Annotated in this window: 50 protein-coding genes (1 of these 50 cut by a window edge); 24 read left to right on the top strand and 26 right to left on the bottom strand. The window is 74.2% G+C overall.

What is annotated here, in order from left to right:
* Positions 1-49: 49 nt before the first annotated feature.
* From AB0G32_RS08945 to AB0G32_RS08915, 7 genes are all read left to right on the top strand, one after another.
* Entirely contained in the window at positions 50-535 is a 486-nt protein-coding gene (locus tag AB0G32_RS08945) for a MarR family transcriptional regulator (RefSeq protein WP_361160281.1), read from the top strand.
* 73 nt (positions 536-608) lie between these two features.
* Positions 609-1,538, top strand: a complete 930-nt coding sequence (locus AB0G32_RS08940; protein WP_361160278.1) for a hydroxymethylglutaryl-CoA lyase — start codon at positions 609-611, stop codon at positions 1,536-1,538.
* A gap of 54 nt (positions 1,539-1,592) precedes the next feature.
* Positions 1,593-2,363: an enoyl-CoA hydratase/isomerase family protein gene (locus AB0G32_RS08935; RefSeq protein ID WP_361160276.1), complete on the top strand. Its 771-nt coding sequence runs from the start codon at positions 1,593-1,595 to the stop codon at positions 2,361-2,363.
* Positions 2,360-3,565 (top strand): CaiB/BaiF CoA-transferase family protein, encoded by a 1,206-nt coding sequence (locus tag AB0G32_RS08930; RefSeq protein ID WP_361160273.1) that lies wholly within the window; start codon positions 2,360-2,362, stop codon positions 3,563-3,565. Before AB0G32_RS08935 ends, AB0G32_RS08930 begins: the two co-directional genes overlap by 4 nt.
* A gap of 1 nt (position 3,566) precedes the next feature.
* Positions 3,567-4,373, top strand: a complete 807-nt coding sequence (locus AB0G32_RS08925) for an enoyl-CoA hydratase/isomerase family protein (RefSeq protein ID WP_361160270.1) — start codon at positions 3,567-3,569, stop codon at positions 4,371-4,373.
* A complete protein-coding gene (locus AB0G32_RS08920) occupies positions 4,373-5,989 on the top strand; it encodes an AMP-binding protein (protein ID WP_361160268.1) in 1,617 nt (538 codons plus the stop codon). Before AB0G32_RS08925 ends, AB0G32_RS08920 begins: the two co-directional genes overlap by 1 nt.
* Positions 5,986-6,996, top strand: coding sequence for a nitronate monooxygenase (locus AB0G32_RS08915; protein WP_361160265.1), 1,011 nt, complete (start codon positions 5,986-5,988; stop codon positions 6,994-6,996). The genes AB0G32_RS08920 and AB0G32_RS08915 overlap by 4 nt, the downstream gene beginning before the upstream one ends.
* Here the strand turns inward: AB0G32_RS08915 and AB0G32_RS08910 are convergent.
* From AB0G32_RS08910 to AB0G32_RS08900, 3 genes are read right to left on the bottom strand one after another with little or no spacing between them, the layout of a single operon-like run.
* Positions 6,981-7,751, bottom strand: a complete 771-nt coding sequence (locus tag AB0G32_RS08910) for an SDR family NAD(P)-dependent oxidoreductase (protein WP_361160262.1) — start codon at positions 7,749-7,751, stop codon at positions 6,981-6,983. The genes AB0G32_RS08915 and AB0G32_RS08910 overlap by 16 nt on opposite strands.
* Positions 7,748-8,473, bottom strand: coding sequence for a TetR family transcriptional regulator (locus tag AB0G32_RS08905; protein ID WP_361160259.1), 726 nt, complete (start codon positions 8,471-8,473; stop codon positions 7,748-7,750). The genes AB0G32_RS08910 and AB0G32_RS08905 overlap by 4 nt, the downstream gene beginning before the upstream one ends.
* Positions 8,463-8,681 carry a hypothetical protein gene (locus AB0G32_RS08900; protein WP_361160256.1) on the bottom strand — a complete coding sequence of 73 codons (219 nt, stop codon included), beginning with the start codon at positions 8,679-8,681 and terminating at the stop codon, positions 8,463-8,465. The genes AB0G32_RS08905 and AB0G32_RS08900 overlap by 11 nt, the downstream gene beginning before the upstream one ends.
* 480 nt (positions 8,682-9,161) lie before the next feature.
* On the opposite strand from AB0G32_RS08900, the gene AB0G32_RS08895 reads away from it, so the two are divergent.
* The gene (locus AB0G32_RS08895) at positions 9,162-10,349 is read left to right on the top strand and encodes a PP2C family protein-serine/threonine phosphatase (protein ID WP_361160253.1); all 1,188 of its coding nucleotides are present in this window, start codon (positions 9,162-9,164) and stop codon (positions 10,347-10,349) included.
* Here the strand turns inward: AB0G32_RS08895 and AB0G32_RS08890 are convergent.
* The gene (locus AB0G32_RS08890; RefSeq protein ID WP_361160250.1) at positions 10,346-10,645 is read right to left on the bottom strand and encodes an STAS domain-containing protein; all 300 of its coding nucleotides are present in this window, start codon (positions 10,643-10,645) and stop codon (positions 10,346-10,348) included. The genes AB0G32_RS08895 and AB0G32_RS08890 overlap by 4 nt on opposite strands.
* Complete coding sequence (locus tag AB0G32_RS08885; protein ID WP_361160542.1) at positions 10,645-14,604, bottom strand: SpoIIE family protein phosphatase; 3,960 nt, start codon at positions 14,602-14,604, stop codon at positions 10,645-10,647. Before AB0G32_RS08885 ends, AB0G32_RS08890 begins: the two co-directional genes overlap by 1 nt.
* 375 nt (positions 14,605-14,979) lie before the next feature.
* On the opposite strand from AB0G32_RS08885, the gene AB0G32_RS08880 reads away from it, so the two are divergent.
* Complete coding sequence (locus tag AB0G32_RS08880; protein ID WP_361160247.1) at positions 14,980-15,339, top strand: STAS domain-containing protein; 360 nt, start codon at positions 14,980-14,982, stop codon at positions 15,337-15,339.
* A 6-nt stretch (positions 15,340-15,345) separates the two neighbouring features.
* On the opposite strand, the gene AB0G32_RS08875 is transcribed toward AB0G32_RS08880, so the two are convergent.
* On the bottom strand, positions 15,346-15,786 hold the full coding sequence (locus AB0G32_RS08875) for an ATP-binding protein (RefSeq protein WP_361160244.1): 441 nt from the start codon (positions 15,784-15,786) through the stop codon (positions 15,346-15,348).
* Between the two features lie 214 nt (positions 15,787-16,000).
* Here AB0G32_RS08875 and AB0G32_RS08870 point away from each other — a divergent pair, with 214 nt between their 5' ends.
* Genes AB0G32_RS08870 through AB0G32_RS08860 form a run of 3 tightly spaced genes read left to right on the top strand, consistent with a single transcriptional unit; the run spans position 16,001 to position 19,802 of the window.
* On the top strand, positions 16,001-16,882 hold the full coding sequence (locus AB0G32_RS08870) for a xanthine dehydrogenase family protein subunit M (RefSeq protein ID WP_361160241.1): 882 nt from the start codon (positions 16,001-16,003) through the stop codon (positions 16,880-16,882).
* Between the two features lie 2 nt (positions 16,883-16,884).
* A complete protein-coding gene (locus AB0G32_RS08865; RefSeq protein WP_361160238.1) occupies positions 16,885-17,394 on the top strand; it encodes a (2Fe-2S)-binding protein in 510 nt (169 codons plus the stop codon).
* Complete coding sequence (locus tag AB0G32_RS08860) at positions 17,391-19,802, top strand: aerobic carbon-monoxide dehydrogenase large subunit (protein WP_361160235.1); 2,412 nt, start codon at positions 17,391-17,393, stop codon at positions 19,800-19,802. The genes AB0G32_RS08865 and AB0G32_RS08860 overlap by 4 nt, the downstream gene beginning before the upstream one ends.
* Positions 19,803-19,953: 151 nt before the next feature.
* Here the strand turns inward: AB0G32_RS08860 and helR are convergent, their stop codons facing one another.
* On the bottom strand, positions 19,954-22,122 hold the full coding sequence (helR, locus tag AB0G32_RS08855) for an RNA polymerase recycling motor ATPase HelR (RefSeq protein ID WP_361160232.1): 2,169 nt from the start codon (positions 22,120-22,122) through the stop codon (positions 19,954-19,956).
* Positions 22,123-22,664: 542 nt separating this feature from the next.
* A complete protein-coding gene (locus tag AB0G32_RS08850) occupies positions 22,665-23,900 on the bottom strand; it encodes a glycosyltransferase (RefSeq protein WP_361160229.1) in 1,236 nt (411 codons plus the stop codon).
* Between the two features lie 355 nt (positions 23,901-24,255).
* Between AB0G32_RS08850 and AB0G32_RS08845 the strand changes: the two genes are divergently transcribed.
* Complete coding sequence (locus AB0G32_RS08845; RefSeq protein WP_361160226.1) at positions 24,256-26,775, top strand: trehalase family glycosidase; 2,520 nt, start codon at positions 24,256-24,258, stop codon at positions 26,773-26,775.
* A gap of 33 nt (positions 26,776-26,808) precedes the next feature.
* On the top strand, positions 26,809-28,857 hold the full coding sequence (locus AB0G32_RS08840; RefSeq protein WP_361160223.1) for a galactosylceramidase: 2,049 nt from the start codon (positions 26,809-26,811) through the stop codon (positions 28,855-28,857).
* A 31-nt stretch (positions 28,858-28,888) separates the two neighbouring features.
* On the opposite strand, the gene AB0G32_RS08835 is transcribed toward AB0G32_RS08840, so the two are convergent.
* The 7 genes from AB0G32_RS08835 to AB0G32_RS08805 all read right to left on the bottom strand — a co-directional run bounded on the left by AB0G32_RS08835 (position 28,889) and on the right by AB0G32_RS08805 (position 36,911).
* On the bottom strand, positions 28,889-29,650 hold the full coding sequence (locus AB0G32_RS08835) for a hypothetical protein (RefSeq protein ID WP_361160220.1): 762 nt from the start codon (positions 29,648-29,650) through the stop codon (positions 28,889-28,891).
* Between the two features lie 13 nt (positions 29,651-29,663).
* Entirely contained in the window at positions 29,664-30,077 is a 414-nt protein-coding gene (locus AB0G32_RS08830) for a hypothetical protein (RefSeq protein ID WP_361160217.1), read from the bottom strand.
* Positions 30,074-31,888, bottom strand: a complete 1,815-nt coding sequence (locus AB0G32_RS08825; RefSeq protein WP_361160214.1) for a hypothetical protein — start codon at positions 31,886-31,888, stop codon at positions 30,074-30,076. The genes AB0G32_RS08830 and AB0G32_RS08825 overlap by 4 nt, the downstream gene beginning before the upstream one ends.
* A gap of 177 nt (positions 31,889-32,065) precedes the next feature.
* Entirely contained in the window at positions 32,066-33,529 is a 1,464-nt protein-coding gene (locus AB0G32_RS08820) for a 4-hydroxyphenylacetate 3-hydroxylase family protein (protein ID WP_361160211.1), read from the bottom strand.
* A 119-nt stretch (positions 33,530-33,648) separates the two neighbouring features.
* Positions 33,649-34,884, bottom strand: coding sequence for a cytochrome P450 (locus AB0G32_RS08815; protein ID WP_361160208.1), 1,236 nt, complete (start codon positions 34,882-34,884; stop codon positions 33,649-33,651).
* 232 nt (positions 34,885-35,116) lie between these two features.
* A complete protein-coding gene (locus tag AB0G32_RS08810) occupies positions 35,117-35,317 on the bottom strand; it encodes a ferredoxin (protein WP_361160205.1) in 201 nt (66 codons plus the stop codon).
* Between the two features lie 139 nt (positions 35,318-35,456).
* Positions 35,457-36,911: an MFS transporter gene (locus AB0G32_RS08805; RefSeq protein WP_361160202.1), complete on the bottom strand. Its 1,455-nt coding sequence runs from the start codon at positions 36,909-36,911 to the stop codon at positions 35,457-35,459.
* A 209-nt stretch (positions 36,912-37,120) separates the two neighbouring features.
* Between AB0G32_RS08805 and AB0G32_RS08800 the strand changes: the two genes are divergently transcribed.
* The gene (locus AB0G32_RS08800; RefSeq protein WP_361160539.1) at positions 37,121-37,561 is read left to right on the top strand and encodes a MarR family winged helix-turn-helix transcriptional regulator; all 441 of its coding nucleotides are present in this window, start codon (positions 37,121-37,123) and stop codon (positions 37,559-37,561) included.
* A 27-nt stretch (positions 37,562-37,588) separates the two neighbouring features.
* Here the strand turns inward: AB0G32_RS08800 and AB0G32_RS08795 are convergent, their stop codons facing one another.
* Complete coding sequence (locus AB0G32_RS08795; RefSeq protein WP_361160199.1) at positions 37,589-38,533, bottom strand: aldo/keto reductase; 945 nt, start codon at positions 38,531-38,533, stop codon at positions 37,589-37,591.
* Positions 38,534-38,571: 38 nt separating this feature from the next.
* A complete protein-coding gene (locus tag AB0G32_RS08790) occupies positions 38,572-38,703 on the bottom strand; it encodes a hypothetical protein (protein ID WP_361160197.1) in 132 nt (43 codons plus the stop codon).
* Positions 38,704-39,042: 339 nt separating this feature from the next.
* Here AB0G32_RS08790 and AB0G32_RS08785 point away from each other — a divergent pair, with 339 nt between their 5' ends.
* From AB0G32_RS08785 to AB0G32_RS08760, 6 genes are all read left to right on the top strand, one after another.
* Entirely contained in the window at positions 39,043-39,168 is a 126-nt protein-coding gene (locus AB0G32_RS08785) for a lasso RiPP family leader peptide-containing protein (RefSeq protein ID WP_361160194.1), read from the top strand.
* Positions 39,169-39,247: 79 nt separating this feature from the next.
* On the top strand, positions 39,248-41,077 hold the full coding sequence (locus tag AB0G32_RS08780; RefSeq protein ID WP_361160191.1) for an asparagine synthase-related protein: 1,830 nt from the start codon (positions 39,248-39,250) through the stop codon (positions 41,075-41,077).
* Positions 41,074-41,334 (top strand): lasso peptide biosynthesis PqqD family chaperone, encoded by a 261-nt coding sequence (locus AB0G32_RS08775; RefSeq protein WP_361160188.1) that lies wholly within the window; start codon positions 41,074-41,076, stop codon positions 41,332-41,334. The genes AB0G32_RS08780 and AB0G32_RS08775 overlap by 4 nt, the downstream gene beginning before the upstream one ends.
* On the top strand, positions 41,331-41,765 hold the full coding sequence (locus tag AB0G32_RS08770) for a lasso peptide biosynthesis B2 protein (protein ID WP_361160185.1): 435 nt from the start codon (positions 41,331-41,333) through the stop codon (positions 41,763-41,765). Before AB0G32_RS08775 ends, AB0G32_RS08770 begins: the two co-directional genes overlap by 4 nt.
* A complete protein-coding gene (locus AB0G32_RS08765; protein WP_361160182.1) occupies positions 41,762-42,817 on the top strand; it encodes an LLM class flavin-dependent oxidoreductase in 1,056 nt (351 codons plus the stop codon). The genes AB0G32_RS08770 and AB0G32_RS08765 overlap by 4 nt, the downstream gene beginning before the upstream one ends.
* A 9-nt stretch (positions 42,818-42,826) precedes the next feature.
* Entirely contained in the window at positions 42,827-44,605 is a 1,779-nt protein-coding gene (locus AB0G32_RS08760; protein ID WP_361160180.1) for an ABC transporter ATP-binding protein, read from the top strand.
* Between the two features lie 8 nt (positions 44,606-44,613).
* Here the strand turns inward: AB0G32_RS08760 and AB0G32_RS08755 are convergent, their stop codons facing one another.
* Complete coding sequence (locus tag AB0G32_RS08755) at positions 44,614-45,000, bottom strand: VOC family protein (RefSeq protein ID WP_361160177.1); 387 nt, start codon at positions 44,998-45,000, stop codon at positions 44,614-44,616.
* A gap of 56 nt (positions 45,001-45,056) precedes the next feature.
* The gene (locus AB0G32_RS08750; protein WP_361160174.1) at positions 45,057-46,859 is read right to left on the bottom strand and encodes an NAD(P)/FAD-dependent oxidoreductase; all 1,803 of its coding nucleotides are present in this window, start codon (positions 46,857-46,859) and stop codon (positions 45,057-45,059) included.
* Positions 46,860-47,016: 157 nt separating this feature from the next.
* On the opposite strand from AB0G32_RS08750, the gene AB0G32_RS08745 reads away from it, so the two are divergent.
* The gene (locus AB0G32_RS08745) at positions 47,017-48,033 is read left to right on the top strand and encodes an SMP-30/gluconolactonase/LRE family protein (protein ID WP_361160172.1); all 1,017 of its coding nucleotides are present in this window, start codon (positions 47,017-47,019) and stop codon (positions 48,031-48,033) included.
* A gap of 18 nt (positions 48,034-48,051) precedes the next feature.
* Here AB0G32_RS08745 and AB0G32_RS08740 read toward each other — a convergent pair whose 3' ends face one another.
* Positions 48,052-48,651 (bottom strand): helix-turn-helix domain-containing protein, encoded by a 600-nt coding sequence (locus AB0G32_RS08740; RefSeq protein ID WP_361160169.1) that lies wholly within the window; start codon positions 48,649-48,651, stop codon positions 48,052-48,054.
* A gap of 254 nt (positions 48,652-48,905) precedes the next feature.
* Between AB0G32_RS08740 and AB0G32_RS08735 the strand changes: the two genes are divergently transcribed.
* Complete coding sequence (locus AB0G32_RS08735) at positions 48,906-50,156, top strand: hypothetical protein (protein ID WP_361160167.1); 1,251 nt, start codon at positions 48,906-48,908, stop codon at positions 50,154-50,156.
* Between the two features lies 1 nt (position 50,157).
* Here AB0G32_RS08735 and AB0G32_RS08730 read toward each other — a convergent pair whose 3' ends face one another.
* On the bottom strand, positions 50,158-50,901 hold the full coding sequence (locus tag AB0G32_RS08730; RefSeq protein ID WP_361160164.1) for an SDR family oxidoreductase: 744 nt from the start codon (positions 50,899-50,901) through the stop codon (positions 50,158-50,160).
* A gap of 154 nt (positions 50,902-51,055) precedes the next feature.
* On the opposite strand from AB0G32_RS08730, the gene AB0G32_RS08725 reads away from it, so the two are divergent.
* Complete coding sequence (locus AB0G32_RS08725; protein WP_361160161.1) at positions 51,056-51,952, top strand: LysR family transcriptional regulator; 897 nt, start codon at positions 51,056-51,058, stop codon at positions 51,950-51,952.
* Positions 51,953-52,030: 78 nt separating this feature from the next.
* On the opposite strand, the gene AB0G32_RS08720 is transcribed toward AB0G32_RS08725, so the two are convergent.
* The 5 genes from AB0G32_RS08720 to AB0G32_RS08700 all read right to left on the bottom strand — a co-directional run.
* Positions 52,031-52,513, bottom strand: a complete 483-nt coding sequence (locus AB0G32_RS08720; RefSeq protein ID WP_361160159.1) for a DUF4396 domain-containing protein — start codon at positions 52,511-52,513, stop codon at positions 52,031-52,033.
* A 122-nt stretch (positions 52,514-52,635) separates the two neighbouring features.
* Complete coding sequence (locus AB0G32_RS08715) at positions 52,636-53,553, bottom strand: LysR family transcriptional regulator (protein WP_361160156.1); 918 nt, start codon at positions 53,551-53,553, stop codon at positions 52,636-52,638.
* Between the two features lie 43 nt (positions 53,554-53,596).
* Positions 53,597-54,970, bottom strand: a complete 1,374-nt coding sequence (locus tag AB0G32_RS08710) for an MFS transporter (protein WP_361160153.1) — start codon at positions 54,968-54,970, stop codon at positions 53,597-53,599.
* 119 nt (positions 54,971-55,089) lie between these two features.
* Complete coding sequence (locus tag AB0G32_RS08705; protein WP_361160150.1) at positions 55,090-56,238, bottom strand: amidohydrolase; 1,149 nt, start codon at positions 56,236-56,238, stop codon at positions 55,090-55,092.
* On the bottom strand, positions 56,238-56,448 hold the 3' portion of the coding sequence (locus tag AB0G32_RS08700) for a DUF1028 domain-containing protein (protein ID WP_361160147.1). The gene runs 464 nt beyond the window's last position; only the last 211 of its 675 coding nucleotides appear in the window; its start codon lies off the right edge, out of view; it ends in the stop codon at positions 56,238-56,240. Before AB0G32_RS08700 ends, AB0G32_RS08705 begins: the two co-directional genes overlap by 1 nt.

The following is a 56,448-nucleotide window of genomic DNA, read 5'->3' as shown; positions in this document are numbered from 1 at the left end:
TCGCGCGAGTTGATAAAGTCAACACCTTGAACGGGATACCATGCGGGCCATGGTGAAACGTACGGACGGCCGAGACCTGGTACCGATCTCCGAGCTGCTGTCCTACCGGCTCTCGCGTACGTCGTCGGCCCTGTCGCGCAGCGCGGCCCTGCGGTACCGCCGGGAGTTCGACGTGAGTCTCGGCGAGTGGCGCACGATCGCGCTGATAGCGGCCGACCCGACGCTGACCCTGAACCGGTTGGCGCGCCGGGCCGGTCTGGACAAGGCGCAGATGAGCCGGGTCGTGCGCGGCCTGGTGGAACGCGGCCTGGTGAACCGCACGGAGGGCACCGGCCGCAGCCGTCAACTGGCGCTCACCGAGGCCGGGGTGGAGGTGTACCGCGGCCTGATCGGCGCCGCCAACGAGCGGGACGCCGCCTTCGCCGCGGCCCTCACCGACGAGGAGGCGCGCGCCCTGGGCCGCGCGCTGGACAAGCTGGCCGACCTCGCCCTGTCCCTGGAGCGGCAGGAGCGGGAGCGCCTGGACGGCGCCTAGATCAGCATCGGGTGTTGACATTATCAACAGCGGGGGGATAGTTCTGGTCGGGTCGTTCCAAGGAGGTGGCTCGATGACCGACCCGGTCACCATCTGTGAGTGCTTCGCCCGCGACGGGCTTCAGCACGAACCCGCGTTCGTACCGACCGAGACCAAGATCTCCCTGCTGGAGGCGTTCGCCGCCGCGGGGTTCCGCCGCATCGAGGCGACCGGCTACAGCCATCCGCGGTGGGTCCCCGCCTTCGCGGACGCCAGTGAGGTGCTGGCGGGTGTCACCCACCGCCCCGGGGTGGCGTTCAAGGCGACGTGCCCCAACCCGCGGGCCGTCGAACGGGCCCTGGCCGACCTGGAGCGCGGCGCGGGCGCCGAGGAGCTGAGTCTGCTGGTCTCGGCCAGCGAGAGTCACACCGAGCGGAATCTGCGCACCACACGTGCCGGGCAGTGGCAGCGGGTGGAGGAGATGGCCCGGCTGGCCCGGGGACGGTTCCGGCTGGTCGGAGTGGTCTCGGTGGCCTTCGGCTGTCCCTTCGAGGGAGCGGTCGACCCGGGCCGGGTCGCCGAGGACGTGGCCCGCTTCGTCGGCCTCGGCGCGGACGCCGTCACCCTGGGCGACACCACGGGCGTCGCCACCCCGGCGACCGTCACCGCGCTCTTCCGGCGGCTGGCGCGGGCCCATCCGGGGCTGCCGGTCGTGGCCCACTTCCACAACACCCGGGGCAGTGCCGTCGCCAACGCGGTCGCCGCGCTGGAGGCCGGCTGCCGGCACTTCGACAGCGCGCTGGGCGGGGTGGGCGGCCATCCGTCGAAGATCGGCTACGGCGCCGGACTGACCGGCAATGTGTGCACCGAGGACCTGGTGAGCCTGCTCGACGCGATGGGCGTCGACACCGGCCTGGACCTCGACGCGCTCGCCGCCGCGTCCCGGGCCTGCGAACAGGCGCTGGGCCGCCCCCTGCACAGCATGGTGGCCCGCGCCGGTTTCCGGCGTTCGGCCGCCGCCTGAACCGGCGCTCCCTGCCGCCTGAACCGACTCCCCCCCTGACCGAGGAGAACCTCCGTGACCGTCACGACCAGCGGGCAGCCGGCCGAGGCGGGCGCCGCGGGTACCGACGTACTGCTCGTCGAGGACCGCGGCCCCGTCCGGGTGCTGACCCTGAACCGTCCCGCCAAGCTCAACGCCCTCGACACCGCGCTGACCCGGGCGCTGAGCACCGCGCTCACCGCGGCGGAGGCCGCGGACCGGATCCGGGCCGTCGTCCTCACCGGCGCGGGCCGCGCCTTCTGCGCGGGCGCCGACCTGTCGGAGTTCTCGTCACTCACCCCCGACGAGCCGGACGCCGTCCTGGAGCGGGCGGCGCTGACCGCGCGGCTCCAGACCCAGATGCAGCGGATGGGGACGCCGGTCGTCTCCGCCGTGCGCGGGGCCGCCGTGGGAGGCGGTGCCGGGCTCGCCATCGGCACCGACATGACGGTCGTCGGGACGGACCTGAAGTTCGGCTACCCCGAGCTGCGGCACTCGATCGTCCCGGCCCTGGTCATGACCGGGCTCCAGCGCCATCTGGGCCGCAAGCTCGCCTTCGAACTGGTCAGCACGGGACGGCTGCTGAGTGCCGACGAGGCCGCGGCGCACGGCCTGGCCAACCGGGTGGTGGCACCGCCGGAGGTGGTGGACACCGCCCTCGGCATCGCCGAGCGGTGGGCGGCCGTCGAGCCGCGCGCGATCCGCGCCGCGAAGGACCTCTTCTACCGGGTCGCGGACCTGCCCACCGAGGCCGCGATGCGGGCCGGCCAGGACGTGAACGCCCTGATGCGGGGGTTCGGCAAGTGACGTCACCCACCGCGCCGGGCCCGCTGGCCGGCATCACCGTCCTGGACTTCTCCCGGGTGCTGGCCGCCCCGCTGGCCACCCAGATCCTGGCCGAGCTGGGCGCCGCCGTCATCAAGGTCGAGCGGCCGGGCGGCGGCGACGAGACCCGCGGCTTCGAACCCCGGCTGCCGCACGGCGAGAGCGCCTACTTCTTCGCGTTCAACCGCGGCAAGCGCTCGGTCACTCTGGACCTCAAGGACCCCCGCGGCCGGGACGCCGCCCGGCGCCTCGCCGCCCGCGCCGACGTGGTCGTCGAGAACTTCCTGCCGGGCGCCATGGACCGGCTGGGCCTCGGCTACCCGGACCTCTCCGCGGACCACCCGGGTCTGGTGTACGTCTCGGCCACCGGCTTCGGGCAGAGCGGCCCCGACCGGATGCGCAAGGGCTACGACACCGTCTTCCAGGCCCTGTCCGGGGTCATGGCGATGACCGGCGAGCCCGACGGCCCGCCCAGCAAGGCCGGGGTCCCGGTGGCGGACCTGACCTCCGGGCTGTGGGTCGCCATCGCCGCGCTGACCGGGCTGGCCGGACGGGCCGGCACCGGCCGCGGCCGGCACTTCGACGTCTCCATGATGGATGTCCAGCTCAGCCTCCAGGCGCTCAACGCGGCCCGGCTGTTCGCGCTGGACGAGGACCCGGTGCGCACCGGCACCGAGCACCCCGGCCGGGTGCCGTCCGCCGCGTTCCGGACCGCCGACGGCGGCTGGCTGCACATCAGCGGCGGCGACCAGCACTGGTCCGCCCTGTGCTCCGTCCTCGGCCTCGAAGCGCTCGGCGCCGATGCCGGACTGCGGCGCAACGCCGGACGCGTCGCCCGGCGCGACGAGGTGATGGGCGCCCTGCGCGCCGCGATCGCCGGGCGGGAGCGCGAGCCGCTGCTCAAGGAGCTGCGCGCCGCCGACGTGCCGGCCGGTGAGGTGCGCGGGGTGCGCGAGGCGCTGGCCGACCCGCACGTACGGGCCCGGGGTGTGGTGACCGGCTTCGAGCACCCCACCGAGGGCGCCTTCCAGGCGCTGCGGACACCGCTCAGAGAGACCGGCGGCGCGCCGGCCCCGGCCGGTACCCCGCCGCTGCTGGGCGCCGACACCGAGGCGGTGCTCGCCGAGGTCGCCGGGTTCGACGACGACGAGATAGCCGGCCTGCGGGCCGCGGGGGTGATCTGAGATGACCGGGACCGATCCGGCGCCGGCACCGCGCGTGCGCTGCTCCGTCGCCGACGGCGTGGCCCGCGTCGAGCTGGCCCGGCCGGCGGCCCGCAACGCCGTCGACCTGCCGATGTGCCGGGAGTTGCGGTCCGTGTTCGAGGAACTCGACGCCGACGACGGGGTACGCGTGGTGCTGCTGTCCGCGCGGGGTCCGGCCTTCTGCGCCGGGGCCGACCTCAAGGAGCGGGCCGGCCGGGACGCCGCCTGGGTCCGGAGCCGCCGGCTCGCCTCGTTCGCCGCCTACGCGGCCGTCGAGCAGTGCCGGCACCCGGTCGTCGCGCTGGTGCACGGCGCGGTGGTCGGTTCCGGCGGTGAGATCGCGCTGGCCGCGGACTTCGCCGTGGCCGCGGAGAGCGCCGTGTTCCGCTTCCCCGAGCCGCACTGGGGCACGGTCGGCGCCACCCAGCGCCTGCAACGGGCCGTCGGCAAACGCCGTGCGAAGGAACTGCTGTTCACCAACCGGCCGCTGGACGCCGCCGAAGCGCTCGGCCTGGGCCTGGTCGCCCGGGTGGTCCCCGACGACGCGCTGGCCGGCACCGGGCGGGAGATCGCCGCCACCGTCGCGCAGGCGCCGCCGCTCGCCATGGCGCTGACCAAGCGGGCGGTCGACCTGGGCGCCGAGACCGACCTGGACCGCGGCATCCGGATCGAGCTGGCCGCGATCGAACAGTGCCTGGCCGACGGCGGCTGGCGCGACGGCGTCGAACGGTTCGCCCGTCGCACCACCGGCGCCGCGCACCCCACGGACGACGACGAGGAGAAGTGATGGACCTCAGGACAGCCTGCCCCCTCACCCCGCACCAGGCGCTGGAGCGGGCCGCGCTCCTCGCCCCCGACGTCGAGGCCGTGGTCACCGCCGAGGAGCGGATCACCTACGGCGAACTGGCCGCCGAGGTCACCCGGATACGGTCCGCGCTGACCGCCGCCGGCATCGGCCGCGGCGACCGGGTCGGCCTCTGCCTCGGCAACGGGCCCCGCTGGGTGGCCCTGTTCGTCGCCCTGGGGTCGGTCGGCGCGGTGACCGTCCCGGTCAACACCCGTTGCACCGCGGACGAGGTCGCACACACCCTGGCGCACGCGCGGGTGACCACCCTGTTTGTCGCCGACCGGGTGCTGCGGGTCGACTTCCGCGCCATGCTGCGCGACCTCGGCTTCGGCGCGGACGGCACACCGGGCAGCCCCCGGCTGCCGCGGGTGCGGCGGGTCGTGATGTGCGGCGCGCGGGTGCCCGGCTGGGCGACGGACTGGGCCCGGTTCCTCGACGGGGCCGGCGAGCAGGTACCGGCCACCGGCACAGCGGACGACGTCCTGCTGGTCCAGTACACCTCCGGCACCACCTCCCGGCCCAAGGGGGTCCTGCTCACCCAGCGCGGTATGTGCGCCGACGCGTTCTTCTCCGGGGCCCGGCTCGGCCTGCGGGCCGGGGACCGCTTCCACAGCGCCCGGCCCTTCTTCCACGTGGCCGGCAGCACCCTGTCGGTGCTGGCCTCGATCCAGCACGCCACCACACTGGTCACCATGGCGCGGTTCGAGGCGGCCGAGGCGCTGCGGCTGCTGGAGAGCGAGCGCTGCACGCACTTCTCCGGCAACGACACCATCGCCCTGATGCTCCTCAACCACCCGGACCGCGCCCACCGCACCCTGTGGCTGCGCGGTGCGTGGGTCGCCGCCTCCCCCACCGTCGTCCGCCGGGTGATCGACGAACTGGGCGCCACCGAGTGCGTGGCCGGGTACGGGCTGTCCGAGGCGTCCCCCAATGTCGCCCAGTCCTGCTGGTGGGAGGCGGACGCCGTCCGGGCGTCCGGTGCGATGCGGGTGCAGCCGGGGGTCGAGGTGCGGATCCGGGCCGTGGACGGCGCCCGGGACTGCGCCCCCGGCGAACCGGGGTCGATCCTGGTACGCGGCTGGAACGTCATGCGGGGCTACCTGGACGCCCCCGAGGCGACCGCGGCGGCCGTCGACGCCGACGGCTGGCTGGCCACCGGTGACGTCGGCACCCTCGACACCGACGGACGCCTGTACTTCGTCGGACGGACCAAGGACATCATCCGGGTCGGCGGGGAGAACGTGGCGCCGGCCGACGTGGAGGACACCCTGCACCGCCATCCACGCATCCGGCAGGCCGTGGTCGTCGGTGTCCCCGACGAGCGGCTGGTGGAGGTGCCGTTCGCGTTCGTCGTCCTGACCGGGGCCGGATCCGGTGTCACCGAGGACGAGCTGCTGTCCTGGGCCCGCACCCGCATGGCGGGCTTCAAGGTGCCCCGCCATCTGCGGATCGTCGACGGGTTCGAGGGCATCGGCATGACGGCGAGTTCGAAGGTGCAGAAGAACCGGCTCGCCGCCCACGCCCGGGCCCTGCTCGGCATGGAGGTGCCGGCGTGATCGGTATCGACACGCCGGTCACCCGGCTGCTCGGGGTCCGGCTTCCGGTGATCCAGGCGGGCATGTCCTGGGCGTCGTCGAACTCGGCGCTCCCGCTCGCGGTCAGCCGGGCCGGCGGTCTGGGGGTGGTCGCGGCCGGGCCCATGCGGCTGGGCGACCTGGCCCGGGTGCTCGACGAGACGGCGGCCGGCACGGACCTTCCCTGGGCGGTCAACCTGCCGCTGTACCGGCCGGGCGCGGACGACGTCATCGAACTGCTCCTGTCCCGCCGGCCGCCGGTGCTGATCGCCTCGCAGGGCGGGCCGCGCCGCTACCTGGACCGCTTCCGGGCGGCCGGCACCGTCTGTCTGCACGTGGTGGCCGGGGTGGAGCACGCCCGCAAGGCGGCCGCCGCGGGCGTCGACGGACTCGTGGTGGTCGGCGCGGAGGCGGGCGGGCATCCGCCGCCCGCGATGGTCACCACGCAGGTCCTGGTGCGGGCCGTGGTGTCGGCCGTCCCGGAGGTTCCGGTGATCGCCTCCGGCGGGGTCGCGGACGGCGCGGGGCTGGCCGCGATGCTGGCGCTGGGCGCGGGCGCCGCCCAGTTCGGCACCCGGTTCCTCGCCACCGAGGAGGCCGGCGTGCACGCCGCCTACAAGGCCGCGGTGGTCGCCGCGGGCGTCGAGGACACCCGTACCGTCGGCCACGGCCTCGGTCTCGTCCGGGCCCTGGAGAACGACTTCACCGCCCGGATGCGGCGCCTGGAGGAGTCCGCCGCCGAACCGGAGGTGCGGCGCAAGGAGTTCCAGGGCGCCAGCCTCAAGGACGCCGCCCTGCACGGCCGGGTGCGGGAGGGGAAGGTGGAGGCGGGCCAGTCCGCGGGGCTGGTCGACGCGGTGCTGCCGGCCGCCGAGGTGGTCGGGCGGATCGTCGCCGAGTACCGCCGCGCCCTCGGCCGGCTGCCCCTTCCGGCGCCGGTCGGACCCGGGCCGGAAGAGGGCGCGGGACCCGGTCAGCGGCTGGTGTAGCCGGCGTCCACGTGGATGACGGAACCCGTCACGTACGACGACTGGTCGGAGGCGAGCCACAGGCTGGCCTGGGCCACCTCGCGGGGCTGTCCGAACCGGCCGAGGAGGCTGAGCTGCGGGGCGTACTCGGCCTCGGTGTGGCCGAACTGCTCCAGCGCGCCGCGCAGCATCGGGGTGTCGATCGCGCCGGGGGCGACGGCGTTGACCCGGATGTTGTGGACGCCGTTCTCGACGGCGGCGGTCTTGGTGAGGCCGTTGACGCCGTGCTTGGCGGCGACGTAGGCGGGGTTGTCCGGCTGCGGGCGGAAGCCGCTGACCGAGGAGATGTTGACGATGGAACCACCGCCGCCCTGCGCGATGAGCTGCTGGAGCTCCCACTTCAGGCACAGCGCGGTGCCCTTGAGGTCGACCGAGATCAGCCGGTCCCAGTAGTCCTCGTCGAACTCGGCGGTGGGCTTGTCGTCCGGGGTGAGGGCGGCGTTGTTCACCGCGACGTCGAGCCGGCCCCAGGTGTCGACGGCGGCCGCCACCATCGCCTTGACCTGCACGCTGTCCGCCACGTCGACCTGGTGGAAGCTCGCGGTGCCGCCGTCCGCGCCGATGGCCTCGGCGACGGCCCGGCCGCGTTCCTCGTTCATGTCCGCGACCAGCACCTTCGCGCCCGCCTCGGCGAAGAGCCGGGCGGTGGCCTCGCCCATGCCCATGGCCGCGCCGGTGACGACGGCGACCTTGCCGTCCAGTACCGGGAATGTCATGTCCTGCGCCTTTCCTCGTTCGCGCTCCCCCTCGCGGGGAGCGTCGCGGCCGAGAGCGCCGAGGTCGGCCGGCGTGCGCGGAAGGACTCCTCCAGCAGCACGTCGAAGGCCCGGTCCACTCTCTCGGCCAAGTTCTCCGGCCCGGCCGCGGTGGCGCGGGCCCACTGGTGCAGCACGGTGCCGAGCACCCCCGCGCCCGCCTCGACGACGATGCCGGGCCGGGGATCGGTGCCGGGGTCGACGCCGAGCCGTGCCGCCAGGATGCGTACCGACGCGGCCTGCTCGGCGGCGCGGATGCGGGCGTAGGCGGCGAACAGGTCCGGTTCCCCGGGAACCAGCGCGAGCAGGGCCCGTGGTCCGGGGCGGCTGTGCTCGGCGGGGTGCTCGGGGTCGGTGAGCCAGGTGCGTACCGCGGCGCGGTAGCCGGCCAGCGGGGGTTCGCCGGGCGGGCGGCGGCGCAGCGCCGCGTTGATGCGCTCGCCGTCGGCGCGGGCGAAGTCCAGGGCGGCGTCCTCCTTGCCGGTGAAGTACCGGCTGAAGGTGCGGCGGTTGACGCCGGCGCGTTCGGCGACGGCCTCGACACCGGTCTCGGCCAGGCCGCGTTCCAGGATGAGGTCGACGGCGGCCGACGCCAGCGCCCGCCGGGTCCGCAGCGCCCTCAGCCGCCTGCGGTCCGGTGCCGGGTCCCGCGGGTCGGCGGGGGCGGCGGTGTCATGGCTCATACGTGCAGCGTACACCTGTAATGTCCCGCCGGGACATTTGTCGCGCGACGGCTCGCCACACGGCGGTGACGGGCCGGTGACCGGCACCGCGGGCGGGGCCGGTGTCGGCGGCCGGCTGGGTGTCCAGCAGGCGGACGCAGTCCGGGCAGGGGGCGAGGCCGTCGTCCAGCCAGTAGGCGCCGTTCAGTGCCGCGTAGGGGATTTCCATGCCTGGAGAACGCGCGGCACCGGGGCGGGCAACCCGCCGCCGCCCGCTCGCAACCGGACCGCAACCTCGGATATCCACGGGGCACGTGCGGCTGACGCGTACGGGGCGGGGCGGGGAGCCGGCCGGGTCCTGGCCGGCCACCGCGCCGGGGTCAACGGACGGGCGGACCGTCACGTTTGTGGCGCGGCACATGCCGTTCGGTGTCGTGGTGGACCAGAAGAAGGGCGAGCAGCAGCGGCCCCGCGGTGCACAGCGTGAAGAGCATGAGTCACCTCTCGCTCGGCTGACCTGCCTCACGTGTACCCGCGTTCCCCTTGCGCCAATGGTGTGAATCGGACCGTCACCCGCACGCGTCACCGGCTTCGTACACGCGCACGACCGTGTTCGAGGTGCGGAGCCCGCCGGGCATGTGCGGGCCGGGAGAGGGCAGATGAACCATCCGCAACGGCAGGACGCCCATGACCGCGGAGGGAGAAGGCCGTGGACGGCAACACCTTGGAGCTGGGAGACCTGCTCGCCGACGCCGAGGAAGCCTCACCGGTGGAATCGGTCGACGTCGTGGCGCGCAATCTCCAGAAGCGGTTCGCGGCGGGCAGCGTCTCGTTCCTCTTCGTGGACCTGATCGAGGAAGAACTGGTGCGGCTCACCACCGCCGACGGCGTGCGCGACGAGCACCGGTCAGCACCCATCGCGCTGCGCGACAGCGTCTACGAGAAGGTGCTGCGCTCGCAGCGCCGGCATGTCGAACCGGACGGCGACGGCGGCCACCGGGTGATCTCACCGGTGACCAACCGCGGCGACTGCGTGGGTGTCCTGGAGGTGACCCTGCCGCACGACGACCCGTCGGTGCTGCGCAAGGTCGACCAGGCCGCGCACGCGCTGGCGTACATCATCGTCACCGACCGGCGCTTCACCGACCTGTACCACTGGGGCCGGCGCACCACACCGACCAGTCTGGCCGCCGAGATCCAGCACCAGTTGCTGCCGTCCGCGTCGGCCTGCGAGGCCGCGCAGTTCGCCATCGCCGGCGGCCTGGTGCCGGCCGACGACATCGGCGGCGACACCTACGACTTCGCCCTGGACCGGGACGTGCTGCACCTGTCCATCACCGACGCGATGGGGCACGACACCGATTCGGCGCTGCTGGCCACCCTGCTGCTGGGCGCGCTGCGCGGAGCCCGCCGCACCAGATGCAACGTCGGGGAGCAGGCGAGACGGGCGCACGACGCCCTGCTCCAGCACAACCGCGGGCTGGCCACCGGCCAGTTGCTGTGCGTCCAGCTCAGCACCGGCGCCGTCGAACTGGTCAACGCCGGCCATCCGCGCCCCCTGCTGCTGCGCGACGGCACCGTGCGGGAACTGAAGCTCACCGCGAACCTGCCCTTCGGGGTCACCTCCCCCGTGCCGCACCAGGTACAGGAGCTGCGACTGCGGCCCGGTGACCGGCTGGTCCTGCTCACCGACGGCATGCAGGAGCGCGGCGCGGCCGGGGTGGACCTGCCCGGCCTGGTCCGCGAGTCCCGGGACCTGCACCCGCGGGAGGCGGTCCGCGTCCTGGTCGGCGCCGTCCAGGACGCCTGCGCGGGCCGGCTGCGGGACGACGCGACCGTGCTGTGCCTGGACTGGTACGGCGACCGCAGCCCGCGCGGGCGGCTCGGGCCCGCCTAACCGGCCGGACCGGCCTGGTGGACGGTGGTCAGTTCGGCCAGGCCGGAGACGCCGAGGACCGGTGCGAGGAGAGCGGTGGCGACGACCTCGATGCGTTCGCTGTGCCGGAAGAGCACGCTCAGCCCGGCGCTGTCGAGGTACTCGACGCCGGTGAGGTCCACGACCACCGGGCCGTCGGCGGCCTCGATGGCCGTGCCGAGGGCGTCGTGGTTGCTCAGGTCGATCTCGCCGACCACGGTGACGACCGTGGCGCCGTCGGGGCGCCGGCCGGAGGCGATGGTGAGCGGGGTGGTCATCAGGCGATCCTCGTTCGCATGTCCACGGTGGTGCCGGTGGCACCGGAGGTGATGGTGACGTGCTGCATCAGCGCGCGCATCAGGGTGACACCGCGCCCCCGGTAGGGATGGAGTTCGGGTCTGGGGGTGCGCCACCGGCCGGTGTCGGTGACGGTCACCCGCAGCGCGTCGCTCCGGGCCTCCGCCCGCAGCCGGACGGTGTCCTGCGGAGTGTCCCGGTGGCCGTGCTCCACGGCGTTGGCACACGCCTCGCCGGCGGCGACCAGGACGTCCTGGACGGTGTGCGGCGGCAGTTCGCAGCGGGCCAGCCAGCCGCGCAGCGCCCCCCGGACCCGCGCGAGCTGGGCGGACTCGCCGGGGAAGGCCAGGTCGAGCGGGGCGGGGTGCCGGTAGAGCAGGAGCGCGACGTCGTCGTCGTAGCCGTCGGCCGGTGCCAGCCGGGTCATGACGGCGGTGGCGAGGTCGTCCACGGCCGTGTCCCACCCGTCCTGGACGGCCCGGCCGGCCCGGTCGATGCCGTCGGTGAGGGAACACCGGCGGCGTTCCACCAGACCGTCGGTGTACAGCAGCAGGGTGGCGCGGGCGGGCATGGTGCGGCTGCTCTCGGGGCGGGCTCTGCCGGGGCGCACGGCCAGCGGCAGGGAGCGCCCGTCGTCGAGGAGGTGGGTGGTGCCGTCGGGGCAGCTGAGGATGCCCGGCGGGTGGCCGGCGCTGGAGTAGGTGAGCCGGCCGGTCTCCGGGTCCAGGACGCCGCAGAAGACCGTGGTGCACATCGCGCCGGTGACCCCGGCCGCGAAGTGGTCCAGGGCCGTCAGGGTGCGGGCCGGGCCGGTGTCCTGGAGCAGCAGCGCCCGGCAGGCACTGCGCAACTGCCCCATGACGGTCGCGGCCTGGAGTCCGCGTCCCACGCAGTCGCCGACGACGATGCCGATGCGTCCGTTCGGCAGCCGGACGATGTCGTACCAGTCGCCGCCGACCTCCAGCGGACGGGTGGCGGGTTCGTAGCGGACGGCGAAGCCGCTGGGCAGGTCGGCGGGGCCGAGGATGGCGCGTTGCAGTGCGAGGGCCGTCTCGCGCTGCTGGTCGATGTCGTGGGCGCGGACCAGTCCCTGGGCGAGCTGTCCGGCCAGCAGGGACAGCAGCAGCTGGTCCTCGCCGGTGAACGGCCGCCGGTCGCCGAGTTCGATCCACAGCGCCATCGGTCCCTCGGGGTGGCCGAGCGCGATCCCGGCGCCGGTGTCGTCCTCGACGGGGGTGAGCGGGGGCAGGCCGAGCCAGCCGGTCAGGGTCCGTCGTCGCGCGTCCGGCAGCTCCGTCCAGCGCGGCCCGTCGTCGGTGGTGGTCAGGGCCGGTGCCGCGCCGGGACGGGCGACGACGGCCGTGACGTGCCGGGCGTTCCAGAGCCGCCGCAGTTCGGTGAGGGTGCCGGTGAGGGCCTCGGACAGGCTGGTGGCCCGGCCCAGCCGCAGGCCAAGCGCGGCCTGGGCGCTCTCGCGCCGGACGGCGTGGTGCTCGGCGGTGACGTCCCGGAAGGTGCCGACGGTGACCTGGCGCCCGGTGTCGGGGTCGCGGGCCCGGTTGAAGGTGGCGGTCACCCAGATCCGGCGGCCGTCGCGGCGCACGACGGGGACGGTGCAGGAACCCCTGGGCTCGTCGAGCAGCCGGGTGCAGGCCGCTTCCAGCCGGCGGCGGGTCTCCGGGTCGGCGTCGGCCGGCGGCCACCAGGGGTGCGCGGGGCGGTACGGCAGCCCCTCGGGTCCGTAGCCGAGGGTGTCGGTGAACGCCGCGTTGATCTCGACGACGGCGCCGTCCTCGTCGCAGACGAAGAACGCCTCCTGGAGGGAGTCGACCAGTGCGGCGCGCCAGCGGGCCTGGTGGCCGCGCAGCCGGGCCAGCTCGACGCCGGTCCGGACCCGGGCCAGCAGTTCGGCCGCGGCGAACGGCTTGACCAGGTAGTCGTCGGCGCCCGCCCGCAGTCCCTCGATGGACGCCTCCTGGCCGGCCCGGGCGGACAGCAGCAGGACGGGTACGGCGGCGGTCCGCGGGTCGGTGCGCAGCGCCGCGACCAGTCGCAGGCCGTCCAGGCCGGGCATCATGACGTCGCTGATCACCAGGTCGGGGGTGGCGGCGCGGGCCGCGCGCAGCGCCGAGCGGCCGTCGCCGGCGGTGTCGACGGCGTAGCCGGAGCCGCGCAGGATGCGGGTGAGGTAGGCGCGCATGTCGGCGTTGTCGTCGGCGACCAGCACCCGGGCGGGGGCGGCGGGGCCCTGGAGGTGACCGGTGCGGTGCTCCGTACCGGCGGTGTCCGGTGCTTCGGCCGGGAAGGCGGCGGGGGCCTCCTGGAGGTACGGCTCGGCCGGTACCGGGGCGGTGCGGCGGCCGGCCGGCCCCAGCGCCTCGGGCGGCAGGTGGCCGGTGCCGAAGGGCAGCCGGACGGTGAAGGCGGTGCCCTCCCCCTCGGTGCTGTCGGCGGTGATCGTGCCGCCGTGCAGGCCGACCAGTTCCCGGACCAGGGCCAGGCCGATGCCACTGCCCTCGTGGGAGCGGGCGCGGGCGTTCTCGATCCGGTGAAATCGTTCGAACAGCCGGGGCAGTTCGGCGGCCGGTACGCCGATGCCGGTGTCGGCGACCACGACCACCGCGTGGGTGTCCTCGGCCCGTACGGTGACCCGGACCGTGCCCTCGAAGGTGAACTTCAGGGCGTTGCCGAGGAGGTTGAAGACCACCTTCTCCCACATGCCGCGGTCGAGGTGCACCGGCCGGGCGAGCGGCGGGCACTCGACGGCGAGGCGCAGGCCGGCCCGGTCCACGGCGGAGCGGAACACGCCGGCCAGTTCGGCGGTGACCGCGGCCAGGTCGACCGGTTCGTAGTGGGCGCCCATCCGGCCGGCCTCGATGCGGGAGAAGTCCAGCAGCGAGTTGACCAGTTTGCCCAGCCGCAGTCCGTTGCGGTGGACGACCTCCAGTTCCTCGCGGAGCGCGGGGTCGGCGTCGGCGAGGTGGGTCCGCAGTTCCGCCACCGGTCCCATGATCAGGGTGAGGGGGGTGCGGAACTCGTGGCTGATGTTGGAGAAGAAGGCGGTCTTCGCCCGGTCCAGCTCGGCGAGTTCCTCGGCGCGGCGCTGCTGGGTCTGGTAGCCGCGGGCACCGGCGAGGCCCGAGGCGAGGTGGCCGGCGACCAGTTCGACGAAGCCGCGGTAGCCCTCGTCGAGGGCGCGGTACCGGTTCAGGCCGGCCACCAGGAAGCCGTAGGGCGCCTGGCCCTGCCGGCGCAGCGGCACCGCCAGCGCCTGCCGGGGCGGCCGCGGCCGGTCGCCGGCGGGCAGGCCGGCGAACGGGGCGCCGTCGAGCGGGACCAGGACGCTCTCGCCGCGCGCCAGTGGCCGCACCGGCCACGGCGGGCCGGTGGCGTCGGCCGGCAGTACGGCGGGGGCGGCGGGGTGTCCGGCGGGGATCCGGGTGGCGCCCGCGAGCCGGGCGGAGCCGTCCGGCTCGAAGAGGTAGGTCAGTGTGAAGGCCAGGTCGTGCGGGTTGCGGCTCAGCTGCCGGTCGGCGAAGGCCCGCACCTCCTGTTCGGTGCGCACCACGCTGGGGTCGGAGCCGAGGTCGCGCAGGGTGGCCAGCCGGCGTTCGCCGATGACCTGCCCGGTGTCCTCGCTGACCACGCAGAGCATGCCGACCACCGCGCCGTGGTCGTCGCGCAGCGGGCTGTAGGAGAAGGTGTGGTAGCTCTCCTCCGTGTAACCGGACCGCTCCAGGAACAGCAGCAGTGCCTCGTCCCAGGTGGCCCGGCCGGTGGTGATGACGGTGTCGATGCGCGGGCCGATGTCGTCCCAGATCTCCGCCCACACCTCGCGGGCGGGGCGGCCCAGCGCCCAGGGGTACTTGCGGCCCAGGGTGTCGCGGCGGTAGGCGGAGTTGCAGAAGAACGTGAGGTCCGGGCCCCACGCCAGCCACATCGAGAACCGGGAGGACAGCAGGATGCTGACCGCCGTCCGCAGGCTCTGCGGCCACCGGCCGGGCGGGCCCAGCCCGGTCGCCGTCCAGTCCACCCGGGCCAGGTCCGGGCCGACCTCCTGGTCGGCGGCGAACACGTCGGCCCCGGCCGCCTCGTACTCCTCGTCCGACGACCCCGCCACCGCAACCCCCTCGCTCGCCCGGCGCGCCCGCGTCGCACCGCCCGTACCGTCCCACCGGCCGTCCCGCGTGCCCCAGGGGTCGAACAGCCGGACACCCTCGTCCCGCGACCGGCGCCGCGCGGACCGGCACCGCCCGCGCGGACCGATGGCTTCGTAGGATAAGCCCGGTCAGCCCCGCCTCATCCAGGAGAACCGGTGACCGAACCCGAACAGCTCTTGACCGTCACCCAGCGCCGCACTCCCGAGGGACCCTTCGTCCTGGAGGTGAAGGGGGAGCTGGACCACCACAGCGCCCCGCTGCTGACCGAGGCCGTCGCGGCGGCCCCCTTCGACGAACAGGGGGTGGTGGTCGACCTGGCCGGTCTCACCTACTGCGACTCCACCGGCATCACCGTGCTGGTCACCGCCTATCAGCGGTCCCTGGCGACCGGCTCGCCGCTCGGTCTGGCCGCGGTCGGCCCGGAGCACATGCGGGTCTTCGGCATCATCGGGCTGGACCAGATCTTCACCTTCCATCCCAGCACCGAGGCGGCGGTCTCCGCCCTGCGGCGGTGAAACCGTTCAGCGCAGGGCGATGCGGGCGGTGACCCGTTTGCCGGTGGGCTCGCGCCGGACGTCGAGGTCCTGGCTGAGCGCCGCGACGATCTCCAGACCGTGCTGTCCCACCCGGCCGGGGTCGGCCGGCCGCAGGGTCGGCAGGGCCGTCTCGCCGTCCCGCACGGTCACCGACATCACGCCGTCGGCGACGGCCAGCGACAGCCGCACCGGCCCCGAGCCGTACTTGACCGCGTTGGTGACCAGTTCGCTGACCACCAGCTGGGTGGCCTGCACGACGCGGTCCGGCCACGGCTCCTCCCGCGACTCGGCCAGGTACCGCACCGCCAGGCGCCGCGCGTCCGCGACCCGGAACGTGCCGGGGTCGAAAGTCACCGACAGTCTTCGCGCGCCGTCCTCGTACGCCGTTCCGCCGCCGGCCGCCCCGTCCGGTCCGACCTCGCCCATTCCGCCACCGCCGTCCGACTCCCCCGTGGAGCGCGGGACACCACCGCTTCCCGCGCGACCAGAACATTTGTCGCCCCCACGATAGTTCCCGCCGTGGCCGGATTAAGCGGACGGGCGACCAACCGTTGACACCGCGCGCCGCGCAGCCGCCCAATGGTGCCCACACGACGCCCCGACGCCGGGTGGGAAACCGGGCGAGGGAGGGGGACGCGGCATGCAGGTTCCGGCTCCGTTCGAGTACGCGAGGGTGGGCAGCGTCGAGGAGGCGATCACGCTTCTCGACCGGTTCGGCGACACGGCCCGGCTGGTGGCGGGCGGCCACAGTCTGCTGCCGATGATGAAGCTGCGGCTGGCGAGCTTCGACCACCTGATCGACATCAACGATCTGCACGGCGAGCTGGGGTACGTCCGGGTGCGGCCCGGCGAGGTCCGGATCGGCGCGCTGACCCGGCACCGGGAGCTGCTGGAGTCGGACGAACTGGCCGCCGTGCTCCCGGTGTTCCGGGACGCCGAGCGGGTGATCGCCGATCCGGTGGTGCGCAACCGGGGCACGCTCGGCGGTTCGCTGTGCCAGGCCGACCCGGCCGAGGACCTGTCCGCCGTGTGCGCCGCGCTGGACGCCACCTGCGTGATCCGGGGCCGGGGCGGGCAGCGGCTGGTGCCGATGGCGGACTTCCACCGGGGCCCGTACGAGACCGCCGTGGGCGACGCGGAACTGCTGACCGAGGTCCGGCTCCCGGTGCGCGCGGGTTCCTCCAGCGCCTACGAGAAGGTCGAACGGCGGGCGGGCGACTGGGCGGTGGTGGCGGCCGGGGCCGCGGTCCGGCTGGCCGACGACGGCCGGATCGCCGACGCCCGGGTGGCGCTCGCCGCGGTCGGCCCGCACGCCGGGGCGGTCCCCGGGGTCGCCGAGGCGCTGCGCCACCGGCTGCCCGACGAGGCGGCGTACGCGCGCGCCGGGGAGCTCGCCGCCCAGAACTGTTCGCCGACGGGCGACCACCGGGGCAGCGCGGCGTACAAACGGCATCTGGCCGGCGAGCTGACCCGCCGCACCCTGCGCGCGGCTGTGACCCGTATCACCGGAGCGGAGGTGTGATCATGCAGGTCACCATGACCGTCAACGGCACGGAGGTCACCCGGGAGATCGAGGGGCGGCTGCTGCTCGTGCACTTCCTGCGCGACGATCTCGGGCTGACCGGCACCCACTGGGGGTGCGACACCAGCAACTGCGGCACCTGTGTGGTGTGGCTGGACGATGAGCCGGTCAAGTCCTGCACGGTGCTCGCGGCGATGGCCGGCGGGCACCGGGTGCGGACCGTGGAGGGGCTGGCGAAGGACGGCGAACTCGACGCCGTGCAGCGCGGGTTCATCCACTGCCACGGCCTGCAGTGCGGCTTCTGCACGCCCGGCATGCTGATGACCGCCCGGGCCCTGCTCGACCGCAGTCCCGACCCCGGCGAGCGGGAGATCCGGGAGGCGCTCTCGGGCCAGCTGTGCCGCTGCACGGGGTACGCCACCATCGTCCGCTCGGTGCGCTGGGCGGCGGCCGAGGAGGCCGGCACCCGCACCACGCTCGCCGCGGACCCGGCCCGCGGGGGTGCCTCATGACCGCCACCGACGACCCCGCCACCGGCACGGACGGCCGGCGCACCGCGTTCGTCGACAACGACCACCGGCCCTGCGGCCACGGCCGGATGCTGCGCAAGGAGGACGCCCGGTTCGTCCGCGGCCGGGGCCGCTACGTCGACGACCTCCGGTTGCCCGGCATGCTGCACCTGGCGATCCTGCGCTCACCGCTCGCCCACGCCCGGATCGTGTCCGTCGACACCTCACTGGCCGAGGCCCACCCCAGGGTCCGCCTGGTGGTCACCGGCGCCATGCTGGCCGAACAGGGCCTGGCCTGGATGCCCACCCTGTCCGGCGACGTGCAGGCCGTGCTCGCCACCGACAAGGTCCGCTTCCAGGGCCAGGAGGTCGCCTTCGTCGTCGCCGAGGACCGCTACGCGGCCCGGGACGCGCTGGAGCTGATCGACGTCGAGTACGAGCAGCTCGACCCGGTCGTCGACGTACGGACCGCGCTCGCCCCCGACGCCCCGGTCGTCCGGGACGATCTGGCGGACAAGCACGACAACCACTGCTTCGACTGGGAGACCGGGGACGCGGCCGCGACGGACGCCGCGTTCGCCCGCGCCGACGTCGTGGTGAGCCAGGACATGGTGTACCCGCGGGTGCATCCGGCGCCCATGGAGACCTGCGGCGCGGTCGCCGACTTCGACTCCGTCGACGGCCGGCTCACCCTGTGGTCCACCACCCAGGCCCCGCACGCCCACCGCACCCTCTACGCGATCGTCGCCGGGCTGCCCGAGCACAAGATCCGGGTGGTCTCCCCGGACATCGGTGGCGGCTTCGGCAACAAGGTGCCGATCTACCCGGGCTACGTGTGCGCGATCGTCGCCGCCCTGCACACCGGGAAACCGGTGAAGTGGATGGAGGACCGGTCGGAGAACCTGACCAGCACCGGATTCGCCCGCGACTACGTGATGCGCGGCGAGATCGCGGCGACCCGGGAGGGACGGATCCTCGCGGTCCGCACCCAGGTGCTCGCCGACCACGGCGCGTTCAACGGCACGGCGGCCCCGGTGAAGTACCCGGCCGGCTTCTTCGGCGTGTTCACCGGCAGTTACGACATCGAGGCCGCCCACTGCGAGATGACGGCCGTCTACACCAACAAGGCGCCGGGCGGCGTCGCGTACGCCTGCTCCTTCCGCATCACCGAGGCGGTCTACCTGATCGAGCGGATGGTGGACTGCCTGGCCCGCGAACTGGGCGCCGACCCGGTCGAGTTGCGCACCCGCAACTTCATCCGGCCCGAGCAGTTCCCGTACCGCTCGAAGACGGGCTGGGTGTACGACTCCGGTGACTACGCCCCGACCATGGAGCTCGCCACCCGGCTCGCCGGGTACAAGGCGCTGCGGGCCGAGCAGGCGGAGCGGCGGGAGCGCGGCGAGATCATGGGGATCGGGGTGGCGTTCTTCACCGAGGCGGTCGGCGCGGGGCCGCGCAAGGACATGGACATCCTGGGCCTGGGCATGGCGGACGGCTGCGAGCTGCGGGTGCATCCCACCGGCAAGGCGGTCGTGCGGCTGTCGGTGCAGTCCCAGGGGCAGGGCCACGAGACGACGTTCGCGCAGCTCGTCGCGGAGGAACTGGGCATCCCGCCGCAGGACATCGACGTGGTGCACGGCGACACCGACCGCACCCCGTTCGGGCTCGGCACCTACGGCAGCCGCTCCACACCCGTCTCGGGCGCCGCCGCGGTACTGGTGGCCCGCCGGGTCCGCGACAAGGCCCGGCTGATCGCCGCCGGCATGCTGGCGGTGCCGGTCACCGACGTGGAGTGGGCCAAGGGCGGCTTCCGGGTCGCCGGTGACCCGACGGCCTCGGTGACCATCCAGGAGGTCGCGATGCGCGCGCACGGCGCCGGCGATCTGCCCGCGGGCGTGGAGGGCGGGCTGGACGCGCAGATCTGCTACAACCCGGAGAACCTCACCTACCCGCACGGCGCCTACATCTGTGTCGTGGACATCGACCCGGGCACGGCGAAGGTGACGGTGCGCCGGTTCGTCGCGGTCGACGACTGCGGTACCCGGATCAACCCGATGATCATCGAGGGGCAGGTGCACGGCGGGCTCACCGACGGCGTCGGTATGGCGCTGATGGAGATGATCTCCTTCGACGAGGACGGCAACTGCCTGAGCGGCTCGCTGATGGACTACCTCGTGCCGACCGCGCTCGAGGTCCCCGACTGGGAGACGGGGTTCACGGTCACCCCGTCCCCGCACCACCCCATCGGCGCGAAGGGGGTCGGCGAGTCGGCGACCGTCGGTTCGCCGCCCGCCATCGTCAACGCGGTGGTGGACGCCCTGGAGCCGTTCGGCGTCCGGCACGCCGACATGCCGCTGACGCCCTCGCGGGTGTGGGAGGCGATGCGGGGCGGTGCGACGCCTCCGGTCTGAGCCACGGGAGGCATGGGAGGAACGGGAGGCACCCGGGCCGGGCCCCGGTCGGGAACCGGGCCGGGAACGCGCCGCGCGGCGCCTCCCGTACGTCCGCGCGCGCGTGCTGCGGGCCCCGGCCGCCCGCCTCGGCCCCGCGCGCCCGCGGTTGTCAGGAGCCGGTGAGGACGACGAGCTGCCGGGTCGCGCGGGTCATCGCCACATAGCGGTCGACGGCGCCTGCGACGCCCTCGCCGAACCGGTCCGGGTCGACGAGGACCACCAGGTCGAATTCGAGGCCCTTGGCCAGTTCGGGGGTGAGCGAGCGGACCCGGGAGGTGGACCGGAACGCCGGGTCGCCGATGACGCAGGCGGTGCCCTCCTCGTGCGCGGCGAGCCAGTCGCCGAGGACCGTGTCCAGGTCCGCGGTGGCGCCGTGCACGACGGGGACACCGCCGCCGCGCACCGAGGTGGGCACGTTGGCGTCCGGGAGCGCGGCCCGGATGACCGGCGCGGCCTCCGCCATGATCTCCTCTGGGGTCCGGTAGTTGATGGTGAGGGAGGCCATGCTGATCCGGTCCAGGCCGACGCGTTCGAGCCGTTCCCGCCACGACTCGGTGAACCCGTGCCGGGCCTGGGCGCGGTCCCCGACCACGGTGAAGCTGCGCGAGGGGCAGCGCACCAGCAGCATCTGCCACTCGGCGTCGGTCAGCTCCTGCGCCTCGTCGACCACGACGTGGGCGAACGGTCCGGCCAGCAGATCCGGTTCGACGGCCGCCAGTTCGGCCTCGTCGACCAGGCTGACCTGGGCGTCCTGGCCGCGCAACATCGTGACCAGGCCCTCGCCGTCGTCCCCGTCGGCGCCGGAGTCGGCCACCGCCGAGATCAGGTTGTCGACGACCCGGTCCATACGTTCGCGCTGGGCGGCGAGGGTGGCTCGGTCCCGGCGCCTCTTGCGCGCCGCCTCCGGGTCGCCGAGCCGCTGCCGTGCCGCGTCCAGCAGCGGCAGGTCGGACACCGTCCAGGCCGCCGGGTCGGCGCGCTGGAGCCCGCGCACCTCGTCCCGGTCCAGCCAGGGGGCGCACAGCCGCAGATAGGCGGGGACCGTCCACAGGTCGCCGACCAGGTCGGCGGCCTCCAGCAGGGGCCAGGCGCGGTCGAAGGCCGTGCGCAGCTCCCGGTTCCGGTTGAGCGACCTGCGCAGCAGTTCCTCCGGGGCGTCTCCCTCGTGCTTGTCGACGAGGATGGTGAGCAGTTCCTCCCAGACCTGGTCGCGGGCCTCGTTGTGCGGGGTGCCGGGGGCGGCCGCCTCGAAGGCGACGGCCCATTCGCCGGCGCTCAGCGGGATGTCGGACCAGTGGGTGGTGACCGTCATCGCCTCGGCGGGCGGCTCCTCGTAGAACCGGACGGCCGTCTCGATCGCCTGCACCAGGCCGGCGGACGACTTCAGCCGGGCGACCTCCGGGTCGGCCTCCACGCCCGCCGCGGCGCCCTCGGCGACCAGGTCCCGCAGGACGCAGGTCTGCACGCCCTCCTCGCCGAGGCTGGGCAGGACGTCGGAGACGTAGGCGAGGTAGGGCCGGTGCGGGCCGACGAACAGCACACCGCCGCGGCGGTGGCCCAGCCGCGGGTCGGAGTAGACGAGGTAGGCGGCGCGGTGCAGGGCGACGACGGTCTTGCCGGTGCCCGGGCCGCCGTCGACGACGAGGGTGCCGCGGGAGCCCGCGCGGATGACGGCGTCCTGGTCGGCCTGGATGGTGCCGAGCACGTCCCGCATCCGGGCCGACCGGGTGGAGCCGAGGCTGGCGATGAAGGCGGACTGGTCGTCGAGCGCGGCGTGGCCGTCGAACCCGTCGGGGGTGAACACCTCGTCCCAGTAGTCGCTGATCCGGCCGCCGGTCCAGCGGTAGCGGCGGCGGCTGGTCAGTCCCATCGGGTGGGCGTGGGTGGCGCCGAAGAACGGCTCGGCGGCCGGGGAGCGCCAGTCGACCAGCAGCCGGCGTCCGGTGCTGTCGGTGAGGCCGAGCCGTCCGACGTACACCGGGTCGGGGCTGTCCGCGCCGACCATGCGGCCGAGGCACAGGTCGAGGCCGAAGCGGCGCAGGGCGCGCAGCCGGGAGGTCAGCCGGTGGATCTCCGCGTCCCGGTCCATCGCGTGCCGGCCCAGGCCGCCGGGGGCCCGGCGGGCTTCGGCGAGCCGGCCGGACAGCTCGGTGATCGACTGCTCCAGGCAGTCGGCGAGCGCCGCGAAGTGCCGCTCGTCGGCGGCGATCAGCGCCGGGTCGGCCTTGGCGGCGAGCCGGTCGGGGAGGTCGAACGCGCTGGTGGTCAGGGGGTTCACGGTTGTCTCAGCTCCGATGTGTCGGTCGCTCACGACCAAGGCGCGTGGCGGGGCTGCCGGGACCTGCGGGTTCCGGCTCGGTGGATCGGTGGATCGGTGGATCGGTGGATCGGTGGATCGGTGGATCGGTGGTTTGGGTGGACCGGTGGTTCGGTGGACCGGTGGATCGGGTGGTTCGGTGGTTCGGTGGATCAGGTGGACCGGTGGATCGGGTGGTTCAGTGGATCGGGTGCTTGCGGGTCCGGCGGTTCGGTGACCCGGTGGTTCAGCGGCCTGGTGGCCCGACGGCCCGGCGGCTCGATGGTTCAGCCGGTCCGGCGGCCCGACAGGCCCAGCGACCAAGCGACCCGGCGGTCCGACGGCCCGGCGGTTCGGCGCTCCGGTGCTGGGGGTTCACTCGGTTCCGGGCCGCAGGATCGCGCCGACCGGGCGGCCCGGCGGCTCGATGGCCCACCGGCCCACCGGACCAGCGGCCTGACAGGCCCAGCGATCCGGCAACCCGGCAACCTGGCGGCCTGGCAACCTGGCGGCCCGACCAGGGTTCACCCCGCCCCGCCCCGCAGGGCCGCGCCGCCCGGGTCGAGCAGCAGCTTCGCGGCCGTCGTCGCGCCGTCGGTGCGGACCCTGGCGGCGACCGCCCTCGCTCGCGCGGCGGTCTCGGGTGCGAGGGCCGTTTCGAGTGCGGCCGACAGGGAGGCGAGGGCCGGGGCCGGGCCGTCGTGTGCGGCGCCGATGCCGAGGCCGACGACGCGGCCCGCCCAGTACGGCTGGTCCACGGCCTGGGGCACCACCACCTGGGGCGCGCCGGCCCGCGCGGCGGTGGTCGTGGTGCCCGCGCCGCCGTGGTGCACGACGGCGGCCACCCGGCCGAACAGCGCCCGGTGGTCCGCCTCGCCGACGAGGAAGCAGTCGTCCCGGTCGTCGGCCGGGGTCAGGCCGGCCCAGCCGCCGCCCAGCACCACCCGGCGCCCCTGGGCCCGGACCGCCTCGACGGCCACCCGGGCGGCGTCCGGCGCCGCGTGCAGCGGCATGCTGCCGAAGCCGACGTACACCGGTGGCTCACCGGCGTCGAGGAACGCCGTCAGCCCCGCCGGGAGCGGGCGGACGTCGGGCGCGAGCCAGGCGCCGGTCTGGACGACGCCCAGGTCCTCGGTGCCCTGCCACGGGTCCAGCACCGGGTCGGTCGCCAGCCACGGCCGGTCGCCGACGACGTAGTCGCGGACGCCGTTGACCGGGGGCAGGCCGTGGCGCACCCGGCTCGTGTTGAGCGCCGCCCCGAACAGCGCGTCGATGTTCTCGGCGTCCAGGTCCCACAGCGCCCCGTGGTCGGTGACGTCCGGCGGGAAGGGCCGGCCCGCGTACGCCAGCGGCGGGCGCAGCGGCGACGGCAGGGTGAGCTGCTGGAAGGTGACGGACACCGAGCGGATGCCGAGTCTCTCGGCCACCGACAGCGCGCCGGCCGCGGCCGGCATCATGCCGGTCGCCACCAGCACGTCGCAGTCCGCCGCCGCCGCGGTGACCACCTCGAACTGGGCGGCGATCACCGCGGCCGCCCGCTCGGGCAGGGCGGCCGGCGCCGGCGCCGCCCTGGTCAGCGCGCGTGCCGACGGGCCGACCGGCACCAGCGGCACCCCGGCGGCGGCCAGCCGCCGCCCGAAGTCCTCGTCCGGTGGCGCGCACACCAGCGCCTCGGCGCCCAGCTCCCGCACCGCCAGGGCGAGCGCCACCAGTGGTTCGACGTCCCCCCGCGATCCATACGTCGACAACAACACACGCACTCGGCGACTCCCGTTTTCGCTGGTCCTGGGCTCAGGCCGGTCATTGTGCGGCACGACGGGGGCCTTGCCGCAAGCCCCCCGATGCGCTATAGGTTAAGAGTGGCGGGGAGCGGGTATCTCCCCCCGCCGGTCCTCCCCGACTCCGCGGCGCCCTTCCGTGCGCCTCGCGCGTTCCGCCTGCGTCGAGTTGATCCACAAGTCTTGACAGCCCGCCTGGGTCGTTCATACTCGCCTCTGGCCGGATGACCGACATACCGATTGCCGTTCGAGATATCGAACCAATCTGCCGCGGTCACCGGGCCCCGCACGACGATCCGAACCACTTCGTGAACGCGTGAAGAAGGGCTGCCACTACGTGACGCACCATCAGATTCCCAGACGCGGCTTCCTCGCAACCGTCGGCGCGACCGGTGTCGCCGGCCCGGCGCTCGCACTGACCGGAGGCACCGCCCCGGCGGCCGCCGCCGAGCAGGAACCGGCGGCGGCGCCCCTGCCGTACCCCACCGTGAAACGCCCGTTCGCCATGCCCGGCGTGCGGGAACAGGACTGGACCGGCGCGCTGTTCGTCGCGGAGGGCGAGTCCCGGTTCGCGCTCCGCGTGGGTCTGCTCACCGCGCAGGGCAAGCTGGTCCGGGAGAAGATGACCAACCACCTGTGGCGCATCGGCCCCATGACCCCGGACGGCGCCTACAAGGAGGTGCGCGTCAGCACCGACGACCGCACCGTGCTGCCCGCCCATCTGGAGGCGCTGCGCGAGGTGCTCGCGCACCCCGGGCAGTGGTCCGAGAGCGCGGTCGCCGACGCCGGGGTGAGACTGCCGCAGCTGGAGCGGACGTACGCGCGGGTCCAGGAGGAGAAGCGCACGGTACGGGTGCGGTACGCCCGTACCGTGGACGGCGCCGGGCTGGTGGGGTCCGTCACCGCGCTCGACGGCGACACCACCGTCGTCCTCGAACTGGGCACCCCCTGGGGCGAGCCGGCGTCCTTCGCGCTGGACGGCCGGGAGGTGACCGGCAGCGCGGCCGGGCTGACCGACAGCGGCCGCACCGGTCATGTCCGGCTCTCCCCCACCGAACCGGCCGACAGCGCGGGCTGCTACGCCTCGGCCGCCGATCTGACGGCGGTCGCGACGGGCGGCGCCGGCACACCGGGCGACGCCGTCGCCGGGCTCGTCCACCGGCTCGCCAAGGGGCAGACACTCACCTTCTCCGCCCGCGTCGCCGCACGGCCCCCGCGGGGTGACGCACCGGAGGCGCACGACATCGAGCGGGCCCTCGCCGCCGCCGAGGCCCGTGTGCGCGGCCACCATCTGACCGGCTCCGGACCGGTGGGCCGGGCGGCGGACGCCGTACGCGACGCGCTGTCCCTGAACACCAACTACGACAAGGACAACCACCGCGCCTACGTCATGTGGGGCTGGGGCGGCGGGGGCGGCCTGTTCACCGGCTGGGACTCGGCGTTCGACTGCGTGGAGGCCGCCCTGGTCAGCCACCCGCTGGCCGTCCAGCACGAGACGGACGTCTTCGACGCGCCCGCCCCGCCGAACCAGATCCCGCTGCGCGGACCGCGCTACGACCAGCAGAACGCCGGGCCGATGCACGCGTACGCGGTGTGGCGGCTGTACACCAAGCTCGGCGACCGCACCGTGCTGGAGCAGGCGTATCCGGCGCTGGTCACCTTCCACGACCTGCTGCCCGAATGGGACACCGACCGGGACGGACTGCTGGAGAGCCCCTACTTCGGGGACCGCGTCGGCGGCCGGGGCAACCACCTCGGCCTGGACGACAGCCCCGTCTACGCCGACTACCACCGGATCGCCAAACAGGGCGGCAGCGGTGACGGCCGGGACAACACCGACCTCACCGACGTGGCGCTCAACTCGTACTACGCGCTGCTCTCCGAAACGCTGGCGAAGATGGCCCGGGTGCTGGGCCGGACCCGGGACGCGGAGCGGTTCGCCGCCCAGCACGCCACCGTCAAGCGGCTGCTCAACGCCCGCCTGTGGCACCCGGACAAGGGCCTCTACCTGAGCCGCTACCTCGACGGGACGTGGCAGCAGACCGTCACCCCGACCGTCTTCTACCCGCTCTTCGCCGGCCTCGCCACCCGCGAGCGGGCCCGGGTGCTGGTCGAGGAACACCTGCTGAACGAGGACGAGTTCTGGGGCGAGTACGTCATCCCCAGCGTCGCCCGCGACGACCCGGCCTACTGCACCGGCGGCCCGGTGCACCCGGACTCCGAGCACTTCAAGTACTTCGAGCGGTACGGCGAGAACTCCGCCCCCGAACAGTGGAAGGGCGCGGCGTGGCCGCCGATGAACTTCACGGTGTACGACGGCGTCAAACGGTACGGGTTCGACGACGCCGCCGGCCGGTTCGCCGCCCGCAGCACCGCGATGTACCTGGACGCCTGGGACGCCGAGGGCTGGTTCCCCGAGTCCTTCGACCCGGAACCCGGCCAGCGGGTGATGTCGTCCGCCGTCGACACGGCGTGGCGCACCTACTCCTGGTCGAACGCGATGGCCGTGCAGGGCCTGCACGAGCTGCTCTCCGACAACCCCTGGGACGGCGATCCCGCGGCGCTGCTGTTCGGCTCCCTGGGACTGCCCGGCACCAACACCGTCGACAACGTTGTCCTGCGCGGGCACACCTACTCCGTCTCCGCCGGACCGCACCGGACCACCCTGGTCCGCGACGGCCGGACCGTCTTCCGGGCGACGGGCGCCCGGGTCGCGGTCCGCGGCTTCCTGCTCCGCGGGGCGGGCGCCTCCTTCGACATCACCGCCGGCGGTCCTGCCCGGGTCGAGGTCTTCGGCCCGGACGGCCGGTCCCGCGCCCGGCAGGTGCCCGCCGGCCGCACCCATGTCGACCTGTGACACCCCGCACCCGCTGAACGCAAGGAGAGCCGCATGACCAGAACTTCCTCCCGCGGTCCCGGACGGTGGTGGTCCGGCAGCCGCGCCGGACGGGCCGTCTGCGCCCTGCTGCTGGCCTGCCTGGCCGCCGTGACACCGGCCGCCGCGCACGCCGGCCCCGGCACCGCCCCCGTCCAGTCGATCACCGTGGACGGCGCCGGCACCGGCCGCGTCTTCGACGGGATCGGCGCGATCAGCGGTGGCGGCGGCACCTCACGGCTGCTCGTCGACTACCCCGAGCCGCAGCGCGGTCAGATCCTCGACTACCTCTTCAAGCCCGGCTACGGCGCCTCCCTGCAGATCCTGAAGGTGGAGATCGGCGCCGACACCAACTCCAGCAACGGCGCCGAGCCCAGCCACATGCGCACCCGGGACAAGGTGGACTGCGACCGGGGCTACGAGTGGTGGCTGATGAAGGAGGCGCAGAAGCGCAACCCGCGGATCGGCTTCTACGGCCTCGCCTGGGGTGCCCCGGGCTGGTTCGAGGGCGGCTTCTGGTCCGCTGACAACGTTGCCTACCTGACCGAGTGGCTGGGCTGCGCCGACCGGCACGGCCTGGACATCGACTACCTCGGCGGCTGGAACGAGAAGGGCTGGGACGCCGCCTGGTACGGCGACCTCAAGAAAGCCCTGGTCAACAGCGGTCACGGCGACGTCAAGGTGGTGGCCGCCGACAACGCCGGGTGGGACGTGGCCACCGACATGAAGCAGGACCCCGCCTTCGACGCCGCCACCGACGTGGTCGGCATCCACTACCCGTGCTCGGCCGTGCACTGCTCCAGCTCCCAGGACGCCCTGGACCTCGGCAAGCCGCTGTTCGCGAGCGAGTCGGGCTGGAACAACTACCTCACCGGCGCCACCCGGCTGGCCGCCGAGATGAACCACGAGTACGTGGACTCCCGCATCACCGCGTTCATCAACTGGCCCGCCGTGTACGCCTGGTACCCGACCGTGCAGATGCAGGGCAGCGGACTGCTCCAGGCGAACGAGCCGTGGAGCGGGCACTACGAGCTGGGCCCGACGCTGTGGACCATCGCCCAGACCGCGCAGTTCACCCGGCCCGGCTGGCGCTACGTCGACGCCGCGAGCGGCTACCTGGACGGCGGCGGCACGTACGTGACCCTGCGCTCACCGGGGCCCGATCCGCAGTACACGACGGTGTTCGAGACCACCGGCGCGACCGAGCCGCAGAGCGTCTCCGTCACGCCCACCGGACGGCTGCCGCGCGGCGCGCTGCACCGCTGGTCGACCACGCTGGAGTCCACCGACCCCGCCGACTGGTTCGTGCGCGGCACGGACGTCCGCGCGGGCGCGAAGGCCGCCCACGCGGTGACGCTGGCACCGGGCACCGTCACCACGCTCACCACCATGCCGGGCGGCAAGGGCCCGGCGGCAACGACGGCGCCCGCCGCCCGCCCGATGGCACTCCCCTACCGCGACACCTTCGACTCCTACCGGACGACGGACACCGCCCGGTACCTCTCCGACATGGAGGGCGCGTTCGAGGCGGCCCGCTGCACCCCGGCGCCGGAGGCCGCCGCCGGCTCCCGGGGCACCGGAAAGTGTCTGCGCCAGGTCATCACGACCGAGCCCACCAAGTGGTCCCGGGTGGCCAGTCCGCTCACCCTGACCGGCGACAGCCGGTGGACCGACTACACCGTGTCCGCCAGGACCCGCATCGCCGGCACCGGTACGGCGTCGCTGCTCGGCCGGGTCGTGAACCAGGTCAACAACGTCGGCACCGGCCGCGTCAACGTCTGGCAGGGCTACTACCTCGGCCTGTCGGCCGACGGCACCTGGTCCCTGAAGGTCCTCGCCCCCGACCGGACGACCCGGATCCTGGCGAGCGGCAGCCTGCCCGGCCCCGGGGCGGACACCTGGCACCGGCTCTCCCTCGGCTTCTCGGGCGACACGATCACGGCCCGGGTCGACGGCGCCGAGGTCGCCCGGGTCACCGACGCCACCTACGACCACGGCCAGACCGGACTGGCCCTCGACTCCTACACCACGTCCGAGTTCGACGACCTGCGGGTCGCTCCGTAGCCGGACGCCGGGCCGCCGGACGCCCTGCCCGTCACGCCGCGGGTGCCGGGCATTCGGTGCCCGGCGGACAGAACCAGGCTCGGGCCGTGTCGAGGAGTTCGCGTTCGTCGGCCAGGCCGTCCGCCGCGGAGCCGTAGGCGACGAGGGCGTAGTTCTGTCCGTCGGCGGCCTCGAAGCGGTGGTCGATGACGTGGTGGCCGGAGCCGGTGGCGGCTTCGCCGGTCAGTTCGTCCGTCGTGTACTCGTGCTCGGCGGCCTCTCCGCCGGTGGGGTTGGCCGCGTACTGGAGGTGGATCTTCTGGTACCCGTCCAGTTTCAGACTGTCCTGCTGGGCGTCCGCCACGGAGGCGTACGGGGAGTCCTCCACCAACTGGAACACCTGGAGGCGGCGGGGGCCGGACGGGTCGCGGAAGTCGACGATGTCGATGCCGTACTGCGAGGAGCGGTTCTCGCGGTCCCAGCCGGCCGGCAGGGCGGTGCGGAAGCCCTCCGGGTCGTCGTGCCGGGCGAAGCCCGCGGGCAGCGACGACTCCCCCGGCGCGCCGTCCTCGGTGGCGCCGGGGGAGGTGCCCGCGGCGGCGGGGGTCTCCTGGGCGGGCGGCACGTACGGCACGGGCTCGTTCTTCCAGCCGAGGGCCCAGATGCCGAAGGACAGCCCGCAGACGGTGAGGACCAGCGCCGTGTACTGGCGCAGCGTCCGCTGCCGTGGCAGGTCGAGGTAGCTCTCGGGGTCGAAGAGGCGTTCGCGGTGCGAGCCGGCCCACTCCTGTCGTTCGGTCTCGAACACCCTCATCGTGGCCGTCCCTTCAGTTGATGAGCTGCGCGATGCCCTGGACCACCGCGGTGGCCGAGGCGACCGCGCCCGCGGCGGCGGCCTGCCCGCCCAGCCAGCCGCGGACGCCGCCGAGCAGCCGGGTGAGCCGGGCCGGTGCCGCGGCGCCGGTGTGCGCGATCTCCGCCGCGGTGTCGGCCAGTTCACGGTCGAGCGAGGTGTCCGCGTCGGTGCGGTCGGCGGCGCTCGGCAGCGCCGCGCGCAGTTCCCGGATGGCGTCGAGGAGTTCCGCGTGCCGGGCGTCGGGGGCGGCACCGGTGGTGTGGTACGAGGTCGCCGAGGCGTGCGCGCCGGTGGCGACGGAACCGCCGCTCATGGAGCCGATGCTGACGCTGCCCGAGGTGCTCGCGGTGCGGGGGTCGGGGGTGTCCGGTCCGTGGTCCGTCATGGGGTGGGCTCTCCTTGGTTCCTGGCCGGCCCGGTGGGCGCGGCGCCGTTGTCCGTGTGGGTCGCGCTGCCGTGGCGGCCGGTGGCGATCGCGCCGCCGGACATGGCCCCGACGAAGACGCTGCCGCCGCTGAGCTGGTAGACGTGCTGCTCGAACTCCTCGGTGCGGTAACCGTGTGTCTTGAGGGCTTCGCGGACCCCGTTGACGATGCGTTCCTGGATGGTCTTCACATAGCGGGTGGCGTCCATCTCCTGGAACACCGACAGCCGCTTCGCCGACGCCAGCGCGCGCAGGGAGACGCGTGGCACATCGGGCAGCGGCTCGCCGCCGAACCGGGCGGACCAGGTGCCGCGCAGGGTGCCGAGGGCGCCGACGGCCGCGTCGACGCCGATCGTCGGCGCGTGCCGCAGGGCCCGCAGCGCGGCCCGCGGCCAGGTCTCGGGGAGCCGCTCGACGAAGGCGTCCACCGCCCGGAAGTCCTTGCGCACCGGGCCGAGGACGTAGGGCTCGACCTCCAGGACCAGCATGCGGCCCTGGGTGTGCACCCGGACCAGGACGGTGACGACCACCTGTTCCTGCCAGGCGCCGACCCGGATGCGCAGGAACACCCGGCGGCCCTCGCCGCCCTCGTCGACGGCCTCCCGCAGGTGTGCGGCGACCTGCGCGGGGTCGTGGACGCGCAGACCGCGGCGGTCGGCGCCGGCGGTCCCGGGGTCCGCCGGGTCGGGGCGGCCGGAGACACCGCCGGTCGCCAGTTCCTCGGCGCGGCCCACCCCGCCGGGGAGGTAGACCACCCGGTCGATCTCCACGTCGCGCAGGCGGTCCTTGCCGGTGCGGGCGGCGGACTCGCGCAGTCCGGTCAGCTGGGGCTCGATCAGGTCGAGGGCGGCCCGGGCGGTGAGCGGCCCGGGCCGCTGGCGCGGCAGACCGCCGTCGGCCGCCGGCCGCTCGCGCAGTTCCATGGCGAACGACCAGGGGGTGCCGCGCACGCCCAGCCCGACGAAGGGGCTGTCGTCGTCGTACAGCGTGAGGAACGCCTCCTGCTCGCGCCGGATGTCGTCCCGCACGCCCTCGAACAGGGCCCCGGCGGGCAGGCCGGGCTGCCGGGCGGCGGCGAACGTCCACCGGGACAGCCAGCGGCACAGGGCCGTGCGCCGCGCGCTCTGGTGCGACCAGGCGACCACGGCGAGGGCCAGCGGGAACAGTGCCGGGTAGGGCGTCTGGGCCGCGCCGTCGAACAGCCGGGAGAGGTACCAGTACCAGTAGAAGAGGGCGAAGCCGGCGGCCAGCAGGGTCAGCAGGGAACCGGCGCCGTCGGCGGCCTTGGCGACCGGGTCGGGCAGTCCGGCGGCCCGCGCGGTGGCGCCCTTGCCGCTGACCGTGTGGGCCAGCCACAGTCCGAGCGCGGTCAGCGCGTAGAACAGGAACCAGGGCAGCGGCAGTCCTCCGGTGAGCCGGTCGTCGCCCTGGAAGAGGGCGGTGAGGACGTCGCCGAAGCCGACGTCGGCGCCGTCGCCCCACCGGTCGGACAGACTGTCCCAGAACATGATCACGTCGGACAGCGCGAACGCGGCCCAGACGCCGAGCATGAGCAGGGCGGTGCGGGTCTCCTGCCGGCCGGCCAGCAGGGCGTGGGCCAGCACGGGGAGCACGTCGACGCCGTTGGGCAGGGCGACGGGCCGTTCCCGGTGACCGACGAGTTCGTCGACGACCCGGCGCCGGAAGCCGGGATCCTGGTGGACCCCGGCGCACAGCAGGCGGGTGGCCTCGGTACGGCTGTAGCGGTGTTCCGGAAGGCTGACGTCCGGCACGTGGCTCCCCCTGGTCGTCCGTCGGCTGGATGACTGGGGAAGCTACTGGGCGCACCGCGCCGGGGGCCGCACATCGCCCCGGCGCCGCCCGATGGAGTGAAGACGGGGGAAGCGGCTGGACAGGGCGGGTTTCCCGGCACCGGTGTCCGGTCCTCCGGTGCCGGGCGACCGTGCCGGTCAGCCCGCCTGCGCGCCCGGCACCCGGTCGGACAGCCCCGCGGCGTCGCGGACCAGGTCCAGCGGGCCGCTCCAGTCGAAGGCGCGGTAGACGGCGTCCAGTTGGGCGAACGGCGGGCCCTGGGCGAAGAGCTGGAAGGTGAGCCGGTGCCCGGCGTAGTCGGAGTTGAGCAGGTCCCGGGCGAAGGCGAGGAGTTTGCGGCGGTCCTCGGCGACCCAGTCGTCGTTGATCGAGTAGAACTTCCGCAGCCAGCCGCCGGCCTCGGGGTCGGCGAAGCTCGCCGAGTCCGGGGTGACGCAGATCTGGCCGCCGCACAGTTCCCGGGCGAGGTGCATCATGTCCGGCAACTGGGCGCAGGCCAGCACCCGACCGGTGTGCAGCAGGGACTGGTCGGGCATGAACAGCCCGCCGGGTGACGTCGTGCCCATCGCTATCGCCGCGGTCAGATGGGCGTTGACGCCCTCGCGGTAGCAGGCCAGCCGGGCCAGTTTCTCCTGTACGGCCGGCCGGCGTTCCAGCCCGGTCTGCCGTACGTTCCACAGCGCGGCGCCGATCATCAGGTCGGCCAGCCGCAGGGTGCGGTGGGTGAAGGGCAGCGCGGAGTAGCGGTGCAGGGTGGCGCGGATCAGCGCGGCCGCCTCGGTGTGCCGGTGGAACAGCACGTCCTGCCAGGGGATCTCGACGTCGTCGAAGACCACCAGGGTGTCGATCTCGTCGACCCGGTGGGACAGCGGGTAGTCGTCGGCCTTGCCGCGGCCGGCGAACCCGGTGCGGCAGAGGAACTTCAGGCCCTTGGCGTTCATGTCGACGATGAATCCGGTGGCGTACTCGGAGAACTGGGTGCCGCCCCAGTCGGCGACGGCCGGTTTGACGAACGCCTGGTTGGCGTAGGCCGCCGCGGTCTCGTACTTGGCGCCGCGCACCACGATGCCGCTGTCGGTCTCGCGGACCACCCGCAGCAGCAGGTCGGGGTCCTGGTCCCGCGGGCGTTTGGACCGGTCGCCCTTGGGGTCGGTGTCGGCCGAGACGTGGAACAGGTCGGCGGTCGCCGAACGGGCGAGGTGGTGCCGGATGTTCCCGGCGAACCGCGGGTCCAGCGCGTCGAGGACCTCCCGGCCGTCGAGCAGCGACCACATCTCGCCGACGGTCTCGTCGCCGACCCGGGTGACGACACCGCGCGCCGTGTCGAGCACGGTGTCGACGGCGGCGCGCTTGTCGTGCCAGTCCCGCTGGGTGAGCGGCGGTTTGTCGGCGACGCTGTGCCGTTCGCCGCTCGCCGGGTCGGGGTAGGACATGACGTCCTGGGTGGCGGCCTCGTGCGCGAGGTCGTGTATCCGGGCGCGGATGCCGACGATCGGGGCGAACTGGGGGTGCCGGGTGACGTCCTTGACGCGTTCGCCGTCGATCCAGATCTGCCGGTCGGGAGAGAGCGATTCCTTGTACTGCTGGCCGGTACGGATCATGCGGGCCTCCTCGGTCGCGGGGCCTCAGGCCGGGAATCGGCGGTCGGGTTCCCGGCCCTCGGCTGCGGCGGACTCGCCCAGGGCATGCCCGGTTCACCGGGGCGGTGAACGGAGCGCCGTCACCAGGTGACGGGCAGCGCGTGCAGTCCGTAGATCACCGCGTCGTACTTGAACGGCAGGTCCTCGACCGGGGCCGCCGCGCGCAGGGTGGGGACGCGGCGGAAGAGAGTGGGGTAGAGGACCTGCAGTTCGAGCCGGGCCAGCGGCTGGCCGACGCAGTGGTGGGTGCCGGCGCCGAACGCCTGGTGCAGGCGGGCGTCGCGGGTGAGGTCGAGGCGGTCGGGGTCCGGGAAGACGCGGGGGTCGCGGTTGGCGAGTTCGCCGAGCAGGATGACGCCCTCGCCGGCCTCGATGGTGCGGCCGGCGATCTCGATGTCCTCCAGCGCGGTGCGGCGCCGGCCGAGGTGCACGATGCTGAGGTGGCGCAGGAGTTCCTCGACGGCGGCGGCGACCACCCGGGGGTCGTCGGTGTCGCGGACGACGGCGAGCTGGTCGGGGTGCTGGAGCAGCAGCAGGGTGCCGAGGCTGATCATGTTGGCGGTGGTCTCGTGGCCGCCGAGCAGCAGCAGGACGCCCATGCCGGCCGCCTCGCGGCGGGTCAGTTCACCGGCGACGACCCGCTGCGCCAGCTTGGAGAGCAGGTCGTCGCCGGGTTCGGCGGTCTTCCGGGCCAGCAGGTCGGCGAGGTACTCCGCGAGCGCGGTGTGGGCGGCGTGCCGCTGTTCACCGGTGGCGACGGTGGAGACCAGGGTCTTGCTGTTGGTCTGGAAGAAGTCGTGGTCCTGGTAGGGCACGCCGAGGAGTTCGGAGATGACGAGGGAGGGCAGCGGCAGGGCGAGGGCCTGGACCAGGTCGGCGGGCCGGGGTCCGGCCAGCATCCGGTCGATGAAGGTGTCGGTCATGCGCTGCACGGACGGGCGCAGGGCCTCGACGCGTCTGACGGTGAAGGCGCCGCTGACCATGCGGCGCAGCCGGGCGTGTTCGGGGTCGTCCAGTCCCACGAAGCTCAGGTCGGGCGAGCCGCCGGCGTGGCTGTGCCGGGGGTCGACGGGGCTGGGGAAGCCGGGGTGGGCGAAGTCGGCGCTCAGCCGGGGGTCGGAGAGCAGGGCCTTCTGTTCGGCGTGGCCCGTCACCGCCCAGGGGGTGCTGCCGCCCCAGGAGCGGACCCGGGTGAGCGGCCCGTGCTCGCTCAGCGCGCGCATCCCGGGTGACGGGTCGAAGGGGCAGCCGGCGGACCGGGGGGCCGGGAAGTCGGGGATGTGCGCGGCGGCGGCGGTGTCGGGGCGGGTCGTCATGGTGGAGGGCTCCGGGGCGTGGGGGGATGCGGCGCGGGGCGCGCAGGGGCGGCCGTTTCAGGGGCCGGTCGGCTTCAGCGGCCTCGTGAAGTGGCCGACGGGACGCTCGCGGGGCGGCCGGGCTCGGCTCCGACGAGGGTGAGGCGGCCGTCGCAGCCCTTGCGGCGCGGGGCTCCCGCGGTGCCGGGTCCGGCCGCCGGGGCGCCGGCCACCAGCGCGTGCCCGGGAGCGGTCACCCGGTCTCGTCCAGGTGGATGGCGGCGGCCGGGCAGACGCCGGCCGCCTCGCGGACCGCGGTGTGCCGTTCGGCGGGCGGCGCGTCGGCCAGCAGGACCACGATGCCGTCCTCGTCCCGCTGGTCGAAGACCTCGGGGGCGATCAGCACGCACTGGCCCGCGCCGCAGCACTTCTCTTCGTCGACTGTGATCTTCACGGTGCTTCCTCGGGGTGGGGGGTGAGGTCGCAGCGAAGCACGGCCGCGAGAGCCGAATCAAGCACCTGACTTAAAATTGACGGATTCCCGACGCCGGGAACCGCCGGGCGCCCGGCGAGTCCCGGGCGCCCCTGGCCGGTCAGGCGCGGGTCGGCGCCGGCTCGGCCTGCGTCTCCTCGCCGACGGCCGCACCGCTGCCCGCGCGCAGGGCGGGAATCAGGCAGGCCACGGCGGCCGACAGCAGCGCGACACCGCCGCCGATCAGCAGACCCGTACGGAAGCCGTCCTCCGAGGCGAGCGTGTAGCCGCCCAGGGTGGTGGTCATCTGCGCCAGGACGACACCGATCACCGCGGAGCCGATGGTCGTGCCGAGCGAGCGCATCAGGGCGTTGAAGCCGTTGGCCGCCGCCGTCTCGGAGAGCGGGACCGCGCTCATGATCAGGGCGGGCATGGCGCCGTAGGCCAGCGCGACACCGCTGTTGATCACGATGCCGGACAGCATCAGGCCCCAGGCGGTGCCCATCAGCGGGAGGGCGAGGCCGTACCCGGCGGCTATCACCAGGGCGCCGAGCACCAGGGCGAACTTGGGGCCGCGGGAGTTGATGAGCTTGCCGCCGAGCGGGGAGATGATCATCATCATCACGCCGCCGGGCGCCAGGTACAGGCCCGCCGCGAGCATCGACTGGCCCAGGCCGTACCCGGTGGCCTCGGGGAACTGGAGCAGCTGCGGCGCGATCAGCAGGAAGGAGTACATGCCGACGCCGATGAGGATCGAGGACGCGTTGGTGAGCAGCACCCGGGGACGGGCGGTGGTGCGCAGGTCGACCAGCGGGTCGCGGGTGCGCAGCTCGTAGTAGCCCCACACGGCGAGCGCGACGACGGCGAGGGCGATCAGGCCGAGGGTGGTGCCCGAGCCCCAGCCCCAGTCGCCGCCCTTGGAGATGGCCAGCAGCAGGGAGACCAGGCCGATGGCGAGGCCGATCGCGCCCGGCGCGTCGAACCGCTGCCCCTTGGCGCCGGCCGGAACGTCCGGGACGACGAAGAAGATCAGGGCGCCGATCAGCAGCGCGAGGCCGGCCGAACCCCAGAACAGCACCCGCCAGTCGGCGTACTGGGCGACAGCGGCGGCCAGCGGCAGGCCGATGGCGCCGCCGATGCCCATGGAGGCGCTGACCAGGGCGATGGAGCTGGACAGCTTCTCCTTGGGGACCACGTCGCGCAGCAGCGCGATGCCGAGCGGCACCATGCCCATGCCCATGCCCTGGAGTCCGCGGCCGACGATCATCGGCACGACGGACGAGGACAGGGCGCACACCACCGACCCGGCGACCAGCGGCACGGTGCAGATCAGCAGCATCCGCCGCTTGCCGATCAGGTCCCCGAGCCGACCGGAGACGGGCACGCAGACACCCGCGACGAGCAGGGTGACGGTGACCACCCAGGCCGCGTTCGAGGAGCTGGTGTGCAGGATCTGCGGCATCTCCGCGATCAGGGGGGTCACCAGCGTCTGCATGACCGCGGCGACGGTGCCGGCCAGGGCGAGGGTGGCGACGACGCCGCCCGGGCGGGCGGCGGTCGGCTGGGGGCCGTCCATGGGTGCTCCTTAGCGAAACCTCGTTGAGTGACGGCGCCTCCACCGAGGCGCCATATGCATCATACATAGGCTGTGCATCTACCACACCATGTGCCGAATGCATATGATGGAGCCGAGTGGGGCCGAGGGAGTCCACCACGGAGCAGAGAGTGGAGAAGAGGCTTGTGAACAGGGCGGACCGGGCTACCGAGCGGGTGGAGTTCGAGCAGATGCTGCTGAGCCGCTATATGCATCTGCACAAGGGCAAAGGCCGACACGCCGGAAGCCTCCTGGACCGCAGCGCCTACATCCTGCTCAGCCGGATCCGCATGCAGGGACCGATGTCCATCGGGCAGCTCGGTGACGCGTTCGGGCTGGACGCCTCCACCCTCAACCGGCAGACGGCGGCCGCCATGCGGGCCGGCCTGGTGGAGCGCATCCCCGATCCGGACGGCGGCGTGGCCCGGAAGTTCCGTATCACCGAGGAGGGCGAGCGGCGGCTGGACGAGGAGCGCACCGGCCTGGTCGCCAGCCTGGACCGGATCATGACCGACTGGCCGGAGCAGGACATCGCCGCCTTCGCCGACCTCCTGCGGCGCTTCAACTCGGACATCGAGCGGCTGCACGGGATGCCCTGGCCGCGCCCCGGCGCCGCGGAACGTCCCGCCTGACGCCGGTCCGCCCGCCCGCCCGCGCGGCTACGCCGAGGCCCGGGTCAGCGCCGCCAGTTCCGTGTCGGTCAGCCGCAGGTCCGCCACGCCGAGCAGGGCCGGCAGCTGTGCCACCGTGCGGGCCGAGGCGATCGGGGCGGTCACGGTGGGCTGGGCGGCGAGCCAGGCCAGGGCGACGGTCGCGACCGGGGCGTCGTGCGCCTGGGCGACCTCGTCGAGCGCGGTGAGGACCCGCTGTCCGCGCGCGGTCTCCAGGTGCCTGGCGGCGCCGGCGGCCCGCGCGCTGTCCACGGTGGCGCCGGGGCGGTACTTGCCGGTCAGGAAGCCGGCCGCCAGCGCGTAGTACGGCACGGCGGCCAGACCGGCCCGCTCGGCGAGGTCCTGGAGTTTGCCTTCGTAGGTGTCGCGCGTGACGAGGTTGTAGTGCGGCTGGAGGGCCACGTACCGGGCCAGGCCCTCGCGTGCGGAGAAGTCGAGGGCCTCCTGGAGCCGCTCGGCGGAGATGTTGGAGGCGGCGATGTGCCGGACCTTGCCCGCCCGCACCAGTTCGTCGAGCGCTCCGATGATCTCCTCGACGGGCACCTCCGGGTCGTCGAAGTGGGTGTAGTACAGGTCGATGCGGTCGGTGCCGAGGCGGCGCAGGGAGGCGTCGGCCGCGGCCTTGACGGTGTCGGCGCGCAGCCCCGTGTACTCGGGGTGCCGGCCCACCTTGGTGGCGAGCACGACGTCGTCGCGGTTGCCGCGCCGCGCGAGCCACTTGCCGATGACGGTCTCGGACTCGCCGCCCCGGTTGCCCTCGGCCCACGCCGAGTAGGCGTCGGCGGTGTCGACGAAGTTGCCGCCGGCGGCCGTGTAGGCGTCCAGGACCGCGAAGGACTGGTCCTCGTCCGCCGTCCAGCCGAAGACGTTGCCGCCCAGGGCGAGCGGGAAGACGTGCAGGTCGGTACTGCCGAGTCGATGCAGAGAGGTCATGCTCTGCGACAACACCGGCCCCGAAGGGAGCATTCCGGTCACCGGCGCACCGCGGCGGCCACCTCGCCGCAGACCTGGGCCGGCCGCGGCGCCGAGCCGGGCGGCATCCTCGTGATCCGCGGGAGGCCCTCCGGGGTGTACGGCAGGGAGCCGGCGAGCACCTTGAGCACCGCCCGGAGCGCCGCCCGGGCTGCACCGAGGCGCTGAGGTGGTGGCGACGGCGCCGCGCGCGCCAGACCGAAGCGCCCCGCCCACAAGCGTCGTCTCCGGGCCAGGGCGCCCGCGGCCGCCGGCACACCGCGCCGTATCCGTCCTCCGCCGCGACCGGCCGCGCACCCGGCAGGCATACGAAAGCACCGGCTGTCCATGTCCCAGGACAGAAACAGGACTTGACCGGGACCAATCGCTCAGGCGCCCAGGACCCGCGCGTTCGTACATTTGCGTGTACCTGCCCAGAAAAGCTTTCGAGTCGTGGGCAGTACGCGGGATTCGGAGAGGAGGTGAATGACATGAGTGAGGACATGGTGTATGAGCCTCCCGCCCTGGTCGAGGTCGGGGACTTCCAGGAACTCACCCTGGACGAGGGCACCTGGGGTTGGGACCGGTACAGCGAGTGCTGGTGGCTGGGCTGCTGATCCCCACGGTGCGAGGACCGGGCGGCGGACCTGTCCGCCGCCCGGTCCCACCGCCCCCGTACCGTCCCGCGGAGGTCCGATGCAGTTCCTCGTTCTGCCCGATCACCGGCTGGCCGCGGCCGCCGTCCGCCGGCTCCCGCCCGGTCCGGAACCGGACCGGGCGCTGACCCATGCGTCCGGGCGTCCCTGGGTCGTCGGTTCCTGGACGGACGAGGAGATCCTGACCGCCGCCCGCGGCGACCGGCGCGTCGCCCTGTTCGGGTGCTTCGCGGCGAGCCCGGACGACCTCGGGCGGATCGTCGAGCGGTGCCCGACGGCGGACCGGCTCGGCGACGCCCTGCGCGCGGTCCCGGGCAGCTACCACGCGCTGGCCTCGTTCGGCGGCGAGATCCGTGCCCAGGGCGCGCTGTCGGGCGTCCGGGAGATCTTCCACACCACCGTCGACGGCCGCACCCTGGCGGCCGACCGGCCGGACACCCTGGCGGCGCTGTCCGGCGCCGGCGTGGACGAGACGACGCTGATCTGCCGGCTGCTGGCCCAGCCGCCCCGGCCGCTCAGTGACCGCACGGCATGGCGTTCGGTGGCGTGCCTGGAACCCGGGCACTGGCTGCGGATCCGTCCCGACGGCCGCCACCACACGGTCCGCCGCTGGTCGCCGCCGCCGGCCGACCAGCCGATCGGACCGGCCGCCCGGCGGGTGCGGGCCGCGCTGCGCGGCGCGGTGGCCGCCCGGACCGGGTCCGGTGTCGTCGGCTGCGATCTCTCCGGCGGCCTGGACTCCACCAGCCTGGCCTTCCTCACCGCCGCCGACGAGCGCTGCCGACGGCTGGTGACGGTGCGTCAGGAGGGTTCGGACGCCGCGAACGACGACGCCCGGTGGGCACGGCAGGCGGCCGGATACCTGCCCGACGCGCAGTCCCTCGTCCTGCTCCGGTCCGAGATCCCGGGGTCGTTCGCCGGGCAGCTCGGCCAGGACGACGACCCGGAAGGGCCCTACCCCTGGCGGCGGATGAAGGAGGTGACGGCCTGTGTGGCCGGGCGGCTGGCCGGCCTGGGGGTCGCCGTCCATCTGACCGGGCACGGCGGTGACGAGCTGTTCCACCCGGCCCCCAGCTTCTTCCACGTCCTGGGCCGCCGCGCGCCGCTGGCGTCCCGCACCGACCTGCGGATCGCCCGCAGCATGTACCGCTGGCCGCTCGGCACGATGGTGCGCAACCTGCTGCGCGACCCGTCGTACGGCCAGTGGCTGCGCACCGCGGCCGACACCCTCACCACCCCCCTCAGCGGTCCCCGGGAACCCCTGACCGGATGGGGGTACCACCCGCGGCTACCGGCCTGGGTGACCGCCCCGGCGGCCGACGCCTGCCGGGAGCTGCTCCGGGACGCGGCGGAAAGCGGGGTCGCTCCGCACTCCCCCGATCCGGCGCAGCACGCGATCGTGCAGGCCGTACGCCGGTGCGGTACCGACATCCGGCTGACCGACCGGCTCACCGCGCGCTCCGGCGTCGCCTACCACGCCCCCTACCTCGACGACCAGGTGCTGGAAGCGGCGCTCACCCTGCGGATCACTGACCGGGTCAGCCCGGGGCGCACCAAGCCGCTGCTGTCCGCCGCCCTGCGCGGGACCGTTCCCGAGCCGGTCCTGGGCCGCACCACCAAGGGCGAGTTCAGCGCCGACGTGTACGCGGGCGTGCGGCACCACCGGGCCGAACTGCTGTCGCTGGCCGAGGACATGCGGCTGGCCCGGCTGGGCCTGGTGGACCAGGCCGCGGTCCGCGCGGTGCTCCTGGCTCCGCACCCCACCTCCCGCGGCTTCATCCCCATGGTCCACACGCTGGCCTGCGAGGCGTGGCTGCGCTCGGTGGAGGCGGCCCGGGAGCGGGCCGCCGGCGCGAAGGGAGCCCGATGACCTACTCGCTCGCCCCCGAGGTGTCCGCGACCGACACGGACGACGGCGGCATGGTGCTGCTGCACGAGGGCACGGGCCGCTACTGGATGCTCAACCGCACCGGCGCCACCGTGGTCCGGCTGCTGCGCGCGGGCAGCGGCACGGCGGAGATCGCCGAACGGCTCGCCGCTCCCTTCCCGGAGCAGCGGGAGCGGGTCGCCGCCGATGTCGACGCGCTGGTGGCGAGCCTGGTCGGCGCCCGGCTGGTGACGCCATGAGCTTCCCCGTCGTACCCGAGGCCCGGAATCCCGTCCCGCCGGGCCGGGCGCTGCTCGCGCGGTGCGCCGTGGCGGTGGCCTGGCTGCTGATCCGGCTGCGGCCCGGCCGGCTGCGCCGGGTGCTGGGGGTGCTGGCCCGCGGCGCCCGCCCCTGCACCGCGGAACAGGCGCTGCGCGGCCGGCAGGCGGTGGTGTCGGTCAGCCGGGCCTGCGCCGGGCAGGGCTGCCTCCAGCGTTCGGTGGCCACCGTGCTGCTGTGCCGGGCCCAGGGGTGCTGGCCGGACTGGTGCACCGGCGTGCGCACCGAGCCGTTCCGCGCCCACGCCTGGGTGGAGGTGGACCGCCGCCCGGTCGGCGAGGGCCCGGACATCGAACTGTTCCGCCCGCTGCTGCGGGTGTCCGCCCGCGCCGCGTCCCGGAGGAACACGTGAGGGCCCACGACGGCCTCAGGTTCGGCGTACTGCTGTCCACCGACCGCCATCCGGGCCGGACGGACGCCGAGGTGCTGGCCCGCGCGGTGGCGGTGGCCCGGTGCGCCGAGGCTCTCGGCCTGGACGACGTGTGGCTGACCGAGCACCACTTCCTGGACGCCGCGGTCAACCCCTCGGCGCTGACCCTCGCCGCGTACCTGCTCGGCCGCACCGAACGCGTCCACGTCGGCACCGCGGTGACCGTACTGCCGCTGCACTCCCCCGTGCACACGGCCGAACAGGCCGTGCTGCTGGACCAGTTGTCCGGCGGCCGGTTCGTCCTCGGGGTGGGCCGCGGCATCCCGGGCATCGAGTACCAGGTGCTGGGCGGCGGGCCGCGGGCGTGGCGGGCGGGGCTGGCGGAGCCGCTGGACCGCACGCTGGGCGCGCTGCGCGGCAAAGTGCCCACCGGCCTCGCGGCCCCCGCCCCGCGGTCGGTACGGCCGCTGCCCTCGGCGCACACCTCGCCGCACCCGCCGGTGTACGTGGCGGCCGGGTCGCCCGCCTCGATCGAGCTGGCGGCCGACCGGGGGCTGCCGCTGATGCTGTTCTTCGACAAGAACGCGGCGGCGAAGGCGGAGATGCTGGCCCGCTACGCCCGGCGGGCCCGGGGCAACGGGCGGCCGCGGCCGGCCGATGGTCACGCGTTCGCCGTGTTCACCCGGGTGACCGACTCGGCCGAGCGGGCCGCGCGGCTGATGCGGGACCGGGCCCGGTTCGTCCTCGCGCTGAACCGGCACCGCGCCGCGCTGCCCGGCCTGTCCCTGCCCGCCCCGCCGCCGGTGACCGCCGAGCACATCGGCGCGCTCGCCGACCGGATCCTCGCCACCCACCCGGTCGGGCCGGAGGAGACCTGCGTGGCCCGTCTGGTCGACCACATCGGCACGTCCGGCTGCACCCGCGTCATGTGCCAGGTGGAGGGCCCGGAGGAAACGGACCAGACCCTGGCCCAGCTGGAGCGGCTCGCGACCCGGGTCTTCCCGGCGGTACGCCGCCGCCTCGCCGGCCGCTGAGGACCCGGCATGCCCACCGCCGGCGCCGCATCCCCGCCCCCCGCTCCCCCGACGCTGCGCGCGACCGGCCGGGTCCTGCTCGGGTACGCCCGGGGGCAGTTGCCGCGGATCGGGTGCGGCGGGCTGCTCGGGCTGGCCGGGGCGGCGGCGGTACTGGTCCAGCCGCTGGCGGCCAGGGAACTGATCGACGGCCTCGGCGACCGGCGGCCGGTGACCGGCGCGCTGGCCGCGCTCTCGGTGCTCGTCGTGCTCGGCGCCGCGCTGCGGGCGCTCGGCCAGTACGTCCTGGCGCACGCCGCCGAGTCCGTGGTGCGCGGCGCCCGCCGCGGGATCACCGCCCGGCTGCTGCGGCTGAAGGTCGCCGAACTCGACCGGCTGGAACCCGGCGACCTGCTGTCCCGGGTCTCCTCGGACACCACACTGCTGCGCCAGGTCACCACCCAGTCACTGGTGTCGGCCGTCACCAGTGTGCTGGCGCTGACCGGGGTGACGGTGATGATGGCGCTGCTCGACCCGGTACTGCTGGGTGTGACCGCCGCTGTCATCGCGCTCACCTGCGCGGTGCTCACCGTCACCATGCCGCGCATCTCGCGGGCCACCGCGCGGGCCCAGGCCGCGGTGGGCGACATGGGCGCCGCCCTGGAACGGGCACTGGGCGCGCTGCGGACCGTGAAGGCGTCCGGGGCCGAGGAGCGGGAGACGGCGGCGGTGCACCGGACCGCCGACGAGGCGTGGCGCAGCGGTGTCCGGGCGGCCGGCTGGCAGGCGCTGATGGGCGCCTCGGCCGGGCTGTCCGTCCAGTTGTCGTTCCTGTGCGTGCTGGGAGCGGGCGGCGCCCGGGTGGCGTCGGGGACCATCAAGGTCTCCGTGCTGGTGGCGTTCCTGATGCTGCTCTTCTACCTGATGCAGCCGGTGTCCGACCTGATCCAGGCGGCCACCCAGTTCCACGTCGGCGCGGCGGCCGTGGCCCGGCTGCGGGAACTCGACCGGCTGGCGACCGACGCCGCCCCGGCAGCCGGTCGCGGCGGCCGGCCGGCCGGGCGGGCCGCTGCCCCGGCCACCGTCACCTTCGAGCAGGTCTTCTTCCGCTACCGGCCGGAGCTCCCCTACGTCCACCGGGCGGTGGACTTCACCGCGCCGGGCGGCCGGACGACCGCCCTGGTCGGCCCGTCCGGCGCGGGCAAGTCCACCGTCTTCGCGCTCCTGGAACGGTTCTACGAGCCGGCCCGCGGCCGGGTGCTCATCGACAGCCGGGACGTGCGCGACATCCCGCTGGCCGAGCTGCGGGCCGGCATCGGCTACATCGAGCAGGACGCGCCGGTGCTCTCCGGCACCCTGCGGGAGAACCTGCTGTTCGCCGCCCCGGACGCCACCGACGACGAGATCGCCGAGGTGCTGGTGCGCACCCGGCTGGACGCGTTCGTCCGCGCCCTGCCGCGGGGGCTGGACACCCCGGTCGGCCACCGGGGCACCCGGCTGTCCGGCGGGGAACGCCAGCGGGTGGCCATCGCCCGGGCGCTGCTGCGCCGGCCCCGGCTGCTGCTGCTGGACGAGGCCACCTCCCAGCTGGACGCCGAGAACGAACGCGCCCTGCGCGAGGTGGTGGCGGACGTGGCGCGCGAGACGACGGTCGTGGTCATCGCGCACCGGCTGTCCACCGTGACGGCGGCCGACCGGATCGTGGTGCTGGAGTCCGGCCGGGTGCGGGCCACCGGCACGCACGCGGAACTGCTCGCCGGCGACGCCCTGTACCGCGGCCTGGCGGCCGGTCAGTCACTGGCGTCCTGAGCCGCCGGTCACCCGCCGTGCACGAGCTGGATCAGGTTGCCGCAGGTGTCGTCCAGCACGGCGGTGGTGACCGGGCCGGCCGCCACCGGCTCCTGGGTGAAGCGCACCCCGAGCCCGCGCAGCCGCCGGAACTCCGCCGGTACGTCGTCCACGGCGAAGGACGCGGCCGGGATGCCGTCCCGGACCAGTGCCGTCCGGTACGGCCGCACGGCCGGGTGCCCGGAGGGCTCCAGCAGCAGTTCGGTCCCCTCGGGGTCCTCCGGCGAGACCACGGTCAGCCACCGGTCCGTGCCCATCGGGACGTCGTGCTTCTTCACGAAGCCCAGGACGTCGGTGTAGAAGCGCAGGGCTTCGTCCTGGTTCTCGACGAAGACGCTGGTGAGGTGGATCTTCATGGCACGAGGGTAGCGGCCGGCGGTCCCGGCCGCCCCCGGCGGCGCGACCGGCTGCCCTAGGCGGAGGTCCTGGCCCGCAGGATCTCCTCCAGGGACTCCGCGCGCCAGCGCCTGAGGAGTTCGTGGAAGGCGACCGCGCCGTGCGGGTAGGCGGTCGGTCCGTTGGGGCGGCCGCGGCCTTCGCGGTTGTAGTAGCCGGGCGTGCACTCGGCGTGGAACCACTCGTGGTCGGGGGCGTCCTGGGCGCAGACGGCGACCCAGGCGTCCTCGCTCTCCCGGGTTGGCTCGACCAGCGCGCCCTTGGCCTCGGCGGCGGCGACGAGGGCCGCGATGTGGACGGCCTGTTCGTCCAGCACGTGGGTGAAGTTGACGCTGCTGGCGTTCTGGAGGGAGCCCATCTGATACAGGTTCGGGAAACCGTGGCAGGTGAAGCCGTGCAGGGTGCGCGGGCCGCGCTCCGCCCAGGTGCGCAGCAACTCGGCACCGTCGCGGCCCCGGACCGGGAGTTTCCCGGAGTGCACGCCGGAGACGCCGACGGAGAAGCCGGTGGCGAAGATCAGGCAGTCGAGCGGGTACTCGGTGCCGGCGACGACCACGCCGTGCTCGGTGACCCGCTCGATGCCGTGGGTGTCCGCGGTGTCGACCAGGGTGACGTCGGGGCGGTTGAACGCCTGGTAGTACAGGTCGGAGAAGGCGGGGCGCTTGCAGGCGTAGCGGTACCAGGGCCGCAGCCTGGCCGCGGTCGCCGGGTCGGTGACCGACTGCTCGACGCGGGCGCGCAGTTCGTTCATCTTGGCGGCGTCGGCGGCCTCGTAGGCGGTCTCGAAGGCGTCGCGGTCGCCCTGGCGGCGGAAGCTCGGCAGCAGCTTCTCCAGGAGCCCCGCCGACGACGTCCAGCGGTCCGCCACCAGGTCCTCGTCGGCCGGCTCGCCGGAGACGATCCGCAGGAAGTTCTCCCGGCGTGCCCGGGCCCAGCCGGGCCGGCCGGCGCCGACGTCCTCGGCGGTGGTACGGCGGTTGGCCCGTACGTCCACGGTGGACGGGGTGCGCTGGAAGACGTAGAGGTGTCCGGCGTCCTCGGCCAGCATCGGGATGACCTGGACGCCGGTGGCGCCGGTGCCCACCACGCCCACCCGTTTGCCGGCGAGGCCGGTCAGGCCGCCGTCCGGGGTGCCGCCGGTGTAGGCGTAGTCCCACCGCGAGGTGTGGAAGGTGTGTCCCCGGAAGTCCTCGATGCCGGGTATCCCGGGCAGCTTCGGCTCGGTGAGGGTGCCGGTGGCGGTGACCACGTGGGCGGCCCGGAACGCGTCGCCCCGGTCGGTCGCCACCAGCCAGGTCTCCGCCGCCTCGTCCCAGGTCAGCGCGGTCACCGAGGTGCGCAGCAGCGCGTGCTGGTAGAGGCCGAACCGCTCGGCGACGCGGACCGCGTGGCGGCGGATCTCCTCGCCGGGCGCGTACTTCCACTCGGGTACGTATCCGGTCTCGTCCAGCAGCGGCAGGTAGATGTGGGACTCGATGTCGCAGTGCACGCCCGGGTAGCGGTTCCAGTACCAGGTGCCGCCGACGTCGCCGCCCCGCTCGACGATCCGGACCCGCTCGACGCCCTGCTGCCGCAGCCGCGCTCCGGCGAGCAGGCCACCGAATCCGCCGCCGATCACGGCGACGTCGACGGTGTCGTGCAGCGGCTCGCGCCGGTCCGGGCCGGCCGTGTACGGGTCGTCCGCGTAGTAGCCGAACTCGGCCTCCGGCGCCCGGTACTGGGCGGCGCCGTCGGGCCGTACCCGGCGTTCGCGCTCGTGCCGGTAGCGCTCCTTGAGCCGGGCGAGTTCGTCGGGGGCCGGGGCCTGGGGGGTTGCCATGGGGGGACCTCGTTCCTGGCCGGCCCCGCGGTCCTGCGGCCGGCCTCCGGTGTGGGGCGGTCGTCCACTACCGTAGCAACTACCGGACATCGTTGTCCGGTTGGTTCGTCCGTGCTCCGCCCCACGCCAGATGCCAGACGCCAGGAAGAGGACCCCCATGCGACGACTTCCGATCCGGCCGCTCGCGCTGCTCGCCACGATCGGCGCCCTGACCGCCCTCACCGCCTGCGGTACCCAGACCGCCGGCGCCGCGGCCGGCGGGACCGGCCCGGACCGCGCCATCCGGGCCCAGCGGGTGATGCGGGTGACGACGCCGCACGAGGAGACCGGCAGCACCCTGCTGGAGGGCCCGGTCCTGGACGGGCAGGGCCGGCTGACCCTGGTCGACGTCACCGCGCCCGCGGGCGCGCCGAAGGTGCTGCGGGTCGACCTCGCCCGCAAGGCGGTGCGGACACTGCACACCGACGACCGGGGCGCCTACACTTCCGCCCAGGTCAGCCCGTACGACGGACGGCTCTACCTGACCGACTACGCGCACGGCGAGATCGTCAGCCTGGCCCCGGACGGCGGCGACCGGCGGCTGTTCTTCGCCGGCGAGGTCGACGGGGCGCCGATGAACCCCGACGACCTCGCCTTCGACGAGGAGGGGAATCTCTACGTCAGCGACTCGCGCGGCCTGACCGAGGGCGAGGCGCTCGGCCGGGTGGTGCGCGTCGACCGCGACGGGAAGCGGGCGAGCGTCCTAGTCGACCACCTGGCCGCCACCAACGGCATCTCCTTCGACGCGGACTTCGCCGGCCTGTGGTTCAGCGAGCTGACCCGGAACCGGATCTCCTACCTGCCCCTCGCCGGCCAGGGCGGAGTGACCGCGCCGCACACCGCGGTCCGGGTCGACGGCGGCGTCGCGCAGACCGACTCGATCGCGGTCGACGCCGACGGCAACCTCTACCAGGCGCTGCACGGCCGGCCCGCGATGGCCGTGTACGACAAGTACGGCGCCCGGCTGGCGACCGTCGGGATTCCCGCCCGCGACAAGGGCCTCGAATCGGCGACGAACGTGGCGATCACCCCGGGCGGGACCACGGCGTACATGACCGTCAGCGGACCCGCCGGGGGGTACGTCTACACCTTCGACGCGCTCGCGGACGGCATCCGCCAGTCCAACGGCGGCTGACCCCGCCCCGCCCGGCGCTCACCGCGCGAACGGCCGTACCGGTCCCACCTCCACGGCGAGCAGCCGCCAGGCGGCCCGTACCCGGTCCTCCCGCTCCTCGCGGGTGGGGCCGGTGACGGCGCCGGAGACCATGGCGACGGCGAGCATCAGGCCGTCGGCGGCGGCCAGCCGGTGCCCCGGCCGCAGCCGGCCGCGCAGCGCGCGCTCGACCCGCCCGGACAGGGCGCGGGCGTACTCGTGCGTCCCGGAGGTCCCGGCGCGCCGGTGCGCCTCGTCGGCGTGCAGCAGGCTGATGAAGGCGGACGACTCGGTCAGGTGCCAGGACAGCACCCCGAGGGCGTCCTCGAAGGTGGCGCCCTCGGCCGCGGCGGCCTGTTCGACCTCCCGTACGTTCTCCTCCAGCACGGCGGCGGCGACGGCGGCCCGGTCCGGGAAGTGCCGGTACAGGACGCCCTGTCCGACGCCGGCCCGGCGCGCGATGGCGGACAGCGGAGCGCCCAGGCCGTGCTCCGCGTAGATCTCCCGGGCGGCGGCGATCAGGGCCGCCCGGTTGCGGGCGGCGGCTTTCGGCCCGGGGTTCGGGGACCGCCGCTCGTCGGGCCTGGGAGATTGCGTCACCCCCGCAGGATAACGGCCGAAAGCCGCCCCTCCCGGGCCCGGCCCCGGTGCCGGGCGGCCGGCCCGGCACCGGTGATTTACGTGGTGCCGGGGTGGCGGGTGCCCGCTTGACTCGGCTCGTTCCGGTTCCGGCGGAACCGGCTCGTCCCGGCTCCGGGCCGTCCTTCGGGGCCCGGACCCGGACACGTCCCCGCAACCGACACGACCCCGCGCCGGAGCACCCCCGGCCGGCGCGGTCAGGAGGGATTCCAGACATGTCTCGCTTCAGTTGGCGCTTACGCGTGTGCGGCACCGCGGCCCTCACCACCCTGTCGGTGGGAACCGCCGGCGCCCTCACGCCCCCCGCCGCCGCCGCCACCGCGGTCTACGGCGAGGACTTCTCCGCCGGACTCGGCACCTTCACCGCCACCGGTTCGGTCAGCACCGGCAGCTACGGCGCCCGGCTGAGCGGTTCGCTGCTCTCCGACCCGGCGCTGACCTCCGCGCCGATCGATCTGGCCGGGCACAGCGAGGTGACGGTGTCGTACACCCGGGCGGCGTCCGGGCTGGACCTCGGGGAGACCTTCACCGCGGCCTACTCGGTCGACGGCGGCTCGTTCACCGCGCTGGAGTCGGCACGCACCGCCACCGGCGCGGCGACCTTCCGGCTGCCCGCCGCGGTGGACGGGCACGACCTGCGGCTGCGGTTCTCGCTGGACGCGAACAGCGTCCTGGAGACGCTGACCGTCGACGACGTGCTGGTGGTGGCGGAGGACGACGGCGGGCCGGCCGAGCCGCCGCCCGGGTCCCTGCCGCCGGTCTCCGACGTCACCGCGCCGGGCCCGTACGCGGTGAGCGTCGACGAGTCCGCCGGACCGGGCGGCGACGGATGGCTGGTGTACCCGTCCGACGCCGGCCGGGACGGAGTGGACCACCCGGTCCTCGTCTGGGGTCCGGGCGCGGGCTCCGACCCGGCCGCCTACGCGGACATGCTGCGCCAGTGGGCGTCGCACGGGTTCGTGGTCTACAGCGAGGTCTCGTCCAGCAGCGGCGCCTACATGACCGAAGCCCTGGACTGGCTGGAGGACCAGAACGCCGCCGCGAGCAGCCCGCTGTACCAGGACCTCGACCTGACCGAGGTGGCCTTCGGCGGCCATTCGCGCGGGTCGATCGGCACCTTCGACGTGGCCGACGACCCGCGCCTGGAGACCACCGTGCACGTGGCCGGCGGCTCCTTCGACGGCAACGGCCCGGACAGTCTCCGCAACCCGGCCCTCTACCTCGGCGGCGACGCCGACTTCGCCACCTCCAACGTGGAGCGCGACTACACCAACACCGATGTGCCGGTGTGGTTCAGCATCCTCGACGGCACCGACCACATCGCCGCCACCCGCAACGGGCAGCACATCATCACCGCGTGGCTGCGGTGGCGGCTGGCCGACGAGGAGTTCCGCCGCACGGCGGACTTCCTGAGCGCCGACTGCACCTTCTGCGGCCTCGGCGAGGTGCGGTACAAGAACTGGTGACCTACGCCGAGACGCCGATGCCGCCGCCGACGACGATGTTCTGTCCGGTGATGTAGCCGGCGGCGTCGGAGGTGAGGAACGCGACGGTCTCGGCGACCTCGCGGGCGGTGCCGAACCGCCCGAACGGGATGCGCGCGGTGGTGGCCTCGGTGACCTGGGCGACCAGCTCGGGCGGCATCCCCGACTTGGTCCAGATCGGGGTGTCGACGGCTCCCGGGCTGACCGCGTTGACCCGGATCCGCCGCGGCGCCAGTTCGACGGCGAGCGAGGGCACCATCGCCAGCAGGGCTCCCCTGCTGGCGGCGGTGACGCTGCCGCCCGCGAGCCCGCGGGTGACGCCGATGCCCACGGTGAAGACCACCGAGGCGCCGTCGGCGAGCAGCGGGAGGGTCTTCTGCAGGGTGAAGAACTGTCCCCGCGCGTTCACCGCGAACACGTCGTCGAACGTCGCCTCGTCGACCGCCTCGACCGGTGCCCCGCGGGTGATCCCGGCGTTCAGGAACAGGGCGGTGAGGCCGCCGAAGCGGGCCCGGATCTCGGCGGCGACGCGGTCGGCGTCGGACACGGAACGCGCGTCGGCTTCTACGACGACGACCTCGGCGGGGAGTTCCTCGCGGGCGGCGGCGAGGGTCTCGGGGTCGCGGCCGGTGACCATCACCCGGTACCCGCGCTCATGCAGGAGTTCGGCGGTGGCCTTGCCGATTCCGCTGGTTCCGCCGGTGATCAGGACGGCCGGTGTGGACATGGGTGTTCCCCTTGCGTTCGCGGGTCGGTCCGGCACGGGCCGGCCGGACCCCCTCACCCTGCGCCCGGGGATCACTCCGGGGCCAATGAATGTTCCGCATCGGGCGATACACCGCACGCATCACCCCACCTCGACGAGGGTTTAGGCTTCAGTCATGGCCGATTCGCCGCCGCTTGTGGCGCACCTCGATCTGCGGCTGGTGCACAGTTTCACCGTGGTCGCCGAGCACCGGCACTTCGGGCGGGCCGCCGAGGCCCTGCACACCACCCAGCCCTCCCTGAGCCGCCAGATCCGCCGCCTGGAACAGCAGCTGGGCGCCCGGCTCCTGGACCGCTCACCGCGCGGCACCGGTCTCACCGAGGCCGGCCAGGTCTTCCTGCCGCTCGCCGAGGGCCTGCTGAGCTCCGCCGCTCAGGCGGCGACCCACACCCGGGCCGCCGCCCATCCCACCCGGATCACCGTCGGGTACGCCCTCAACCTCATCGTCACCCCGGCCGTCGGCGCGCTGCGCGACCGGTACCCCGACGCCGACGTGCGCACCCTGCACCTGCCGTGGGACCAGCAGCGCGCGGCGCTGCTCGGCCGTCGCGTGGACGCGGTGGTGACCCGGCTGCCGCTGCGCCCCGACGGGCTGCGGGTGACGGTCCTGTACGACGAGCCGCGGATGCTCGTGGTGCGGGTCGGCCACCGGCTGGCCGGCCGGGAGTCCGTCACCCTGGCAGACATCGCCGACGAGCCGCTGCCCCGCGTGCCCGACCCGGACTGGAACGCCTTCTGGCGGATCGATCCCCGGCCGGGCGGCCGGCCCGCCCCCGACGGTCCGCTCATCGAGAGCGTCGAGGACAAGATCGAACTCGTCGCCACCGGGCAGGCCGTCACGATCGTTCCGGCCGGCGGACACCTCGACCGGATGCGTCCCGGACTGATCGCGGTGCCCCTGGTGGGCGTCGAACCCAGCCAGGTCGTCCTGGCCACCCGCGCCGACGACCGGAGCCGTCTGGTGACGGCCTTCCGGCGGCTCGCCCGGACGCACCTCAACAGTTACCGGTGACGACCGGGACGGTGGGCGGCCCGAGGGCCGGACTCCGAGCCCCGGGACGCGTCCTGGTCCGTCCGCGCCGCTGACCGCTCAGTGGTGGGCGTGAGCGACCGCGTGGCCCTTGCCGCGGCCGATCATCCACTTGTTGACCGGGGTGGTGATCAGGAAGGCGACGGCGAAACCGCCGAGCAGGCTCCACCAGAACAGCCCGTCGGACAGGTGGGCGTCCATGGCGCCGGGGACCAGGGCGACGATGCCGTTGTCGACGAGTTCCATCACGGCGATGGACACGGTGTCCGCGGCGAGCGCCACCTTGATCGCGCCTCTGAGGTCCAGGCCGGTGCGGCCGACGGCGACCAGCGTGAGCGAGTAGCCGAACACGAAGGCGAGCGCGATCGCCAGCGCCATGGTCGGGACGTTGCCCCACAGCAGGGCGGTGCCGATCACCATGCCGAGGATCTCGCCGATGGCGCAGCCGGTCAGGCAGTGCAGCGTCGCCCGCGCCGCCATCGGCCAGGAGGCCGCGGCCGGGTGCGGGGTGTGGTGTCCGGTGTGGTGCGTGCCGTGGTCCATGACCGTCGTCCCCATTCCCGTTCGGTGTACCCCGCCGCCGGGGGTTCACCCGGCAGAACGCTATACCCCCCAGGGGTATTCCACGGTCCGGCGTTTCGGGCAAGGGCGCGACGGGCGGCCGGTCACGGCCGGGCGGCGATCTCCCGGAGCAGGTCCATCACCGCGCCGGCCCGGGCGGTCTGGGTCATGCCGTCCACCGAGGCGATCTTGACTTCGAGCGGCGGTCCGCCGTCCCGCAGCCGGAGGGCGGCGACCTCGCCGCCGCCGTAGGTCTGGCTGGTCGCGGGCCGCTGGTTGAGCACGGAGTAGCCGAGGCCGCGGGCGACCAGGGAGCGCACCGTCTCGTAGCTGCGGGTGCGATAGCGGACGTCGGGGGCGGTGCCGGTGGCGGCCACCAGGGAGTGGAAGTAGTCGCGGCTGTGCGGCAGGTCCAGCAGGACCAGCGGTTCGGCGGACAGTTCGGTCAGTTCCACGCTGTCCCGGCCGGCCAGCGGGTGGCCGGCCGGGACGAGGACGTAGGCGGGGGCGAGGGCGATGGTCTCGCCGCGCAGTTCCGGCGCGGCCGACAGGCCGAGGCCGTAGCTGAGGGCGAAGTCGATGCGTCCCGCCGCGAGGGCCTCCACGAGCTGGTCCGTCTCCGCCTCCAGCACGTCGATCTCGATGCCCGGGTGGCGTGCGGTGCACTCGCTGAACAGGGGCGGCAGGTAGTAGGGGGCGAGGGTCACGAAGCAGCCGACGGTCACCGGCCCGGAGAGGTCCTCGCCCTCGCCCCGGGCCTCGCGCCGGACCTCGCGGGCCCGGGCCAGCAGGTCCCGGGCCTGCTGCTGGAGCCGCTCCCCGGCGGGGGTCAGGGTCAGTCCCCGGCCCCGGCGCCGGATGAACAGCTGCACCTGGAGGTCCCGCTCCAGGTGGTAGACGGCCGCGGACACGGCGGACTGCGCGATGTGCAGCTCCTGCGACGCCTCCGTCATCGACCCGCGCTCGGCGGCGACCAGGAAGTAACGGAGCTGTACGAGGGTGAAACCCAGCGGTGACGTCATGCGAGAGACCCTTGTGCGCGGTGAACCGTGTCCGCGCCGTACCTTATGCGGAAGCGCGCTCGGCGGGTGCGGCCCGGACGTCCTCGCGGACGTCCTCGGGACGCAGCAGCGCGCAGCCCGCGGTCTCCTTCAGGGAGAGCGCGGCGACCAGCCCGCCCACCGCGAACACCATCAGGTACGGGCCCGGCACCAGGGTGCTGCCGGTCGCCGAGATGAGCACGGTCATCAGATAGGGCACGGTGCCGGCGAACAGCGCCGCGGTGACGTTGTACGCCACGGACAGTCCGCTCTGCCGGGTGCGGGTGGGGAAGATCTCCGCCGACCACACCGCGTAGGTGCCGAGGATGGCGGCGAGGATCGCGCCGAGCAGCAGTCCGGCCGCCCAGGTGCCGGCCAGTCCGGTCCGCATCAGGAGGAACGCCGGGGTGGACAGGACCAGCAGGGCGGCCGTCGCGCCGACGAACACCGGCTTGCGGCCCACCCGGTCGGACAGCCGGCCGAACAGCGGCACGAGCACCAGGCCGAGCAGGGAGATGACGGTGGACAGCAGGGCCGCGCTGTCGGCGGAGTGACCGAGGTGGTCGGTCTCGTAGGTGACGAGGTAGGTCAGGACGGCGTAGAAGGGGACGTGCATGGCCGCCATCAGGCCGGCCGCCTGGAGCAGTTCCCGCTTGTGGGAACGGAGCAGTTCGCGGGCCGGGCTGCTGGGCACGGTGTCGTTGGCTTCGAGCGCCCGGTACTCGGGGGTGTCCTCGATCTTGTTGCGGATGACGAAGCCGATGACGCCGAGCGGGGCGGCGACCAGGAACGGGACGCGCCAGCCCCAGGAGGTGAGCTGGGCCTCGTCGAGTCCGGCGGAGAGCAGCAGGAAGACGAACGAACCGGCGAGGAAGCCGAGCAGGGAGCCGACCTCCAGCCAGCTCACCCCGAAGCCGCGGCGGCGCCGGGGCGCGCTCTCGGCGAGGAAGCTGGCCGCGCTGCCGAACTCGCCGCCCGCCGCGAACCCCTGGATCAGCCGCAGCACCACCAGCAGGATCGGGGCGGCGATGCCGATCGCGTCGTAGCCGGGCAGCAGGCCGATGGTCAGGGTGGCGCCGGACATCATGAAGATGACCAGGGACAGGGTGCGCTTGCGGCCGATCCGGTCGCCGAGCGGTCCGAACACCAGGGCGCCGATGGGCCGGATGCCGAACGAGACGGCGAACACGCCGAACACCGCGAGCAGTCCGGTGGTGCTGTCCTCGGCCGGGAAGAACACGGTCGCGACGGTGCCGGCCAGATAGGCGTAGGCCGCCCAGTCGAACCAGTGCACGAACACGCCGACGGCTCCCGCGGCGACACTCCTGCGCAGGGCTACGACGTCGCCGGCCGGCTCGGCCGCGTTCGCCGCGGGGGCACTGCTGTTACGCGTAGACATACGCGCCTCCTTGTGAGGATGGGTTCAGAAGCCGGAGCTGTGCGGGTGCCGCCGGCGCCGTGCCCCTCAGAGCGCGGGCAGGCCGTTCGGGGGTGGGACGGGGTGGGTCCGGGAGGCCGTCATACGGTGGCCGCCCCGGCCGGTGCGGCCCGGTCCACGCCGGTCCAGGCCAGCGCGACGGCCGCGTCGAGCAGGGCCCGCTCGGCCGTGCCGCCCACGCAGTGGGCGGCAAACTCGTGCTGGTGGTTGGTGGCGGGCAGCGAGCCGATGCCGATGTAGGGGTGGATGGCCGGCACCACCTGGGAGACGTTGCCCATGTCGGTGGAGGCGCGGTTCATCCGGGCCGCCTGACCGGGCGGCGCGAACTCGCGGCCCAGCGCGAGGGCGTTGGCCCGGTAGTGCCCGAGCGCCGTGCCGTCGGTGCGGAACTCGGCGTACGGCTTGCTCTCCGGCTCGATCTCCAGCGCGCAGCCGGTGGCCAGGGCGCCGGCCTCGAAGGCCCGCATCACCCGGGGCTCCAGCTCGGCCAGTTCGGCGAGCGTCTCGGCCCGTACGTACCAGCGTCCGGTGGTCCGCTCCGGGATGGCGTTCGGGGCGTCCCCGGCGTGCGTCACCACGCCGTGCACCCGTGCCGAGGGCGGGAGTTGCTGGCGCAGCAGGCCGATGGCGACCTGGGCGACGGTGAACGCGTCGGCCGCGTTGATCCCGGCCTCCGGGTAGGCGGCGGCGTGCGCGGCCTTCCCGGTGTAGGCGATCTTGGAGTGGCTGACCGCGAACGGGCGGGCCTCGGCGACGTCGACCGGCGCGGGGTGCGCCATCATCGCCAGGTCCACCCCGGCGAAGGCGCCCCGGTCCAGCATCTCGATCTTGCCGCCGCCGCCCTCCTCGGCCGGGGTGCCGTAGACCTCGACGGTGAGGCCGGTGTCGTCGGCGACGGCGGCCAGGCCCAGCGCCGCCCCGACCGAGCCGGCCGCGATGAGGTTGTGTCCGCAGGCGTGCCCGAGTCCGGGCAGCGCGTCGTACTCGGCGCACAGCGCGATCCGCACCGGTCCGCTGCCGAACCGGGCGTGGAAGGCGGTGTCCAGGCCCAGGTAGGCGGCGGTGACGTCGAATCCGGCGCGGTCCAGCAGCTCCGGTACGGCGGCGGCCGCCCGGTGCTCCTCCCACGCCGTCTCCGGATCGGCGTGCAGCCGCTCGGACAGGCCGACGAGTTCCTCGGCGTGCCGGCCGACCGCCCGCCGCGCGGCTTCCTTCGGCCCGCCGCCCATCACAGGTCCCCGGGGACGCCGTACGAGGGCGAGGACGCGGGGTCGAGTCCGCGCCGCACATAGTCGTCCCGCTGCGGCAGCCATACGTCGAGCAGGTCGCCGAGCCGGTCCACGGGGTCCTCGGCCCAGTCCACCCGCAGGTCGGTGACCCGCCAGCCGGCGTCCGCGACGACCGCGAGGCCCGCGGAGCGCACCGGTCCCTCCTCGCCG

It is taken from the genome of Streptomyces sp. NPDC023723 (genome assembly GCF_040639815.1).
Taxonomy (GTDB): Bacteria; Actinomycetota; Actinomycetes; order Streptomycetales; family Streptomycetaceae; genus Streptomyces.
Note: the sequence above shows the minus strand (reverse complement) of the source record. Positions and strands in the feature narration are given on the sequence as shown.

Coding starts and splice junctions, on each gene's coding strand:
- AB0G32_RS08885 (WP_361160542.1), bottom strand. CDS start 14,604: ATGTGGCTGGCGTGGGGCCCGGACCTCACGTTCTTCTGCAACTCCGCC.
- AB0G32_RS08805 (WP_361160202.1), bottom strand. CDS start 36,911: ATGGACGGCCCCCAGCCGACCGCCGCCCGCCCGGGCGGCGTCGTCGCC.
- AB0G32_RS08920 (WP_361160268.1), top strand. CDS start 4,373: ATGGACCTCAGGACAGCCTGCCCCCTCACCCCGCACCAGGCGCTGGAG.
- AB0G32_RS08860 (WP_361160235.1), top strand. CDS start 17,391: ATGACCGCCACCGACGACCCCGCCACCGGCACGGACGGCCGGCGCACC.
- AB0G32_RS08910 (WP_361160262.1), bottom strand. CDS start 7,751: ATGACATTCCCGGTACTGGACGGCAAGGTCGCCGTCGTCACCGGCGCG.
- AB0G32_RS08835 (WP_361160220.1), bottom strand. CDS start 29,650: ATGAGGGTGTTCGAGACCGAACGACAGGAGTGGGCCGGCTCGCACCGC.
- AB0G32_RS08775 (WP_361160188.1), top strand. CDS start 41,074: ATGACCTACTCGCTCGCCCCCGAGGTGTCCGCGACCGACACGGACGAC.
- AB0G32_RS08745 (WP_361160172.1), top strand. CDS start 47,017: ATGCGACGACTTCCGATCCGGCCGCTCGCGCTGCTCGCCACGATCGGC.
- AB0G32_RS08900 (WP_361160256.1), bottom strand. CDS start 8,681: ATGGAAATCCCCTACGCGGCACTGAACGGCGCCTACTGGCTGGACGAC.
- AB0G32_RS08730 (WP_361160164.1), bottom strand. CDS start 50,901: ATGTCCACACCGGCCGTCCTGATCACCGGCGGAACCAGCGGAATCGGC.
- AB0G32_RS08785 (WP_361160194.1), top strand. CDS start 39,043: ATGAGTGAGGACATGGTGTATGAGCCTCCCGCCCTGGTCGAGGTCGGG.
- AB0G32_RS08705 (WP_361160150.1), bottom strand. CDS start 56,238: ATGGGCGGCGGGCCGAAGGAAGCCGCGCGGCGGGCGGTCGGCCGGCAC.
- AB0G32_RS08815 (WP_361160208.1), bottom strand. CDS start 34,884: ATGACGACCCGCCCCGACACCGCCGCCGCCGCGCACATCCCCGACTTC.
- AB0G32_RS08925 (WP_361160270.1), top strand. CDS start 3,567: ATGACCGGGACCGATCCGGCGCCGGCACCGCGCGTGCGCTGCTCCGTC.
- AB0G32_RS08890 (WP_361160250.1), bottom strand. CDS start 10,645: ATGACCACCCCGCTCACCATCGCCTCCGGCCGGCGCCCCGACGGCGCC.
- AB0G32_RS08795 (WP_361160199.1), bottom strand. CDS start 38,533: ATGACCTCTCTGCATCGACTCGGCAGTACCGACCTGCACGTCTTCCCG.
- AB0G32_RS08800 (WP_361160539.1), top strand. CDS start 37,121: ATGCTGCTGAGCCGCTATATGCATCTGCACAAGGGCAAAGGCCGACAC.
- AB0G32_RS08715 (WP_361160156.1), bottom strand. CDS start 53,553: ATGACGTCACCGCTGGGTTTCACCCTCGTACAGCTCCGTTACTTCCTG.
- AB0G32_RS08780 (WP_361160191.1), top strand. CDS start 39,248: ATGCAGTTCCTCGTTCTGCCCGATCACCGGCTGGCCGCGGCCGCCGTC.
- AB0G32_RS08820 (WP_361160211.1), bottom strand. CDS start 33,529: ATGATCCGTACCGGCCAGCAGTACAAGGAATCGCTCTCTCCCGACCGG.
- AB0G32_RS08870 (WP_361160241.1), top strand. CDS start 16,001: ATGCAGGTTCCGGCTCCGTTCGAGTACGCGAGGGTGGGCAGCGTCGAG.
- AB0G32_RS08940 (WP_361160278.1), top strand. CDS start 609: ATGACCGACCCGGTCACCATCTGTGAGTGCTTCGCCCGCGACGGGCTT.
- AB0G32_RS08905 (WP_361160259.1), bottom strand. CDS start 8,473: ATGAGCCATGACACCGCCGCCCCCGCCGACCCGCGGGACCCGGCACCG.
- AB0G32_RS08735 (WP_361160167.1), top strand. CDS start 48,906: ATGTCTCGCTTCAGTTGGCGCTTACGCGTGTGCGGCACCGCGGCCCTC.
- AB0G32_RS08725 (WP_361160161.1), top strand. CDS start 51,056: ATGGCCGATTCGCCGCCGCTTGTGGCGCACCTCGATCTGCGGCTGGTG.
- AB0G32_RS08945 (WP_361160281.1), top strand. CDS start 50: ATGGTGAAACGTACGGACGGCCGAGACCTGGTACCGATCTCCGAGCTG.
- AB0G32_RS08840 (WP_361160223.1), top strand. CDS start 26,809: ATGACCAGAACTTCCTCCCGCGGTCCCGGACGGTGGTGGTCCGGCAGC.
- AB0G32_RS08875 (WP_361160244.1), bottom strand. CDS start 15,786: ATGGGCGAGGTCGGACCGGACGGGGCGGCCGGCGGCGGAACGGCGTAC.
- AB0G32_RS08865 (WP_361160238.1), top strand. CDS start 16,885: ATGCAGGTCACCATGACCGTCAACGGCACGGAGGTCACCCGGGAGATC.
- AB0G32_RS08760 (WP_361160180.1), top strand. CDS start 42,827: ATGCCCACCGCCGGCGCCGCATCCCCGCCCCCCGCTCCCCCGACGCTG.
- AB0G32_RS08710 (WP_361160153.1), bottom strand. CDS start 54,970: ATGTCTACGCGTAACAGCAGTGCCCCCGCGGCGAACGCGGCCGAGCCG.
- AB0G32_RS08755 (WP_361160177.1), bottom strand. CDS start 45,000: ATGAAGATCCACCTCACCAGCGTCTTCGTCGAGAACCAGGACGAAGCC.
- AB0G32_RS08830 (WP_361160217.1), bottom strand. CDS start 30,077: ATGACGGACCACGGACCGGACACCCCCGACCCCCGCACCGCGAGCACC.
- AB0G32_RS08770 (WP_361160185.1), top strand. CDS start 41,331: ATGAGCTTCCCCGTCGTACCCGAGGCCCGGAATCCCGTCCCGCCGGGC.
- AB0G32_RS08720 (WP_361160159.1), bottom strand. CDS start 52,513: ATGGACCACGGCACGCACCACACCGGACACCACACCCCGCACCCGGCC.
- AB0G32_RS08750 (WP_361160174.1), bottom strand. CDS start 46,859: ATGGCAACCCCCCAGGCCCCGGCCCCCGACGAACTCGCCCGGCTCAAG.